This window comes from Aeromonas sp. Y289-2 (genome assembly GCF_027705925.1).
Taxonomy (GTDB): domain Bacteria; phylum Pseudomonadota; class Gammaproteobacteria; order Enterobacterales; family Aeromonadaceae; genus Aeromonas; species Aeromonas veronii.
Genome location: NZ_JAPDCH010000015.1, coordinates 1 through 57,671, shown reverse-complemented (window position 1 = coordinate 57,671; position 57,671 = coordinate 1). Strand labels below are relative to the sequence as shown.

The following is a 57,671-nucleotide window of genomic DNA, read 5'->3' as shown; positions in this document are numbered from 1 at the left end:
CGAACAGGGGCTCTTCTTCCCCGAACAACTCGAACCGCTCGCCGATGTGGATGCCCTGCTGGATCTGCCGCTGGCCGAACGCTCTGCTCGCATCCTGAGCCACCTGCTGGGGGACGAAGTGCCCGCAGCGAAAGTGAGCGAGCTGATTAACGCCGCCTTCACCTTCCCGGCGCCGCTGGTGAAACTCAAGGATGGCACCTATGCCCTTGAGCTGTTCCACGGCCCGACCCTGGCATTCAAGGATTTTGGCGGCCGCTTTATGGCCCAGTGCCTCGCCACCTTTAGAACAAATGACAATATCACCATCCTCACTGCCACCTCCGGCGACACCGGCGCCGCCGTGGCCCACGCCTTCTATGGGCTGGAGGGGATCGAGGTGGTCATTCTCTACCCGAAGGGCAAGATAAGCCCGCTGCAGGAGAAGCTCTTCTGCACCCTCGGCGGCAATATTCGCACCATCGCCATCGACGGTGACTTCGATGCCTGCCAGGCGCTGGTGAAACAGGCCTTTGACGACGAGGCGCTGAAAAAGGCCATTGGCCTCAACTCAGCCAACTCCATCAATATCAGCCGTCTGCTGGCGCAGGTTTGCTACTACTTCGAGGCGGTGGCCCAGCTGCCCAAAGCCGACCGCGCCAAGGCGGTGATCAGCGTGCCGTCCGGCAACTTTGGCAACCTCACCGCAGGCTTGATTGCCAAGGCGCTGGGGCTGCCGGTGAAGCGCTTTATCGCCGCCACCAACGCCAACGATACCGTGCCGCGCTACCTGAAAACCGGTCAGTGGGAGCCGCACCAGACAGTGGCCACCCTGTCGAATGCCATGGATGTCAGCCGCCCCAACAACTGGCCGCGGGTAGAAGAGCTCTGCCGTCGCAAGGGTTGGGCACTGGAGACCTTAGGCTCCGGTATGCGTGACGATGCCCAGACCCGCGACGCGCTCAAACGCCTGCATCAGCTGGATTACCTCTGCGAACCCCACGGCGCCATTGCCTGGGATCTGCTGGAGGAACAGCTGGCCGAGGACGAAGTGGGGGTGTTCCTCTGCACCGCCCATCCCGCCAAGTTCAAGGAGTCGGTAGACGAGATCCTCAATCTCGATGTACCGCTGCCCGGCCCGCTGGCCAAGCACGCCGAACTGCCGCTGCTCTCCGTTAATTTGCCTGCGGAGTTTGCCCGGTTAAGAGCGTTTTTGGTGGGCTAAGCCGCTTAGGGAAGGTGCGAACAAGTCCCTGATGTGAGATCATGAGCCCCACTTGGCATCAGGGATAAGGTTCAGCATGAATCATCAGCTCACCTTCGCGGATAGCGAGTTTTCAATGGCAAACGCCGCAAAACCCGTAAGGAGTTATTCCTAGCTCGTATGGAGGCGTTGCTCCCATGGGCAATGATGCTGGCGGTCATCGAGCCCGTCTATCCCAAGGCAGGTAATGGCCGTCGTCCCTACCCACTCGATACCATGCTGCGTATTCACTGCATGCAACAGTGGTATAGCCTTAGCGACGGCGCCATGGAGGATGCGCTCTATGAGATTGCTTCGATGCGTCTGTTTGCCAAGCTCTCACTGGACCAGGCCATCCCCGACCGTACCACCATCATGAACTTCCGCCATCTGCTGGAGCAGCACCGGCTGGCCCGGCAGCTCTTCGACACCGTCAACCAATGGCTTTCTGACGCCGGCATCATGATGAAGCAAGGCACGTTGGTCGATGCCACTCTCATTGAGGCCCCTTGCTCGACCAAGAACAAGCGTGGCGAGCGTGACGGCGAGATGCACCAGACCAAGAAAGGCAATCAATGGTACTTCGGCATGAAGGCTCATATCGGTGTCGATGCCAAGAGTGGCCTGACGCACAGTCTGGAGACCACGGCAGCCAATGAGCACGACCTCAATCAAGTGGGAAATCTGCTCCATGGCGAGGAGGCATTTGTGTTCGCTGACGCAGGATATCAGGGTGCAGAAAACCGTGAAGAGCTGGCAGATGTAAAGGCACAATGGGCGATTGCGATGCGACCTGGCAGGCTCAAGGAGCTCAAAAAACATCCGCACAAAAACAAGGCTGTGATTGCCTTTGAGAGGCTCAAATCCAGCATCCGCGCCAAAGTGGAGCACCCGTTTCGGATCATCAAACGTCAGTTTGGCTTTGTGAAGGCGCGGTTCAAGGGGCTGCGTAAGAACGACAACCAACTGGCGATGTTGTTTACGCTGGCGAATCTGTTTCGCGTGGACCAGATGATACGGGCATGGGATAGCTGTGTGGCTAATAACATCATGTCGATCAGCCAATAACATCATGCCGATCACCATTTTTCTACCCGCAGGAACTGCGTCTTTCTTTTACTCTGCCTGATCGGCATCGGTCAAGTTGATGCCCTGTTTTCGCATCGACTCACCTGTCAAACCTACTCGTACCGCTCTGTGGATCAGCCGGTCCAGGATCGCTTCTGCGAATGTGGCCTCTCCGATCATCCCATACCATTTCTCTACCGGCAGTTGGCTCGCAACCACTGTCGAGACCCTCCCGTAACGGGTATCGATGATCTCCAGCAAATTACTGCGCTCGGCCGCATCCAGCATCTCCATGCCCCAGTCATCCAGGATCAGCAAGCCCACATTATTCACCTGCTCCAGCAGCTTCGGATAACTGCCATCCGCCTGCGCCAGTCTCATCTCTTCCAGCAGGGTTTTCAGCCGGTAGTAGCGCACCGCTACGCCTTGCCGGATAAAATAGCGGCCCAACGCACAGGCCAGGTAACTCTTCCCACAGCCTGCCGCCCCCGTCAGCAGCAGGTTTTGCTGATGAGCCAGCCACTGCCCTTCCAGTAGCTGGCGGATCTGCGCTTTGCTTATTCCCCGGCTGGCACGGTAGTCCAGCTGCTCAATTTGACCGGACAATCGAAACCGCGCTTGCTTCTCCAACCGGTTAACTTTGCGCTGCTCCCGTTGCACCAGCTCATGACTCAGCAGCAGTTGCAGCCGCTCTTCAAAGCTCATGTCCTGATACAACGCGCTCTGTGTCTGTTGCTGACTCAGCGCCTGTTTCACACCGCCCAGACGCAGGGTGCTCAGTTGTTCATCGAGATGTAATTGCATGCTCTTTTCCTTGTTGAGTGATGGATTAGTGGAAGTAGTGTTCGCCGTGGACATTGTCATGATGGATGTCTTGCAACGGATCCTGGCGTGAGGTGGCAACTGGTTGTTGTTCCAGCCCGTGTTTGAGCATGTTGCGGATGTGGTGCAGCCGGTTGGCGCCGGTCAGATAGCCACGTAGACAGGCGGCCTCCAGCCGCGCCTTGCCATACTTTTTGCTCTGTCCCAGCAGGGCCTGACAAGGTCGCACGGCTTGGGCCGGATGCGCTGCCTGGCGGATAAAACTATCCACCCAATGCGTGGTATAGGGCCCGATGGACGCGGCCCAGCTCAGTAGGCGTTCAGGTGAGCACTCCAGCAGTGCCTGGTGATGCGCTGGCATATGGGCGGGCAGACTGCTGTGCTGGCCTTTGCGATGACTGCGTGGGTGCTGAGCGACGACCTTACCCGCGTGATACAGGGTGACCGTACGCTCCGCCAGATGGGCTTCCAGCCGCTTGCCCTGCAAGGCATAAGGGACCGAGTAATAGTGCTTCTCCAGGTCGACGTGGTAATCCTTGCCGACCAGCACCGACACCACTTTGGTGTACTGGTAGGGGTACGCTGGCAAGGGCTTGAGTGCTGGCGCATCGAGCTCGGCAAACATGGATGCGCGGCAACCGGGCAGCTTCTGGAAGGGTTTCTCATTGAGCCGGGTCAGTAACCCGGATATCCGTTGGTTAAGCTGAGCCAGGCTATGGAAGGTCTCATGGCGCAGTACCGCCAGGATCCAGCGGGTGACGATCTGTACCCCCACCTCGGCCTTGGATTTATCTTTCGGCTTGCGCGGCCTGGCGGGCATGATCGCTGTGCCGAAGTGAGCGGCCAGCATCTGGTAGGTGGGATTGAGATCCGGGTCAGTATTGCGTGCCACGCTGACCGCACTCTTCAAGCAATCAGGCACCACCAGTTGCGGGACGCCGCCGAAAAACTCAAAGGCCCGCTTGTGGCTCATCACCCAATCCTCAAGCTGTTGGGAGCGGGTGGCTTCAGCAAAGGTGTAGTTGGAGGCCCCGAGCACCGCGACGAAGACCTGGGCCCGATAGAGGATCTCACCGGTATGAGGATCCACGATGGGCATGGTCTGGCCACAGTAATCGACAAAGAGTTTTTCGCCCGCGATATGGGTCTGGCGCATCGACGGTTGCAGCACCGATGCCCACTCCTTATAGAGCCGACAGAAATGGTTGTAGCTGTAGTGGGCACCGTTATTGCGCTCGGCATACTCCTGCCACAGTAGCTCCAGCGTTACCCCTTTTTGACCGGGCTGTTTGAGCTCCTGATGGAGCACGGCCCAGTCAGGGAGCGGTTTGTGGCGGGTTTTGGACACCGCGCGGGTGCTGAGGAAGGCACGCTCCAGGGTGACATCATCCCAGCGCTCACAGAGCGGCCAGGTAGTGATATCCAACTGAGCAGCGCGATTGAGGTAATAGGAGACGGTGCTGGATGAGATATGCAGGCTGAGGGCGATCTGACGATGCGCCAGTTGAGCCTGATATTTGAGACGAAGGATTTCTTTGAGTTTTCTCACGGTGATAGGCCTCGCAGACATGCACTTTCCTCTTTTGGGTCCAGTTGGAAAGTGCGGGTTTAACGAAGCGGGGAGAAGAAGTCATCAATAACATTCATGCCGATCATGGTTTCCCATAGAGGAAAAAAGTGATCGGCTTGGGATGTTATTGGGCGATCGGCATGGATGTTATTGAGTGATCGGCATGAATGTTATTGAGCGATCGCCATGCGTGGGAATACGCAGCTGTGCCCAAAAATCGAGATAAGCCTCGAAAATGAGGCTAAATGGCGCTTAATAGCCGAATACTTGCAGCAAAAAGTCAGGTTTTTGGAGTGATGGGCATTTCAAATGCGGACAAAGAGTTCGTGGTGAAGGTGCGATCCACTTGTTCGCACCTTCCCTAGATTTGATTTTGGTTATCGATTCTATATGGTCAAAAATGATCTTATTTGGGAAATCATATCTCCCGTTTGTTGGGCCTCGCGGCGCTCAGCGCCAACCTACAACATATCCCAAGTCGATTATTCCCGACGCGAGTCACTATCAATGGCCCAATCTGGCGTTATCCATCCTGCGGCGATATGGCGATGAATGGAGGAGTAAGGCCAATCGACAGGTTTGGCACAATAACCATGTTTGACCGGATTGAAATGGATGTAATCGACATGGGCTTGCAGATCCTTGTCATCCCGGATCAGATGCTCCCAATAACGGCGTTGCCAGATACCGCGTTCCCGTTTTCTGAGTCGGCTCTCCCGTATCCGCTCTGTTTTGGCGAGACTTCGTGAAAAGCCGGCCTTGATTAGAGACCAGCGCATGGGATAGTTACTGTCACCCGGCGGTAGTTGCCATATGGCATGGAGATGATCCGGCATCACCACCATGGCAATAATCTCGAAGGGGTGTTGCTGTTTGACGTGGCGGAGCACTTCGCGCAGCAGGTCGATATGACGTACCAGTAGATCCTGCTTTCGGTCAGCCAGGTTGACGGTGAAGAACCAACATGCCCCACTGGTTGTTGCTCGGCGATAGCGCATGGTTCTCCTTTCCGGAAATATCCAGTCTGTTCGGTTGCACCGAATGGCCACCAACTGGCCGAGGGCTCGCGTGTTGGGCTTCGCTACGCTCAGCGCCAACCTACGCAATGCATCAATCACTGTGCAAAACCCACGCTACCGCCCGTGGATTACAGCTTCCAATATGCTCCATTAACCAGCGGGGCAGCAGCCCATCACTGATGAATAGGCACCGGATGGCTATGTTAAGCCAGTCGAATCTGGTCGTGCCAGTCAAAAAATGACGTAAGTGTCAGTAATGACTGGTTTTTTGCGCTGGCTCAACAAATCGCTCTGACCGGGAACCGGATTCCCATGGCCCTTGATTTTATTGGAGTTGGCGGGCGTGGCGGGAAAGTTGGGGGCAGACTTGCCGTCGGGGAAGGGTTGGCTGGGGACCATCCCGCTCAGCCAATCGGCGCTATAGTGCGGGCGATGGTTGCCCTTTGCTCCGCTCCCAAGCTGGCGAGGCGGGGGATCTGCGGCAACAATCAGATGTTGCAATCACAGCCATTTGCAACACATCGTCATGCAAATATGACCATGCAAACACATCACCAGATAGAGAGGAGATCACCCATGAAGCGTACCATCCTGTTCGGCCTGCTCTGCGGCAGCGTGCTGCTGGCCAATCCGGTCTTTGCCAACGACGCAGCCCAGTTGCAGTGCGAGGCGCAGGCCGCAGCCAAAAAGCTTAACGGCGCCGCCAAGACCAGCTTTGTCGGCAAGTGCGTGAAAGATGCCACTGGCGCCGCGAGCGGTGAGTGCGAGAAGGCGGCCGCCGACAAGAAGCTGGCCGGTGTGGCCAAGAACAGCTTTATCCAGAAGTGCGTGAAGACGGGCGCGGCGGTGGATCCGGCGGCCAAGTGCGAGAAGGCGGCAGCCGACAAGAAGCTGGCTGGCGCGGCCAAGAACAGCTTTGTCCAGAAGTGCGTGAAGGATAGCGCCGCCAAGTAAGGCATTTTCTCATCCGGTGTGTTTGCGGGGGGCCATCAGGCCCCCCGCGCTTTTTGGGACGCACTGATGGCGCAACGCACAAGCCTTGTATCGGGGCAGCAATAGCGACACTATTGACTCCTTTTATGGGTTCCGCAGAGGCGCAGCCATGACCTGTCGTGACCGGACGAGGCGTTGGCTAGCCCCATTTGTGCGGGATTACGCGGGATAAAAGGGAGCAAAGCAGGATGATGGAAGGGATGGAATGGCGCTGGCTCAATGAGCCCGCCGAATGGCACCAGACAGATGACGGTTTGCTGGTGGTAACGGACTAGCAGACCGATTTTTGGCGCAGCACCTGGTTTGACATCCTCCCCCACCTTCGCGCTTCGCGTCTCAGGAGGGGGATTCCCATTACTGGGTGATAGCTGCTCTCGCAGTACCGGGTTCCTGCTTCATCGGGCGGCCTGTTTGCACCGCTCCTCCACAGGCTAAAACGGCGTGTCCCGCCGCTAAAATATTGCGAGCGCCGTTCACATCGGCGTTCGCCTCATAACCACACGCAACGCATTTAAACTGGCTTTGCGTCAGGCGGTTATCCTTCGCAGCGTGCCCACAACAGGCGCATTGCTGGCTGGTGTAGGCCGGATTAATCACCAGCACCTGACCGCCTCGCCATGCCTGCTTGTATTCGAGCTGGCGGCGTAGCTCAAACCAGCCCTGATCCAATATCGAACGATTCAGCCCTGATTTTGCCCGGACGTTGCGCCCCGGCTGGCTTGTCGTGCCCGCTGCTGATTTTGACATGTTGGAAACCTTCAAATCCTCAATAACAATCATCGCGTGGTTTTTGCTGATTGTCGTGGTGACCTTGTGAAGGTAATCGCGGCGGGTATTGGAGATATGTGAGTGCAGCCGCTGGATCTTGGCTTTTTGCTTCTTCCAGTTACTGCTGAACTTTACTTTTTTGCTCAACTGGCGTTGGAGCCTTGCCAGCTTGGCCTGATTGGTTTTGAAGCTGTTGACGGGCTCAAACACCGTACCATCTGACAGGGTTGCGAGCTTGGCGATACCCGCATCCAGCCCGACCATTGAGCCGGACGGGTGAACTGGCTCGGGGTGCTCCTGCTCGACCTGAAAGGAGATATACCAGTGCCCGGCGGCTTGGCTGACAGTGGCGTTTTTAATCTTCCCTTCAACTAGCTGGGACTGGCGGAACTTGACCCAAGCCAGCCCGGCTGGCAGCTTCACTCGCCCTTTTTCAAGGCGGCAATACTTGTCGAAGTTGACAAATCTGATTGAGTCTCTGTTGTCGCTTTTCTTCTTGAAAACAGGAGCCTTGGCGGCGAGTTTCTTATCAAAACAGCGCATCCACGCGCCGTGCAAATCCTTGAGTTTCTGCTGGAGGTTGTCGGTGTATGCCTCAACCAGAAAGGCCATTTCCGGGTCTTTCTTCCAACTGGTGAGCATCCGGTTCAGCTCAAAAGCAGAAGGCAGTTTTTCGCCAGCATCAAGAAGGCGTTTGGTTTCTGCCAGCCCGTGATTCCAGACATAACGAGCACATCCGCCCAACTGGCGCAGGCGTTGTGCTTGTTGTTCAGTCGGATCAAGTCGGAATTTGTAGGCTTTAAGAATTTGCATTCAATACTCAGTATGTAGCAATATTTCTTCGCATCATTACACCGAACAGAGTCATTGAATGCAAGTCATAAACATCAATAAGTCACGCTATGCCGCTTATCTCCTCCATGTTCACTTGGTGTTTGTGACCAAGTATCGAAAAAAGATATTGGGCGATTTACACCTTGCCGCATTCAATCAGTATGCCACTGTGGTTTGTAACGACTTTGGCGCGGAACTGAAAGAGTGTGACGGAGAGGCTGATCATGTTCACATGCTGATAGAGTACGGCCCAACAGTACAGCTATCGGTACTGGTGAACTCGTTGAAGGCAGTCACATCAAGGCGACTGCGCAATGAATTCCTGGACTTAAGAGGTGCTTACAGTAAGCCCGAGCTCTGGTCACGCTCCTACTTTGCTGGCTCTTGCGGCGGTGCGCCGTTGGAGGTGATCAAGCAATACATTCAAAACCAGCGGGGCTGACGCCCCGGCGAAATTCCCCTCCCACCTACGTCGGAGGGAGTCCCCTTTCGCATTCAGATGGCAAGGTGTGGCCGCTGCTGCGTCTAGCCCCGTTTCCGCCAGGCGAAAGTTGCTTTATCGGGGTGATGTGCTGCACACCGGAGCGGCAGGGACTGGCGGTGCACTTCTCTGATTTGCGCCTCACAGCGCCCCTTGGCAAGGCACTGCACGACCTCGGCTAGCGGTTTATCGCCAGTAGTTGTTAAACAAAAAGCGCCATCAGGCGCTTTTTGTTTAGTTACGTTGAACGCTATCGGCTCAACGCGCGGCGTGTTTACCCATGGCAGGGTTAGCCAATCAGGCTGGCCCACAGGTCATATTCGTCGGATTCGTCGATCCGCACCTTGACCATGTCGCCCGGCTTGAGGCCGGTTTCGCCGTTGAGGTAGACCAGACCATCGATCTCCGGTGCATCGGCAAAAGAGCGGCCAGTGGCGCCCTCTTCGTCCACTTCGTCGATGATAACGGTCATCTCCTGACCCACTTTGCGAGCCAGTTTGCGGATGGAGACCTGCTGTTGCAGCTCCATAAAACGCTGGAAGCGCTCTTCCTGTACCTCTTCCGGTACCGGATCCGGCAGCTCGTTGGCCAGCGCCCCTTCGACCGGGCTGTATTTGAAGCAGCCGACCCGATCCAGCTCCGCCTTGTCGATGAAGTCGAGCAGCATCTGGAAATCTTCCTCGGTCTCGCCCGGGAAGCCGACGATAAAGGTGGAGCGCAGGGTGATCTGCGGGCAGATCTCGCGCCACTTCTGGATCCGCTCCAGGGTACGCTCGACCGTACCCGGGCGCTTCATCAGTTTCAGGATGCGCGGGCTGGCGTGCTGTAGCGGGATGTCGAGGTAGGGCAGTACCTTGCCATCGCGCATCAGCGGGATAACGTCATCCACGTGCGGGTAGGGGTAGACGTAGTGCAAGCGCACCCAGATGTCGAGCTTGGCCAGCTCTTCGCACAGGGCGACCATGCTGGTCTTGACCGGCATGCCGTCGTAGAAACCGGTGCGGTGCTTCACATCGACGCCGTAGGCGGAGGTGTCCTGGGAGATCACCAGCAGCTCCTTCACGCCCGCCTCTTTCAGGCGCTTGGCTTCTGCCAGCACGTCGCCGATGGGGCGGCTCACCAGATCACCACGCATGGAGGGGATGATGCAGAAGGTGCAGCGGTGGTTGCAGCCCTCGGAAATCTTCAGATAGGCGTAGTGGCGCGGGGTCAGCTTGACGCCGTGGGCCGGAACCAGACTGGTGAAGGGGTTGTGCTGCGGCTTCTCCACATATTTGTGGACGTGGCCCAGCACCTCTTCGTAGGCGTGGGGGCCGGTGATCTCGAGCACCTTGGGGTGGATCTCGCGGATCTGATTCTCTTTGGCGCCGAGGCAGCCGGTGACGATCACCTTGCCGTTCTCGGCCAGCGCTTCGCCGATCGCTTCCAGCGACTCTTGCACCGCGCTGTCGATAAAGCCGCAGGTGTTGACGACGACCAGCTCGGCATCGTCATAGCTGGGCACCACATCGTACCCTTCGGTACGCAGCTGGGTCAGGATGCGTTCTGAATCGACCAGGTTTTTGGGGCAACCCAAGGAGACGAATCCTACTTTGGGGGCCTGTTTTGTGTTGGACATCGCTCAATCACTCTTAGGTGGCTCTTATTCAAGGGCGCGGATTTTACCGGAATGGTTAACCAAAAACTATACAGCCAGCATGGCAGAACCGAACAATATCTCCGGGCAGGCAGGATTGGGTCGCACCAATGGCCGGAAATGACGCGCCCTTGATGAGGCTATTGCCCCTGTCGCGCGGGCCTGTTATGGAGATCCCGCTTTGTTGGCTTTCCTGTCATTTTCGGCTCAATGGCAGAGAGGGTTGCAACGGGAGTCACTATACTCCCACCACGGGAATACGGTGGAGAAGGCGATGGAAAGTTCATTTGGCGAGAGAATGCAGAGCGTGCATGCCACGCTGCGCGAGCGTTTTGACAAGCTGAGCCGGGTGGCCATCGCGATTTATGATCCCCATACGGATCAGCTCAAGACCTTCGCTCACAGCACCGAGGGGCACTCGCCGCTGGTGCAGTATGAGGTGAAGCTGAGCGATGTCCCCTCCCTGCGCTATCTGGCGGAGCACAAGCAGCCCCGGGTGCTTGGCAATCTCGACGCCCTGCGCGGCTCGGCGTCTGAGCACAGCCGCAAGCTGCTGGAGGCGGGCTATGCCTCCAGCTATACCGAGCCGCTGCTGTTCAACAGCAAGTTGTTTGGTTTTCTGTTTTGCGATGCGATGGAGCCGGGCTACTTCAACGAGCCGATCCGCAGCGAGCTGTCAGCCTATGCCCAGGTGTTGTCGGCCATCATTGCGGTGGAGTTTTTCTCCATCCAGACCCTTGGCGGCGCGCTGACTACGGCGCGGGAGTTCAGCCGTTATCGGGATGAGGAGACCGCCAACCACCTGCACCGGATGTCGGGCTACTCCCGGCTGATCGCCAGGACACTGGCACCGAGTTGCGGGTTGAGTGATGAGGAGGTTGAGTTTATCTATCTCTTCTCTGAGCTGCACGACATCGGCAAGATCGCGGTGCCGGATGCCATTTTGCTCAAGCCGGGCAAGTTGGCGCCGGAAGAGTTTGAGGTGATGAAGAGCCACCCCGGCAAGGGGCAGGAGATGATCAACTTGATGATTAACGAGTTTGGCCTCGATGGTATTCACCACACCGATATGCTGACCAATATTATTGCCTATCATCATGAGCGTTTTGACGGCACCGGTTACCCGCAAGGATTGGTGGGGGAGGCCATTCCACTGGCGGCGCGCATCGTGACAGTGGCCGATGTGTTTGATGCCCTGACCAGCGAGCGCCCCTACAAGAAGGCCTGGCCGTTCGAGACGGCGTTTGCCTATCTGGAGGCGCATGCCGGCAGCCAGTTCGATCCCGCTTGTGTTGCCGCGGCCCTGCACAACAAGGCCGAGTTTTATGCCATCTATCAGCAGTATCAGGATCCGGCCAGTTCGGCAGGCGTGGCAGCCAGCGGCGCTGAGCTGGGTTGAGCGCGCGTGATGAGCGTAAGTGGGAAAGAGGCGGTTCAAGCATGACGAGGAATAAATAGAGAGGGGGCACCAGCAGGTGCCCCCTCTCTTTTATGCGCCTTTCTATTCAATGCGCCTTCATTTTGCCGACCTTGTATCTGCGGCTATGGCGGCTGCGGTCAGGTTACTTTTGGGCGTCGGCTCGCTGATTTGATAGAGGTGATCCGAGCAGGCGCTGGAGCAGCCACAGGGGCGCACCTCTTTATCTTCCCGCTTCTGGGCAAGCTGGTATTGGCGCCACCAGATGATGGTGCCCATGGCCAGGATCAGCACGAACGAGGCGAGCAGGCTCAACAACCAGATGGACATGATCTCTTCTCCTTGATGGTGATGACATGCACTGTGATGGCATCAGTGATGATGGCAGCAACCGCCCTGTTGGCCTGCGCCCTCACTGCCGTGACAACAAGTATGGCCTTGTCGTGAGCTATCTGCCTGATGGCCATCACTGGCGCAACAGTGACCTGAGCTGCTGTTGCAACCACCATGACAATGGGTATGGCTGTGGCCAGCACCAACAGGCTGGATAGCACGGATCGCCGACTTGCTCTGATGACGGCGAGACGGGCGGCCCTGACTGGCCTCGGTGAGAGGTTGCAGATTGGCAGGAGCAAGCAGCGCGGGCAGCGGCAGGCGGGCAGAGCGGCACTGCAGCACCCGGATATTGGCCGCCAGTAGGCGCCCCAGCATCCGCTCGCCGATATTGCGTACCACCACCTGACCCACCTGATGATGGGCAAGGGCGTCGAGCAGCCCCTGCTTGCCATGGCAGCCTTCGGCGGCGGCCGGGTTGGCCAGGGTGGCGATAACATTCCCTTCGGGGCTGAGGATCTGCAACTGCTCGGCACGGGTAAAGTGCCCGGCCAGCAGGCCCTGACTCAGCATCAGGGCGCTGTTGCAGGGGATGTTTGTGACGGCATTCATTTCGGATCTTCTCCACTGGTTTGGTGGTTAGGCTCGGCGGGTTGCATCATCAATGCCTTGCCCAGACTCAGACACTCCACCACCTTGTAGCGCCCTTTTTTCAGGATATTCGCCAGGGTCTGACGGGAGACGCCCATCACTAGGGCGGCCTCCTGCTGCTGCATTCCTTGAAGGTCGACGAGACGCAATGCCTCGAACTCGTCAGGGGCCAGGGTGACCTGCTCCAGCTGATGCATGGGGCGGCCATTGGGTTTGAAGCAGCTGTTGGCGGGGTGGCCACAGATCTGGCGGGCAATCTTGGGTCTTGGCATGGTGGCTCCTAATTGGCATACGCCATTTATACGCTCATATGTGGCATATGCCAATAATTTTGTCGGGTGCAGCGGGCAGCGCCAGTGCTGTCTCTTTACGGCAGAGAGAGGTAAAGGGGAAAAGAGAAAAACAGAGACGAACAGGGAAGAGGAGAAAAGGTGGCAGAAACGACGCAGGCCCGAACATGGTGCGGGCCTGCGTTTTTTGCAGCAGATGGCGGTTGCCTTCCCGGCGCGCTTACGCCTGTTCGGCCTCGGCCACAGGAGCTGCGCTTTCAGTGGTCTCGCGGCCGTTGGCGAAGCGATCGGCCCACAGGGCAATCACGCCGTCACCGGTGACGTTGCAGGCGGTGCCGAAGCTGTCCTGTGCCAGATAGAGGGCAATCATCAGGGCGATGGAGGCTTCACCAAAGCCGAGCATGGAGGTGAGCAGACCCAGCGCCGACATCACGCCACCACCCGGCGCGCCCGGAGCGGCGATCATGATCACCCCCAGCATCATGATGAAGGGCAGCATGGTCTCGATGCCCGGAATAGCCAGATGCTCGGAGAGGAACATCACCGCGGTGGCGCAGGTCACCAGGGTAATGGTGGAGCCACAGAGGTGAATGGTGGCACACAGCGGCACGGTAAAGTTGGCGATGCCGTCGCTCACCCCGTTGTTCTTGCTCGATTGCAGGGCGACCGGAATGGTGGCGGCGCTCGACATGGTCCCCAGCGCGGTGAAGTAGGCGGGCAGCATGTTCTTGATAAGCTGGGCCGGTGAGCGGCCAAGGGCCAGACCGGTGCCGATAAACAGTACGGAGAGCCAGATCCAGTGCATCAGGATCGCCATCACCAGCACCACGCCGAAGGTTTTCAGGGTGGCGAACACGGTGCCTTCTACCGTCATCTCGACAAAGACCCCAGCGATATAGAACGGCAGCAGCGGAATGATCACCTTGGCCAGCAGGCGGTCGATGATGTCACGACCCTGATCGGCGACCCGGCGCAGATCGGTGGCCTGGGTGGCGCTGATGCCGATACCGAACACAAAGGCGGCGGCCAGTGCCGACATCACGCCAAACAGCGGCGGGATCTCCAGATTGACGTAGGAGGCGAGCTTGATGGCCGTGGCCGTGGTGGGTTCGGCGGCGGTGGTGAGCTGCGGGATCAGGTGGCTCGCCACGGTAAAGGCGAACAGCCCCGCCAGAATGGTGGAGCAGTAGGAGAGGGCCACGGTTTTGCCCAGCAGCTTGCCGGAGTTTTTCGGCAGGCTGGCGATGCCGCTCATGATAAAGAACAGAATGATGAGCGGAATGGTGAAGGTGATCAGCTGACCTATCACTGTCTTGGCCGTAAACAGCACGCGCGCCACCCACTCAGGGGCGTAGAGACCGAGCAAGAGACCGGCAAGGATGCCAGCAATGAGTTTCAGGACAAGTTTCATAAGGAAATCCGGAGTTGGTTGTATTGTCTGTTTTGTTATTAAATTTTGATGTTAATCACACTTTTTAACACGTAAGCCGTGTTATGTCTGCCTTTTATGCGTTAACGCCGAGTTAAATATTGTCGAAAGCCAGGATCGCCGACTAGCTGTCGGCTTGGCGTTGAACGGGGAAACCCGTGATGAATTAGCCCGTTAGGGGGCCGGATGATCGCCAAGCAGCAACATGACGTATTGGCTGGCGTTTTGATTTGAGAATGGTGACGTGTTGGCCGAGACGGTTTCCAGCGGCGCCAGTTGCAGCGCTATTCCGGATGTGGCGACGAGTTGCTGTAACTGAGTGTGGCTCATTACGCCGCTTGGCTGCAGAGGGAAACAGAGCGGAGCGCCTGCTTTGAGCAGGGTCGCCAGCTGTTGCAACAGGGGGACAAGGGTGGCTGCGTCGCTATCAAGCGGGCGACTCAGCCAGATGCCATCGTAAAGGAGCACCGAGTGAATCCGTGGGAGGGGGCATACCCGCACCGCTTGTCCGGATTGCTGCGAGGCAACTTTGGCGTCGGCCAGCACCGCGTCACAGGCAGTGACCACATACCCCTCTGCACGCAGCCAGCACAGATCCTCCCCCGTACCGCACTGACCATTGAGCAGATGGGCACCGGGTTTGAGGCGCGCCACAAAGGCCGCCCGAGCGCGGGCATGCTGGTCGTTCAAGGGCCGGGAAGCGGGGATGGCGTCGGAGTGTGGCACAGGGGTTACCTCAAGCAGGGGGCGCACAGGGTAACAAATCGGGGCCTGACTGCCAAAGCGCGCGGTCAGGCCCCGATTTGGATGGGTGGGAGTTGCCGGAGCCGGTTAGCGGCCGCAGGCAGGCCCGTGGGGCTGGGCCAGCATGGTGAACATGCTCTCTATCATAAAGGCGGATTCGCCCTGCAGGTCGATCCGCCCCGGAAAGTGGAGCCAGTTGATGATGTAGCCATCCAGAGTGCAGTGGAGCAGGGTGGCGGCGCGCTGCAGGTTGAGGTTGGCGGGCAGTTGCCCCCGCCGTACCGCGTTGGCCAGGGTGGTCTCCAGGTCCCGAAAGAAGTTGGCGGACTGGCTGCGGATATGCTCGCGCAGTGAGATGGCTTCCCCCTCCAGCGATTCGAGATTGAACAGGATGGTGAACATCTGCCGCTGGGCCGGATTGTGAATGAAGCTGTGGAGCACCCCTTCGAAGAAGAGGCGCAGTTGCCCCAGCGGATCCGGCTCATCTGGATTGAGGCAGGCATCGAGCTGGTGGGCGAGGGGGCTGCAGAGCTCCTGCCAGAGCGAAATGAAGAGTTCATCCTTGTTCTTGAAGTGCCAATAGATGGCCCCGCGGGTCAGGTCTGCCGCCCTGGCGATGTCGGTCAGGCTGGTCTTGGCCAGGCCCTGAGAGCAGAACAGATCCAGCGCCGTGCTCATGATGTGGCAGCGGGTTTGCTGCGCCTCTTCTTTGGTTCGTCTGGCCATCGAAATTTGTGCCTCATGCAAGTAAAAAGTCACTTACATACATTTATGAATGTATGTATATTGCCTCATCTTTCGACTATTTACCAACAGGGCCCATGCGGCCCTGATTGTTCATTGACTGGCAAAGGCTCAGGTGTTTCATGCATAAACATATTCTTGCTCGTTCAGTTGGTCTTGCCTTGCTGGCTACAGGCTTGCTGGCAGGTTGTGGTGACAAGGGGGGCGCACCCCAGGGACAGGGCGACATGCCCCCCGCGGCGGTCAACGTGGTGACCCTGCAGAGCGGTCCGCTGATGTTGACCACCGAGTTGACCGGCCGCAGCGCCCCGTTGCGGGTGGCTGAAGTGCGTCCGCAGGTGAGCGGCATCATCCTCAAGCGCCTCTTTACCGAGGGGAGCGATGTGAAGGCGGGCGATCTGCTCTATCAGATCGACCCGGCTGTCTATCAGGCGGCAGTCGCCAGCGCCAAAGCCAATCTGGCCAAGGCCGAGGCCAACGAGCAGAGTGCCCGCCTCAAGGCTCAGCGCTATCAGGAGCTGCTCAAGGTCAAATCCATCAGCCGTCAGGACTATGACGACGCCGACGCGAGCTGGAAGCAGGCCAAGGCCGAGATCATGGCGAGCAAGGCGGCCCTGCGCACTGCCGAGATCAATCTCGGTTACACCCGCATCACAGCCCCCATCAGCGGCCGTATTGGTAAATCCGCGGTGACCGAGGGTGCACTGGTGACCGCCCAGCAGGCTGACAGCCTGACCGCCATTCAGCAGCTCGATCCCATGTATGTGGATGTGCGTCAGTCCACCGCCGATCTGCTGCGCCTCAAGCGACTGGTCGCCGAGGGCAAGTTGACTCAGGACGAGCAGAAGGGGGCCAAGGTGACCTTCCAGCTGGAAGATGGCTCCACTTACGGCGAAGAGGGCTCGCTGCAGTTCTCCGATGTGACCGTGGATGAGACCTCCGGCATGGTGACCCTGCGGGTGATTGTGCCCAACCCTCATCAGCTGCTGCTGCCCGGCATGTTCATGCGCGCCACCCTGCAAGAGGGTGAGCGGGCACAAGGGCTGCTGGTGCCGCAAACGGCCGTGACTCGCACCCCCAACGGCGGCGCCACCGTGATGGTGGTAACCGCTGATAACAAGGTGGAGCTGCGCAACGTGCAGCTGAGCCGTGTCGTCGGCAGCAACTGGGTGGTGGAGTCAGGGCTCACCTCCGGCGAGCGGGTGATCGTGGCTGGCTTGCAGAAAGTACGACCGGGCGCCGTGGTCAATCCCGCCGAGCAGGGTGCTGATGCACCGTCTGCTCAAGCTGCGTCCAACACCCCGGCCAACAAGTAGGATGGAGTAGTCGCTTCATGGCTCGATTTTTTATAGACAGACCCATTTTTGCCTGGGTGATCGCGCTGGTGATCATGCTGGCGGGCAGCCTGGCCATCATCAAATTGCCGGTCGCCCAGTATCCGAGCATTGCGCCGCCTGCTGTCGGTATTTCTGCCAGCTATCCGGGCGCATCCGCCAAAACGGTGGAAGACTCGGTGACCCAGATCATCGAACAGAACATGACCGGGCTGGATCACCTGCTCTACATGTCCTCCCAGTCTGACTCCGCGGGTCGGGTGTCGGTGACCCTCACCTTCCAGCCGGGTACCGATCCCGATATCGCTCAGGTGCAGGTGCAGAACAAGCTGCAGCAGGCGATGTCGCTGCTGCCGCAAGAGGTGCAGCAGCAGGGGATCCGGGTACAGAAGACCTCCAGCAGCTTCCTGATGGTCGCGGCTTTCATCTCCAGCGATGGCTCGATGAACAACGACGATCTGGCGGACTATGTGGTCTCCAATATCAAGGAGCCCCTGAGCCGTCTGGACGGGGTAGGGGATATCACCTTGTTCGGCAGCCAGTACTCCATGCGGGTGTGGCTCGATCCCAACAAGCTCAACCGGGTGCAGATGACCCCGGGTGATGTGCAGGCGGCCATCAAGGCGCAGAACGCACAGGTGGCGTTCGGCAAGCTGGGTGGCACTCCATCGGTGGAAGATCAGCAGTTCACCGCCACCATCATGGGGCAGACCCGACTCTCTACAGTGGAGCAGTTCAACGATATCCTGCTGCGGGTGAATCAGGATGGCTCCAAGATCCGGCTCAAAGACGTGGCCCGGGTCGAGCTGGCAGGCGAAAGCTATGACGCCGATGCGCTCTACAACGGCCAGTCTACCGCCGCGGTCGCCATCAAGCTGGCCACCGGCGCCAACGCGCTGGATACCGCCGAGAAGGTGCGTGCCAAGCTCAATGAGCTGTCGGATTACTTCCCGGCCAACATGGAGATCGTCTACCCCTACGACACCACGCCGTTTGTGAAGATCTCCATCGAGGAGGTGGTGCAGACCCTGATCGAGGCGATCTTCCTGGTGTTCTGCGTCATGTATCTGTTCCTGCAGAACTTCCGTGCCACCCTGATCCCGACCATTGCGGTGCCTGTGGTGCTGCTCGGTACCTTCGGGGTGATGGCGGCGTTCGGCTTCTCCATCAATACCCTCACCATGTTCGGTATGGTGCTGGCCATCGGCCTGCTGGTGGATGACGCCATCGTGGTAGTGGAGAACGTGGAGCGGCTGATGAGCGAGGAGGATCTCTCCCCGCTGGAAGCGACCCGCAAGTCGATGACCCAGATCACTGGCGCGTTGGTGGGGATCGCGTTGGTGCTCTCCGCCGTGTTCGTGCCGATGGCCTTCTTCGGCGGCTCGACCGGTGCCATCTATCGCCAGTTCTCATTGACCATCGTCTCAGCCATGGTGCTGTCGGTGCTGGTGGCGTTGATCCTGACTCCGGCGCTCTGTGCCACCCTGCTCAAGCCGATGAAACATGGCGAGTTTGGTGCCAAGCGCGGCTTCTTTGGCTGGTTCAACCGCGCCTTTGATGCGGGTACCAACCGCTATCAGAGCGGTGTGCGCAAGGTGATCAAGCAGGGCGTGCGCTACAGCCTGATCTACGGCGCCATGCTGGCGGTGTTGGCAGTGCTCTTTATGCGGATGCCCACCTCCTTCCTGCCGGAAGAGGATCAGGGGGTCATCATGTCCATGGTGCAACTGCCGGTGGGGGCGACTAAGCAGCGCACCGAGGTGGTGCTGGCGGACATGCGCGACTACTTCCTGAAAAACGAGAAGGATAACGTTGACTCCGTACTGACCGTATCCGGCTTCAGCTTCGCCGGTAGTGGCCAGAACGCGGGGATGGCCTTTATCAAGCTCAAGGACTGGAGCGAGCGCAAGAGCCCGGATCGCAGCGCCAATGCCATCATCGGCCGCGCTATGGGCTATCTGTTCAGCATCAAGGAGGCGCAAGTGTTCGCCTTTAACCTGCCTCCGATCCCGGAGCTGGGTACGGCGACCGGTTTTGACTTCTTCCTGCAGGATCGCGGCGGTATCGGTCACGACAAGCTGATGGCGGCGCGCAACCAGCTGCTCGGCATGGCGGCGCAGGATCCCACTCTGGTGCGAGTGCGTCCGAACGGGATGGAAGACACCCCCCAGCTCGATATAAAGATCGACTACGAGAAGGCGCTGGCGCAGGGGCTATCCATCGCGGATATCAACAACACTCTGGCTACCGCTTGGGGCTCGTCCTATGTCAATGATTTCGTTGACCGTGGCCGGATCAAGAAGGTCTATATGCAGGCGGATGCCCCCTTCCGGATGAACCCGGAAGATCTGAAACTCTGGTATGTGCGCAACAGTGCCGGTCAGATGGTGCCCTTCTCCGCCTTTGCCAGCACCGAGTGGAGCTTCGGCTCGCCGCGTCTGGAGCGTTACAACGGTGTGCCAGCGATGGAGATCGTCGGTGAGGCGGCGCCCGGCAAGAGTACCGGTGATGCGATGGCCGCCATCGAGCAGATGGTGAAACAGCTGCCGGAAGGGGTGGGCATCGAGTGGACCGGGCTCTCCTTCCAGGAGCGGCAGGCCGGTTCACAGGCGCCTGCGCTCTACGCCATCTCCTTGCTGGTGGTGTTCCTCTGTCTGGCGGCCCTCTACGAGAGCTGGAGCATTCCGTTCTCGGTGATGCTGGTGGTGCCGCTCGGGGTACTGGGGGCCATTGTGGCTGCCACCCTGCGCGGGCTGGAGAACGACGTCTACTTCCAGGTCGGTCTGCTCACCACCATAGGCCTGTCGGCGAAAAACGCGATTTTGATCGTGGAATTTGCCAAAGAGCTCTACGACAAAGGGATGGGCTTGGGTGAGGCGGTGGTGGAGGCGGCGCGTCTGCGTCTGCGCCCGATCCTGATGACCTCGCTCGCCTTTATCCTCGGGGTGCTGCCGCTGGTGATCAGCTCCGGCGCCGGTGCCAGCAGCCGTAACGCCATCGGTACCGGCGTGATGGGAGGGATGATCAGTGCCACCGTGCTGGCCATCTTCTTCGTGCCGCTCTTCTTTGTGTTGGTGATGCGCTACTTCACTAGCCACAAGAGTAAAGAGGTGCGCATGGCTGCAGCAGTTGAGTCAAAAGGTGACTGAGCAAAAGCGTGTCCATCTGTTCTGAGCGAGAGATCACAATTTGATAAACAAGTCAGTTAAATCTGACTATAAAATGGGGCAACGTGCGCGGTTGCCCATCGAATCTTGATTCAAAACCCTTGATGAAGGCACTTTTTGGTGTGCAGGGTTACAGAAAACGAGATAGAATCTGCCCCTTATCGGGCTGGTAGACTATGTGTAGTTTGGTTTTGTACACCCTCTGTTGGCTATAAAATGCGAGTGTGTAACACTGTTATCGACCATCAAAACATAAAAATGCTGGAGGACACGATGACCAACAGCAAACAAAATTCGGTTAAAAGCAGCAAACTGGGGGCTGTAACCCAGGGGCGGTAGCCATGATGTTTGCCTGTCATCAAAGTAACTTTTGCTTTGTTTAATAAAATGTCAGCTTTCGGATGTTGAGTGAATTTTAGACATCGCTTCAGCTCCTCAGCGTTTTACTCCATTTCAGTCCGCACCTATCACATATCAACTCTTCGCAAGAGACAACATATCTATGAAAATTCTCGTTACCGGTGGCGCAGGCTTTATCGGCTCTGCTGTCGTGCGCCATATCATCCGTGATACCCAAGATTCCGTTATCAATCTCGATAAACTCACCTATGCTGGCAATCTGGAATCCTTGGCCGATGTATCGTCAAGCGATCGTTATGCGTTTGAGCAGGTGGATATCTGCAATCGTGCCGAGCTGGATCGGGTTTTTGCCCAGCACCAGCCGGATGCGGTGATGCACCTGGCTGCCGAAAGCCATGTTGACCGCTCCATCACAGGGCCGGCTGACTTTATCGAGACCAATATCGTTGGCACCTATATGTTGCTGGAAGCGGCTCGCGCCTACTGGAACGGCCTGGATGAGGTTCGCAAGGCGGCCTTCCGCTTCCACCACATCTCCACCGACGAGGTGTATGGTGACCTGCCCCATCCAGATGAAGTCGCTGCTGGTACAGTGTTGCCTCTGTTCACCGAAACCACGCCTTATGCCCCCAGCAGCCCCTATTCTGCCTCCAAGGCTTCAAGTGACCATCTGGTGCGTGCCTGGCGCCGTACTTACAGCCTGCCGACCATCGTCACCAACTGTTCCAACAACTATGGCCCGTTCCACTTCCCCGAGAAGCTGATCCCGCTGGTCATCCTCAATGCGCTCGATGGCAAGCCGCTGCCTGTCTATGGCAAGGGCGACCAGATCCGTGACTGGCTCTATGTGGAAGATCACGCTCGCGCGCTCTATACCGTGGTCACTACAGGTGTCATCGGCGAAACCTACAACATCGGCGGTCATAACGAGAAACAGAATCTGGACGTCGTTCATACCATCTGTGATCTACTTGACGAGATGGTGCCCAAGGCTGGCTCCTATCGCGATCAAATCACCTATGTGGCCGACCGCCCCGGTCACGATCGCCGCTATGCCATCGATGCCAGCAAGATGAGCGCCGAGCTTGCCTGGCAACCACAAGAGACCTTTGAATCCGGTATTCGCAAAACCGTGCAGTGGTATCTGGATAACCAGCAGTGGGTTGACAACGTTAAGAGCGGTACCTACCAATCCTGGATTGAAAAGAACTACGGGGATCGTGCCTGATGCATATTCTGCTGTTTGGAAAAAACGGGCAGCTAGGTTGGGAATTACAGCGTTCTCTTACTCCACTCGGAAAATTAACTGCGCTGAGTCATGATTCTAAAGATTATTGTGGTGATTTTTTGAACCCTCAAGGGTTGATTGAGACGATAAATACACTAAAGCCTGATGTTATTGTCAATGCCACAGGCTACACCGCTGTAGATCTTGCTGAAAAAGAGCAGAATATAGCCATGAAAATCAATTCGGAGAGTGTCGAAGTTCTAGCTAAAGAAGCTAATAAGTTAGGCTCTTTACTGGTCCATTATTCAACCGATTATGTATTTGATGGTAGTGGTAAACAACCATGGCATGAAGCAGATAATCCTTCCCCAGTTAATTTCTATGGAAAAACCAAGTTATCTGGTGAGCAAGCGGTGCAAAAGCATTGTGGTAGACATATTATATTCCGTTCTAGTTGGATTTATTCAACACATGGCGATAACTTTATCAATACCATTCTTCGCCTTGGCTTAGAACGAGAAACAATCTCCATTGTTAATGATCAGTTTGGTGCTCCTACTGGTGCTGATTTGTTAGCTGACTGCACTGCACATACAATTAAATTGGTTTTAGAAGATATCTCAAAGTGTGGTTTATATCATGTGGCTGCTAGCGGAGTTACCAGTTGGTATGAATATGCTTTGTTTATATTCGATTTTGCTAAGAAAAAAAATAAAAAAATCCTACTAAAGGAAATAAGAGCAGTTCCATCGGCATCATTTGTTCGTGAGGCTATAAGGCCTATGAACTCAAGATTCAACACTGAGAAATTTCAACGTGAATTTAATCTTGTTTTACCAGAATGGAAAATTGGTGTGGGGCGAATGTTAACTGAGCTCATGGCTAAATAAAACTAAATCAACAATAGGTTATGTAAATATGAAGAAACGTAAAGGTATTATATTAGCTGGTGGCTCTGGCACTCGTCTCTATCCGGTCACCATGGCGGTGAGCAAGCAACTACTGCCCATTTATGACAAGCCGATGATCTATTACCCGCTCAGCACCCTGATGCTGGCGGGTATTCGCGATATTTTGATCATCAGCACCCCGCAAGATACCCCCCGCTTTGAGCAGTTGCTGGGTGATGGCAGCCAGTGGGGCCTGAACTTGCAATACAAGGTGCAGCCAAGCCCGGACGGGTTGGCACAAGCCTTTATTCTGGGTGAAGAGTTTATCGGCTCAGACCCCTGTGCGCTGGTGCTCGGTGATAACATCTTCTATGGCCACGACCTGCAGAAACAGCTGGAGGCGGCCGCAGCCAAAGAGAGTGGCGCCACCGTTTTTGCCTACCATGTGCATGACCCTGAGCGCTATGGTGTGGTGGAATTTGATAAAGAAGGCACTGCTATTTCTCTGGAAGAGAAGCCGCTGGAGCCCAAGAGCAACTATGCAGTGACCGGCCTCTATTTCTACGATAACAGCGTGGTGGAGATCGCCAAGAGTCTGAAGCCGTCGCCGCGTGGTGAGCTGGAAATCACCGATGTGAACCGTATCTACCTGGAGCAAGGCAATCTGTCGGTGGCCATGATGGGCCGTGGTTATGCCTGGCTTGATACCGGTACCCATGAAAGTTTGATTGAAGCGAGTAACTTTATTCAAACCATTGAAACTCGCCAAGGTTTGAAAGTAGCTTGCCCCGAAGAAATTTCATATCGCAAAGGCTTTATCAATGCCGGGCAAGTAAAATCACTGGCTGCACCATTAGCAAAAAATGCTTATGGCCAATATTTGCTAAAAATGCTGTCGAAAAATAATTAAAATTGAATGATTTATTTATAGCATATGGATAGGGTATGAATTTTATTAAAACAGCAATTCCTGACGTATTAATCATTGAACCAAAAGTTTTTGGCGATGCGCGCGGCTTCTTTTATGAAAGCTTTAGCCAAAAGTTATTTGATGATGCGGTCGGCCACAATATTAATTTTGTGCAAGATAATCATTCAAAATCTTCAAAAGGGGTATTGCGCGGTTTGCATTATCAATTAGCTCCGCGCGCCCAAGGCAAGTTAGTGCGTTGTGTTGCGGGTGAAGTGTTTGATGTTGCCGTTGATATTAGAAAAGACTCGGCCACTTTTGGGCAATGGGTTGGCGTTGTGTTATCCGCAGAAAACAAGCGTCAGTTATGGATCCCTGAAGGCTTTGCCCATGGCTTTGTCACATTAAGTGAAACTGCTGAGTTTCTGTATAAAACCACCAATTATTATTCGCCAGAGCATGATCGTGGTGTTATTTGGAACGATCCAACGATCAATATTAAATGGCCTGAAATGGGTGAATTCCTCTTATCAGACAAAGATAAAAAGCAAAAGTCATTGCTTGAAGCCGAGTTGTTTTAAGTCAAAAAACACTTCATCGTTAACTCAGCGGACGTATATTTTTTATGAAAAGAATTGCATTTTATTTGTTTTATGACAAAAATGGTATTGTTGACAAGTATATTTACTTTAAATTAAAGGAATTAAGAAAAAGTGTTGATGAAATTTTCTTTATCTCTAACTCAATAATTAAATACAATGAAAGAGCTAAACTAGAGCAAGTCGTTGATACCGTTTACTGCCGAGAGAATGTCGGTTTCGATGTTTGGGGATATAAGGAAGCCATGGAGATCTATGGTGCAGAGAAGTTAAGGCAGTTTGATGAATTAATTTTATTGAACTACACCTTCTTTGGCCCAATTTTCCCATTCGAAGAAATGTTCGAATGGTCAAAGGCTCAGCAGGTAGATTTCTGGGGCATAAGTGACCATAAAGAGGTGATTCCAAATCCATTTACTGGGGATAGTATTTTACCTCGCCATATTCAATCGCATTTTATCGCGGTCAGAAAGAATATGTTTTCCAGTATAGAATTTGAACAATACTGGAAAAGCATGCCGATGATCTATACATACACTGATTCTATCGTAAACCACGAATCAAAATTCACACAGCATTTTAGTGATAAGGGTTTTGGTTATGCTGTCTATGTGAATTCTGAAGATTATCCATCAAGCTATGCTACTTTCAACGATGTTTGTCAAACACTTGAAAATCGCTCGCCGATCTTAAAAAGAAGGCCATTTTTCCATGATCCATTATGGATTGATCGCAACGCAATTGATCTTCGCCGTGCTTTAGATATTGTTAAAGAAAAATCAAATTACAATGTGGATTTGATTTATGACAATCTGTTGCGTACCACCAAGCCAAAAGACCTTGCGACAAATATCGATCTATTAAAGATTTTTGATACAGCGAAAGCGGTTGAAATCAATAAGCCAGTAAAAATTGCGGCAGTTTTGCATGTTTACTACGCTGACATGATTGAAGAAATGATGCATTATATTGAGAACATTCCGGTACCTTATGATTTGTTCATTTCTACAGCTTCAGATAAAAGCAAAAAAGAAATTGAAGTATATTTAAAAAATAATAAAAACAAAGCCCAAAAAATTGAAGTCCGCGTGGTTGAGCAAAACCGTGGCCGTGACATCGCTTCATTGCTGCTCACCATGAAAGATGTGGGTTTAAGCGAAGAATATGATTATATTTGCCGATTGCATTCAAAAAAATCACCGCAAAATGATGCAACTCAAGCTGAACATTTCAAGCATCAAATGTATGATAACTTAGTGCTTAATGAAGCTTATGTATCTAAGTTAATTAATTTCTTAAATAATAATCCCAAAGTCGGTTTCTTAGCACCCTCTATGGTGCACATTGGCTATCCAACGTTAGGGCACACTTGGTTTACTAATCGCGAATTAGCAACTACCATGGCTAAGAAATTAGACATCAATGTACCATTTGATGATTTTTCTCCCTTTGCGGCCTATGGCACCATGTTCTGGTTCAGACCCAAAGCGCTGAAAAAGCTGTTCAATTATGACTGGAAATGGACCGATTTTAATCCAGAACCGGGTCATAATGATGGTTCATTAGCCCACGTTATCGAGCGCTTATTTATCTATGTTGCTCATTCTGATGGTTATCTTGGCTATAACATAATGTCGTCTGATATGGCTGAGAAAAACTATACCAAGTTAGAATATAAAGCGCAGCGTATAATGAGTAACCTGCATAATGGCTTAGTGCAAGATCAGGTTTTCCATTTACAGCATTTAAGATATATGTCCAATGCTTCTGCAGCTGCGATAAATAGTTCGAGTATCAAAGCCAGTGCCCGAGCACTATTTTTTGCTTGTGCTCGTTCTATTCAATTCCGCTTCCCAAGAGTCGGCCGTTTATTAAAACGTGTTTATCTTAAAGTAAAACATAGCTTAGGAATGTAATATGAAAATTGCTATTACGGGCGCAAATGGATTTATTGGCCGGCGAGTGGCTGCACAATTAATGAAAGAAGGTCATCAGGTGGTCTCATTTATTTTACCTGAAGAGCAGCCTCATCCATTTATTGAGTCTTCTATTGTTGTTAAAGCGAATATCTTTGCATTAGAGCAGGATGATCTGAACGATTATTTATCCGGCTGTGATGCGTTACTGCATTTAGCATGGAAGGCGGGTTTCAATCATCATGCACCTTCGCATATCAATGATGTATTAGAGCACTACAATTTTATTGCCAAAGCGGTGGCGGCTAATGTGCCCTTTATCTCCATTGCGGGCACGATGCATGAAATTGGATATCATGTTGGCCCTGTTAATAACAGTACGCCATGTAATCCTATCAACCCTTATGGCATTGCGAAAAACTTTTTACGTCAAGCGATTGCCGATATGGCGGTGAAAAATAAGTTCCAATTCCAGTGGTTGCGCTTTTATTACATCACAGGTGACGATGCCTTTAATAACTCCATTTTCAGTAAGATCTTAGATGCTGAAAAACGTGGAGAGGCTACGTTCCCGCTAAACAGTGGTGAAATGCTCTATGACTTCATTGATATTAACGAGTTAGGTGCACAGATCTCTAGAAGAATTACCTCTGGCAAAGCGGGAGTGTTTAACTGCTCAAGTGGCAAGCCTGTTAGTTTAAGAACCAAGGTCGAGAGCTTTATAAAAGATAACAACCTGAAGATTAAGCCAGAGTACAACGTATTCCCTGCTCGTCCATATGATTCTATGGCGATTTGGGGCGAACAATAATTAAATTTGAGTTTTTAATATGAATAAAAGAGAGATACATCTTGATGTGATCAGGATTTTTGCTTGCTTGGCGGTAATCTTATTTCATTATAATGTTTATTTGTTGTATGCAGATCCTGCAACTGAAAGAATTGGTGAGATAAGCTATTTAAACCAAACCGTAGGTGATATTGCTATCTCTCTTTTTATTATTCTTTCTGGCTTGGCTTTAACCATCTCCCAGGGACATGGTCAAACCGACTTTAACTATATTGATTTTTATAAAAGAAGATTTTTAGGGATATTCCCATCATTTTGGATTTCTTATCTTGTGGTGGCCGCGGTGTTTCTGTTAGTTGGTCAATCATTTGGTGATGGGCAGTGGTGGAAGCTCCTGTTATCTTTAATTGGCTTGGATGGTTTTTTCCTATACCGTATGCAAAACTACTATCTAGTAGGTGAGTGGTACACCGGATATATGCTAATTACTTATTTGCTTTATCCCTTTGTGAAAATTTTTTTTGATAAAGCACCACTTTACTGTTGGATGCTAGTATTAGTATTATTTATTTCTCTTAATGCTGTTTATAATAAATTGTTTGAAGTTTATATCAATTGCAATCCGATTATGCGATTACCAGAAATATTATTTGGTATAACCTTTGCGACTTATATTAATGGCAGTCGAATAAAAGAGATTAGCTTGGCAGTTATCTCACTATTAGTAGTATTGTTCTCATCATATCTACATAAAGTTTTACCACCACAAATATATATGTTTGTGGTCGGTGTTTCTATTTTTTCTATCTTGTCATTAGTATTATCGTTCATCAGATGTAATGATTTCATCTCCAACATTATTATGAGAATTTCTGGTTTAACGTTCCTTGCATTTTTATTTCACCATCAAATAATTTATGCTGCATTTAGATATTTTGATTATAGAACATTGGATTTACAACAAAAATATGCACTATTTGTTTTCTGCGTTTTGGCTAGTTTCTATGTAGCTAAAGAGGTCGCGCCTTTAGTTAATAAATTTAGCCGTTTGCTGAAATCGAGAATGATCAAAAACGCATAAATTTTATTTAGGTGCTAAATGTATTCATGCAAAACAGTGCTTTGCTCTTATAATGGAGAGAAGTACATCACAGAACAAGTGTTAAGTATTGATCGTGCATTTAAATTTGCGGGTGTTAATGACAATTTCATTGCAGTGTTTGATGATGGATCTGTTGATGGTACCAGCCAAAAAATAATTCAGTTACAACATCAGTTTCCTTATGGGATGTTAAGTTATCAAACCGGTACAAATAAAGGCGTCGTAAGCAATTTTATTAATGCTATTTTATCTGTGGATACACCTGAATTAGATTGGTTATTCTTAGCAGATCAAGACGATGTTTGGTGTGAGGATAAAGTATCTGAGTATTTTAAGGTTTTTCAGCAGATATCTGTGGATGTCGCTGCGATTGTGTTCAGTGATGCCGCATTGATCGATGAGCGCGGTACTGTGTTTAATCCCAGTTTTTTTCACTACCAAGGTTTAGATAGTGGTGTATTAAAAGATGACTCTATTTTGTTTAGAAATTGCGTACAAGGTGCAACCATTGCCTTAAATAGAGCAATGATTACATTGCTGCGAAATTCTTTAAATCATATTGATATTAAACAAATGGTGATGCATGATTGGTGGTTAGCCATTGTAGCAAAGTATTATGGGCGATTTTATTTTATAAACAAACCATTGATTAAATATCGCCAACATAGTAAAAATCAAATTGGGGCACAAAGAAAGAATAGATTAATGTCATTTATACAAGGTCCGAATAAATATTTTTCTTCTTTTATGAAGATAGTTAATCAAGCTAGTATTTTTATCAGCATGGATGCTCATATTAAGCCAGAACGAAACATTCATCAAACTAAGCAACTTTCTTTGCAACACTGTGGGTTGCTAAAACGATTATTACTTATTTTGTTAAAAACTACTTGTTTTAATAAATTATTCAATATTAATAAGTTATACAAATAATAATGGTGAATTATGTTAATTAATAACGCGATATATCTTGCTTGGGCTGATACAAGAGCGAGATATAAGAAAAGTGTGCTAGGTCCGCTTTGGCTAACGCTTGGCAGTATGGTGGGGGTACTCGGGTTAGGGCTTGTCTGGGGAACGCTACTCGAAGAGGATATGGATACATTTGTTCCTTCACTGTCCATTGGTTTAATTATTTGGTTTTTGATATCAGGAGCAATTGGCGATGGCGCAACTACCTTTATTCGCCAATCATCAGTGATCCGAAATGTGGCTATTCCGTATTGGTTTTTTGTCATTAGGGCTTTGGCACGTCATGTGATCAACCTTGCCCATAATTTGGTGATTGTGTTAATTGTGGTGTTGTACTTTAACGTTAGTCTCACCATGTATGCCTTACTAGCAATTCCTGGATTTTTATTGGTTTTAGCAAATTTATTTTGGATTACCTTATTTTTAGGTATGATAGGGGCAAGGTTCAGAGACTTAGAGTATCTGATTACATCATTTTTACCACTGCTGTTCTTTATTAGTCCGGTGGTATTTAGAGCCGATCGTTTACCAGAAAATATGAATGTAATTTGGTTAAACCCATTAAGCTACTTCATTGAAATAATCAGAAAGCCCATATTAGGGGAAATTCCTGATTCCAAAACCTACTTTATCGTAGCTGGTATTTTAGTGGTGGGGAGTTTGGTTACTTATCTTTTTTATCGCCTGCGCGGGCACAGACTGTCTTTTTGGGTATGAATTATGGCTAAGATTGAATTTAAAAATGTAACCCTGCGTTATCCTATTTATGACAGCCACGGCATGTCATTGCGCAATCAATTGGTGCGTATTGCCACTGGCGGTACCATTGAGAAAAATGCTGGTAATACTACCGTGATCACAGCCCTTAAAAATGTCTCCTTTAGCCTCAAAGAAGGGGATGCAGTGGGGCTGATCGGTCATAACGGCGCAGGAAAAAGCACTTTGCTGCGCACTATGGCGGGGATTTATAGTCCAGAGGAGGGCAAAGTGATTCGCCAAGGCGAAACTGCCACGGTATTTGAAATCGGTGCAGGTTTAGAGCCTGAGCTATCTGGCTATGATAATATCGTTAATATTGGCATGATGTTAGGGTTGTCGCATAAGGAGGCTAAATCCCTGACACCTGACATTGAGGCTTTTACTGGGTTGGGGGATTTTCTCGATTTACCAGTGCGCACTTATTCATCGGGTATGACCATGCGCCTGATGTTTGCGGTGGCGACTGCGGTAACCCCTGAAATATTATTGCTAGATGAAATGTTCTCCACTGGTGATGCAGACTTTCAGCAAAAGAGTAAAGATAGAATTCATTCATTGATCAACTCGGCTAAAATTTTTGTGTTTGCATCTCATAATACTGATTTAATAAAAGAGTATTGTAATCGTGTATTTTCATTAGAACATGGTCACCTGACCGAGATTTCAATTTCTGATCTCTAAGAAGTATCATGAACAGCATCAATACTCCTATACTAACTATTTTGGTGGTGGCTTATAAGCCAAATCATATTATTTTACGCCGTTCTTTACTGTCCATTTCGCATGCTATGGATAATATCCGTATCACTATGATGGTGGTTGATCACTCACCCACGCCTGAGTTAGAGCCTGATAGCGATATTTTACAAGGTTTGAATTTTCCGATTAAAGTGGTTAGCGATCCTCATAACCCAGGTTTTGGTGCAGGGCATAACCGCCAGCTTTCAGCATTAGCTCATCAGCGTTATCACCTTATATTAAATCCTGATCTTGAGGTCGCCCCAGATGCGCTGAAAAAAGCGCTCGAGTTTATGGAGCAGCATCAGGATTGCGGATTATTGACGCCTTTTGCTACATGGGAAGGTGGTGAGGTACAACGGCTTTGCAAACGCTATCCAACCGTATTTGATTTATTGCTGCGTGGTTTTGCGCCTGCGTTTGTAAAGCAGATATTTCAGAGTCGCTTGGCGAAATATGAGATGGCAGATCAGCTCAATAATCATGACGTGCTGTGGAACCCACCCATTGTCAGTGGCTGTTTTATGCTGTTTCGCACAGATGTACTGCAGCAGCTTGGAGGGTTTGACCCTCGCTTTTTCCTCTATTTTGAAGATTTTGACATCAGTTTGCGGGCAGGAAAGATCAGCCGGATTGCCTATGTCCCTCAGGTGAAGGTTGTTCATCACGGTGGTCATGCATCGCGCAAAGGCTGGCGCCATATCTGGATGTTTGGGCGTTCCATGGCGACTTTCTTCAATATTCACGGTTGGCGTTGGTGGTAATGTCAGATATCAAAAGTACAGTCTTGGTCACAGGTGCCAACGGATTTGTAGGTAAGGCGGTCTGTGAACACCTGCTTGGTTTGGGGGCGAATGTGAAAGGTGCGGTGCGCAGTAGCCCGCTTGTTTCGTACCAGGTTCAGGCTCCCTCTTTGACTGCTGACGCAAACTGGACAGCCCAATTGCAACATGTGGATGTGATTGTTCACTGTGCAGCCAGAGTGCATGTGATGTCTGATACCGCGACGGACCCCCTGGCGGCTTTTCGAGCGGTGAATACCGAGGGTACGCTCACTCTTGCCAGGCAAGCGGCTGACGCAGGGGTAAAGCGCTTCATCTTTATCAGCTCGATCAAAGTGAATGGCGAGCATACCGTGCCAGGCAAGCCATTTAATGAGAATGTGCAGAGTCCTCCAGAAGATCCCTATGGACGCTCGAAATATGAGGCGGAACAGGGGCTGATGGCGCTCGCGAAAGAGTGTGATATGGCTGTTACCATCATCCGTCCCCCCCTGATTTATGGAAAAGGGGTGAAGGCTAACTTTGCCAGTATGATGATGTGGGTGCGCAAAGGGATCCCGCTCCCTTTTGCCCGTTTGAACAATGCGCGCAGCCTGCTGGCGTTGCCTAATCTGTGTGACTTCATTGCTAGGGCGATGGAACACCCTGCCGCAGTGAACCAGGTTTTTCTGGTTGCAGATCCGGTCGCGGTGTCGACATCGCTGTTGCTGGCGACGATTGCTGATGCAGAAGGGGTTTCCTGTCGGCTGTTTTATCTCCCACCAAGAGTGATAAGAGGGTTTGGCCGCTGTTTGGGGATTGATGTCAAGCTACAACGGATTTATAGCTCTCTGGAAATGGATACCGGTAAGGCTCAGAGCCGATTACAATGGTCGGCACCCTATTCGCTCTCTCAGACTCTATCTCTGATGGCATCTTCCCATAGTGAGTCGTCTTGATGCTGGCATTTGTTTTGTTGTTGATGTTTTGTCTGTTTCTTTCAATTACCATGACCGGCCTGCTCAGGCGTTACGCCCAGAGCCACTTGCTTGACCAACCCAATCATCGCAGTTCGCATCAGGAGCCTACCCCGAGAGGCGGTGGCATGGCTATTGTGGCCACCTTTCTGCTGACAGCCCCGTTGTTTGTCACCCTGATCCCACTGCCCTCCGGCATGTCCCAGAGCAGCTTCGCATTGATATGGGCTGCGGCGCTGGGGATTGCCTTGGTTGGTTTTATCGATGACCACATCTCTCTCAAGCCCCGAACTCGCCTGATTGTGCAGAGCATGGCGGCAGCCTTGGTGGTATCTGCGGTTAATGGTTTGCCAGCGCTGACCTTCTTTGGCTGGCAGCTGGATCTTGCCTGGTTTGGTTACCTGCTGGCCTGGCTGGGGGTGATCTGGTTTATCAACCTGTACAACTTTATGGATGGCATCGATGGCTTGGCAGCTGGCGAGGCCGTTGTCGTCTGCCTGTTCATGGCGTTATTTCACTATCTGGTTGGGGGGGAGTGGTGGTCTGCCAGTTTGATCCTGCTACTGGGGATTTCGGCGGCGGGCTTCTTGTGCTGGAATTTTCCGCCCGCCAGGATCTTTATGGGAGATGGTGGCAGCGGATTTCTTGGCTTGATGCTGGCTTCCCTGATGCTGCTGGATGCTGCTTCTGCACCTCAATTCCTGTGGGCATGGCTCGTCATGCTCGGAGTCTTTGTGGTTGATGCGACCTGGACGTTACTGAATCGCTATCGTCTGAAATGTCATCTGAGCGAGGCTCATCGTACTCATGGCTATCAATATCTGGCGAGACGTTGGCAAAGTCATCGAAACGTGACCTTGGCTGTGCTTCTTATAAATAGCCTCTGGCTTGCGCCGATCGCTGTCATGATTGTATTGGGCCAGCTCGATGGTGTGAGCGGTCTGGTCATTGCCTACTTGCCGTTAGCTTTTCTTGCGTATCACCTGAATGCAGGAGTACCAGAATGAGAAATGAGCTTTTACCTGGTGGGAGCTGGCTACTGACTTGCCTGGGCTCCCTGTCACGAGCCAGCAAGCGTGCCGTATCTGTCACCGTTGATATGATCCTGATCACCATGACCTATTGGGTAGCGTACTGGATCCGGCTTGAACACAACTGGCCAATCGATAGCCCGCATCACTGGGCACTGCTTGGCGCAATTATCATTGTCAGCATCGGTCTGTTTGTAAGGCTGGGGCTTTATCGCGCAGTGCTCCGATATGTCAGCTTTCGGGTGCTATGGACAATCTCGCTAGGGGCATTTCTTTCAACCTGCTTCTTTGTTCTCTCTGCGTTTTATTTCGATATCTTTCTGCCGAGAACGGTCTCGGTTATCTATCTCTCCTTTTTGGTGTTACTGGTTGGCGGTGTGCGGCTGTTTTTCCGGGCGCTCCTTAATACCACCCGTTTGGCTCGCACCCAGGTGTTGATTTACGGCGCGGGCTCTTCGGGCCGACAGTTGCAAATGGCCTTGTTGCAAGGCAATGAGTTTTATCCCGTTGCCTTTGTTGATGATGATCCAGCCAAGCAGGGGTGTGTAATCCAGGGGTGTACTGTCTATAACAGCGCCCAGCTGCCAACCTTGATTGACCACCATGGGGTGCAGAAGATCTTGCTGGCTATGCCGAGCAGCACCAGGGCTCGTCGTCAGGAGGTGATTAATGCACTTGAGCCCCTCTCTTGCGAAGTGCTCTCTATCCCGGGAATGGCTGATCTGGTTAATGGCTCTGCCCGCATAGATCAGCTCAATGAGGTCTCCATCGACGATCTGTTGGGCAGAGATCCGGTAGAGCCTGTGACCACCTTGATGGAAGCCAATATCACAGGCAAAGCGGTCATGGTGACAGGTGCCGGTGGCTCTATTGGTTCTGAGCTCTGTCGCCAGATCTTGCGGTGCCGGCCATCCACTCTGGTACTGTTCGAACTATCCGAATACGCCCTCTATGTCCTGCACAAGAACCTGCGGGAGCAGTGTCAGCGTGAAGAAATTGAAACGGACCTGGTGCCGTTACTGGGGTCAGTGCAGCGCCAGCATCGTCTCAAGACGGTGATGCAGAGTTTCAGGATCCAGACTGTTTACCATACGGCGGCTTACAAACATGTCCCGCTGGTTGAGTTCAACATCATTGAAGGGGTACGTAACAACGTATTCGGTACTCTTTATGCGGCACAGGCGGCCATTGAGGCAGGGGTGGAAACATTCGTGCTGATCTCTACCGATAAAGCCGTGCGGCCAACCAACACCATGGGGGCCAGCAAGCGTCTGGCCGAGTTGATCTTGCAAGCCTTGACCCGCGAGAAGCACAGCACCCGTTTTTGTATGGTGCGTTTTGGCAATGTTCTCGGCTCTTCCGGCTCAGTGGTGCCGTTATTCAGACAGCAGATAGATAAAGGGGGGCCCATCACCCTGACTCACCCCGATATCATCCGTTACTTTATGACGATACCTGAGGCTGCCCAGTTGGTGATCCAGGCAGGCGCCATGGGGGAGGGGGGCGACGTCTTTGTGCTCGATATGGGGCAACCGGTACGGATCATGGAACTTGCCAAACGCATGATACGCCTCAGCGGCCTGACACTGCGTGATGAGCAGCGACCGGATGGTGATATTGCCATCGAAGTGACGGGTTTGCGGCCGGGTGAAAAGCTCTACGAAGAGTTACTGATTGGTGATGATGCCAGAGGAACCGAGCATCCCCGGATCATGGTGGCACAAGAGAGCTGGCTGCCCTGGTCGCGACTGCGCCCCTTGCTGGCCTCATTGGATGATGCTTGTCACCGTTTTGATCAACAGCAAGTGCGCGACATCCTGATGCATGCTCCGGCTGCATTCGAACCGACGGATGGTATTTGTGATCTGGTGTGGCTAGCGAAGCAGCAGCTACCACCAAGTGATAATGTTGTTAAATTGCCCTCACATAACATAGATTTTTTGCTTGCCAATCACTGAGTTTTTATATGCGCGCCCATTATTGGGCGCTTTTTTTTTGCTTCCCCACTAATTTGTTTGTTTTTTAATCGATCGAGCCAGTCGCGGACTAGATTGGCTACTCATTTCGATGAACCATAGGTACAATCCCCCCCCGCTATTTCGGAATTATCCTACATTTTGGCGTGAAATATTGGTGCACAGTGTAGGGGCTATGGCGAATAGCTGGCGTGGCGACTGGTTTTGTCGCCCCTCTTGCCAGAGGCTGATGATTGTAAATCACAACGCCATTTACTAACTCTTTTAACAATATAAAAAGACTGCATGCACACTGGGAGCTGTAACTCAGGGGCGGTAGCCATTATTTTTTTTATAGATTGGATTGTTTTTTAGCCAGCAACTGACTTCTTTGTAGTCAATTCGGCACTTTAGCGATAGCGATGATATCGATACAAGAGGGACCGTCAGTAGTCCCCAGATACATGGCACGGGATAGAGAGTGTGACAACGCCGGAGTGTGATCATTCGGGTGTCTGTCACTGGTTGGCAATCGATTGTAATTGAAATGTTTTTACTGCCGGACTCGTCAACTCGACGAGTTTGCCGAGCTCCTCCTGTCCAGCCCTTCGCTTTCAAATAAAAATCAATCTCTTTTCTTTGTTCGTTTCTCGCTGTGGCTCGTTTCGACAAGCTGCCGGAGGGAAACACAAAATCTACGTGACGTGGCAGTCGAATGCCGATGAGACAAACCTCGATGGTTGTTTCTCTGGGTATAGACATGAAGAGAGCTTATGGGAATGCATAATAAAATAGACAGTAGTGCAGCCTTCGGGATTGCTGCGAATGAACAGTTGACGGCCGAGAGCCATTCACTGGATATTGGTAATCTGGTGTATGAGCTTAAGCGGGTTCACATGAAAAGTGATGAGCTTTATGTTTACTGCAGTGACAATGACAAAAAGCTTATCGAACGGGTGCTTGCTGATTATCCGTTCACATTGAACTTCAATGTGACAGACCTCTCGGCCCTGAAAGGCAAAACCCTTGTGCATTACAAGAGTGGTGACCTTCCCGATGAACTGGCCGCAATGCTGGTGTTGGCCACCAAATATGGCGCCTACGTTGAACCGCTGGTCAGTTATCTGGATCGTCGTTTCGGCCGCACTGAAGTGGAGTTGCTGCACAGCGGCTACTTCCTGCACATGAAATCTTTCTCCATCCTCTCCCGTCCATCCAATCGCATTGTCAAGCGTGCGCTGGATCTGGTCTCTGCCATTGCGCTCAGTCTGGTTGCCATTCCCATTGGCTTGCTTGCTGCGCTGGCCATCAAACTGGAATCACCTGGTCCCATCTTTTATCGTCAAGCCCGGGTTGGCCTGTTCAACCAGGAATTCGACGTAATCAAATTCCGCTCTATGCGAAACGATGCCGAAAAAAATGGTGCTCAATGGGCAAGCAAGAACGACGCCCGAGTCACTCGTGTTGGACGTTTCATTCGCAAGACCCGTATTGATGAACTACCGCAACTGATCAACGTCTTTAAAGGCGAAATGTCTCTGGTTGGCCCAAGACCCGAGCGGGAAGTATTTATAAAAGAGCTGGAAGCTGTTATCCCGTACTATCGCTTCCGTCATGCGGTCAAGCCCGGCATTACCGGCCTGGCCCAGGTCAAATACCCCTACGGGGCATCTATTGAAGATGCCGTTTGGAAGCATAAATACGATATCTTCTATATCAAGCATCAAAGCCTGATGTTGGATATCAAGATCCTGATATTGACTGTTAAGACTGTACTGTTTGGCATGGGGCGGTAATTATAGTGTGCTCCGGCTATGTCCAACTACCTATGATGCCTTATTAAGTCGATAACATTTGACTGAGTTTGTTGATAACTCTTTTTTGTTTTTGATGCATTTATTTTAAATAAAGTAGGATTTATATGTCTGGAAAAGTTCTTAATGTTGGTGTTGTAACAATGCATAGAGTTGTTAACTATGGCTCATTTTTACAAGCTTATGCAACACAGAACGTTATAGAAAATTGTGGGTGTAAATGCGAAATAATAGATTATATGTTTCCTAATGAATGGCATTATGCAAGAGGTATTGAGGGGCAAAGTTTTCTCAAGAAAAAAATTTCTGATATTATCTATAAATTAGGGATCAAGGCTGGTCATCGTAAAAAGTTAAAGCTTGAAAAAGCTGTGAATAAATATCTAAAATTATCAAAGCCTTATTCGAGCCCAGATGAGATAAGTAAAAATCCTCCATGTTATGACGTATATCTAACCGGTAGCGATCAAACTTGGAATCCAAAGCATACCAAGGGTGATCCAACATTTTTACTATCGTTTGCACCAGAAAAGGCAAAAAAAGTGTCTTTTTCTGCGAGTATTGCTGGGAATAGTATTAGTGATGAATACAAGTCTTCATATACTACTGGATTAAAAAAATATAACAGCGTATCGATTAGAGATTCTGGTGGAAATCATGTAGTTCGGCAACTTATTGGCCATGAAGTTGACGTGACGTTAGATCCAACGTTAATGATGAATAAAGAACAGTGGGGTGTTTTTTCAAAAAATGAGAAATCAATATATCCTGATGATGGATATATTATATTCTATCTCATAACCCATTCATTTGATGTGACCCCATATATATATAACATTCTCAAATCGTTGCAAAATAAAACTGGTTTGAAAGTGTTCTCATTTTGCCCAATACCTGAAGATTTTAATATCAGCTATGAGCTTTGTAGTGATATTGGCGCTGAGAATTTTATTGAACTATTTGAAAAATCATCATACGTAGTGACATCCTCATTCCATGGCACAGCATTCGCTGTAAATTTTGGCATTCCACTTTATTCTGTAGTAAATAATATAAATAATTCTGACGATAGACAGGCATCGCTTTTAACAAAGCTTGGTATTGAAAATTGCTTAGTTCCGATAAATACTCCATTCGATGCTATTTCCCCTACTTACAATGTTGAGTTAGAGCAGAAAAAACTTGATGAATTAAGAGCTGAGTCAATGCATTTCATTCGTGAAGCATTGCGCTAGTGTAAAATTACATGTCGTGATTTTAGGTGTAATTTTAAAATCACGACATTTTATTGTTTTTATGTAACTAGAATTTCTAATAAAGACTTATTTATTTATCTCACCATCCTTTTCGATAAATAAAAAGGCTGTTTATATTAAATAGGGGTGGAGTTTAATCTTCTCAGCCACATGTAAATTATGGTTATGCATTAATACCATTAGGTGTATTAAATGACGAAAAATAAAAATGAAAATATCACAATAGTAAAAAACACTGTCATCTCATACTTGAGAATTATATGCACAACCGTCTGTTCATTGCTAACGGTAAGATATCTTATTGGTTCGCTGGGGGTTGAGAGGTATGGGGTTTATGCCCTAATTACCGGTGTGATAATTATATTGACCTTTTTAAATTCGGCTATGACGGTGTCCACTCAGAGGTATTTGTCATTCTATCAGGGGACTGGTAATAAAGAACAGTTGGGGGTTGTTTTTAAAACAAGCTGCATTCTGCATTTGATTGTAGGGACGCTTCTTGCGGTGATATTGCTGTTGCTGATGAACACAATATTAGAAGATTTTATAAATATAGATAATACACTCGTTGATGAGACTCGTTATCTATATTTAGGTGTGGTTGCATCAATAATAGTTTCTATAATAACTGTTCCATTGAATGCCTTAGTTATTTCTCGTGAGAATTTCAGAGTAGATGCACTAATATTAATATTTAAATCGCTAATGATGTTGTTAACATCATTATATATGAATGCTATTGGTGAACATGCTCGATTAGCATTTTTAGGAATTGCAATTGCAGCTATAAGTACCATCACTTTTCTTGCTTATTTTTTGTACTGTAAGGTTTATTATATTGAATGTACTTTTAAAACACCACTTGTAAGAGGTGTTTTTATTGAGATGTCAGCTTTTGCTTTATGGAGCTTATATTCAAATATTTGCTATGTCCTAAACACACAAGGTATTAATGTAATAATTAATAAGTTTTTCGATGCCAAAATGAATGCGGCGTATGGGATTGCATTTCAAATTAATGGTCAAGTTAAGAACTTATCCCAAACATTGTTATCAGCGATGAACCCACAAATTATGAAAAGTGAGGGGAAGGATAATAGAGATAGAACCGTCAATGTATCTATAGTGGCCAGTAAAGTGGGTTTTTTTTTGGTTGCATTGATAACAACGCCACTGTTATATATATTACCTGATGTTATAGAATTGTGGTTAGGTGTCATACCTGATTATGTTGTTATGTTTTCTTTTTTTTTCTTGTTCTCAAATCTAGTCAATCAACTTACAGTTGGGGTTACTCCTGCTATTCAGGCAATAGGTAACATTAAAAAATTTCAATTATGGATTGGTTCAACTGCGTTATTGGTTTTACCAATTTCATATTTAATGCTTTATTTTAACGCTCCAATATATTATGTAATGTGTTTGTTGTTGTTGATTGAATTTGTAACTGGTTATTTAAAGGTTTACATATTTAGTGAGTTTTTTGACATAGGAATTAAATGGTATTTAAATAAAGTAATCTTACAAATGGCGCTTCCATTTATCATAACTAATGCTGTTGCTTTAATTTTTTCTTCATATGTGGTTTTTTATGGCAGCGAGCTGTTGATTGCTGTAATAAGCGTGATGCTGTATTTATCTTTTTCTTATATATATAGTCTCGAAATGAATGAAAAAATTGTATTAAATAAAATCATGCGTAATTTAATAACGAAATTCAAAAGTTAGTAGTGAGAATTAATATGACAAAATTAGTATCAGTTATAGTTCCTATGTATAACGTAGAGAAGTATATAGAGAGTTGTGTTAACTCGATAATCAATCAGACATATCAAAACTTAGAAGTTTTACTTATTGATGATGGTTCCCCTGATGGCTCTGGTTGTATAGCAGATAGACTATCTTATGTAGATCATAGAATTAAAGTAATACATACAGAGAATAAAGGCGTAAGTCAGGCGCGAAATTTAGGTATTAGTACATCTTCTGGTGATTATTTGGTTTTTGTTGATGGTGATGATTGTCTAGAGCCGGACTTTGTTGAATACATGATGGGGTTGGCCATGCAAAGTGGAGCTGAGTTTGTAATGTCAAAGAATTGCAACTTGTTCCCTGGTTACATTAATAATAATGTTAAGCTTGACTCAGTTGAATACTGGTCACCAGCCAAAGCATCAGCAGAATTACTTTATCCTGGGAAAATTGAAATTGGTTGTTGGAATAAGCTTTTTTCAAGAGAGTTTATTGAAAAAAACAAAATTATATTTCCAAATAAATACTATATGGGGGAGGGGCTTCATTTTATCGTAAGTGCTGCACAAAAAGCACGATTTGTATGTGTTGGAGAACGGTCTGTTTATAATTATAGGAAGGATAACCAACAAAGTGCTACTACAGTTGTAAATATTCCAAAATATATAAATGCATTGGCTGCTATTGATGATATAAGTAACGGGATTATCTTAAAGTCTGACATTCTTGATCTGGCTGTTATGTATCATAAGTATATGACGATGTATATTGCGCTTCATACAATATACATTACCGATAATGCTGATGATTATAGTGATGAGGTGGAATGTTATAAAAGATACTTGAGAAAGTATCTATATGAATTCTTGAACGGTGAGTTTGCGACATCTGTGAAAATGAAAGCAGTTATGTTTGCTGTAGATCCTAAATTAGCTTGCGAGACATTAAAAACAGTCAAAGCTATTATTCGATAAAATTGGTACGAAATTTTATCATGTGTTTGATTATGCATTACGCTATGCAAGTGAGTTTGTCTAGAGGTGTGTTCATATGTATTCACCTGATTGTTATCCATAATCAGGGAGTGGTCATACGGCTTCAAATCGTATACCCAAATGGTACCCCGGCGCGTTATCTCTGTAGTCACCGTATGATCACCAACGAGAAAAGCTCGTTGCAAACTCAGCTCTGCTAGAGCTTGCCAAAGAGCTCAATAACGTCAGAAAGTTTGCGAGCTCATCACCTACCGCCGTCAGCAGTTCTACGAAATTCGCCGGAATTACTAGGTCGATAGTGCTGAGGGCTTGCTCTACAAATTGCACAATTGTTAAGGGGGCTAATCCCAACCGAATGCCCCCAACCCTAGATTGAGCAGGCCATCCTCGAAACCTACCCATGGCCAGTGCGCGGGCGCAGGAACTCGCTTTGTAGGGTATCAACGTCAGAGCTGCGGAGTGCGTGGCGTGTACAACGTCACGACCTGCTCTTCAAACACGACCGCTTGCTGCGCCTCGAGAAAACCCACCAGGAACAGGTCATTGAGCTCAAAGACGAGAAAATTCGCCAGTTAGAGGACTTTAGTCCCGAGTGCCGCGAACGCCATTGAGATTCACTAGGCTGTCGACACCTTCTTCGTTGGTGTGTTCAAGGGTGTCGGCAAGGTGTATTTGCAAACCGTGCTTGACTGTTACAGTCTCCACGCCTAGAGACTGCTCTACACCAGCAAGCTGCCGGTGATCTCACTCCAACGAAACAGTGCTGCCATTTTTCGAAGCCCATTAGGCGCTGGTCTATCATGCTGCCGTACAATGGGCGCGAGTTCTGTGGGCGGCTGACAACCAAGGTGCGTGGGCCACAGAGCTGCGGCTTGATCGAGTGACTATAAGCCCCCTGGTTGATGAACACTGCCGTGTCAAGGGGTGGATAACCTGGTATGAGCCTGTAGAGCAGATGTAGACAGATCTGGAAAGCTACCTGTAACACGACAATAACCAGCGGCCACATCAGGGCTGGATAATAGAGGGGCAGACCCCCTACAACATGTTCAAGACGGGTCTGAAATTGATAACGAAGGAAGTGCGTATAAAGTAGCGTAAACAAGACCCCGGTTTGAGGCCGGTGTCAGGTGATAACTAGGTCTGTACATAGCATTGTTGACTTCATGTTGATGAGAATTTAACTCCTAGAAATATCACTTAGTGAATCACTTTTGTTTTTGATGAAAAGATAAATATCATGAGATTTTATATGCGTGAAATAAGTCTGGCTATATTGTTTTGTTTTCTTTCGTTAATGAGTTCAGGCCTATACATGTTAGGCATGGCTATTGTGTGGTTAATATTCTGTCTGCTCATTAATTACAATAAGATTGGTAATATTCGATTGTTAAACGGAGATTACTGGCTTGTGTTTATATTTGTATTTTATTGTATCTTTTCGATTTCTGTAAATAAATATAACTCAAGCGTAAATATATATATTGTTGCTCTTCTCTATATGTTTTTCTCCTATTTTTCTGTTTCACTATTACTTAGTTATAATATTTGTTTAGGTGTAAAGATCTTCAGGTTTTTAATCGTAATCTTATGTTGTTCTTTATTGGTCCAAATAATGGTTTATTGGGTGGGAGGATATTATGTTGACTTTAATAGCCTATTTTCATTTGGTTATTCAGAATCTAGATATCTAAGTAAAACGCTTCAAGAGTTTGAAATCATTCGACCTACTTCATTTTTTACTGAGCCATCCAATGCTAGCGCTGTCATATCAATAGTAACATTTTGCTACTTAATACTTTTGAAAAAAGTTGATGGTTATGTATTCCTAGGGTTCATATCATCTATGATGACTTTGTCGACAGCGGGGATTCTAATTTGCTCAATATCAATATCTGTTATCTTTATATTTAATAGATCAGGCATTAAAAATATACTATTGAAGTATGGTTTAATTCCTGTCATTAGTTTTACGTTAATAGCATTATTTTTAATGTTTAGCTATGAGCGTCTAAATAATGTATCAGAATATGATATGCTTGCGACGAGAAGCGTTTTAGTTGATATGGTCTTAAATCAAGATTCACTGTTTCACATTTTTGGTAATGGGATTAATGTGATATCCACGCCAGTATATAACAAAGGGTATTATATATATGATTACACAATTCGAGATAGTGGTTTCCTTCTTAACTTATACTACTCATTTGGCATTTTTGGCACGATAGCATTTGTCGTTTGGTCGAGAATTAAACTGAAAGATAATATGCATTTTATATTATTTTTTATTATTTTGAATGGAAAGTTTGACTATCTACAGCCTGTTTTTTGGATGCTTATATTTATAGTGTCGATGATTCCAAGAAATAGAAATGCTGTATTGGGGAATGAGGGGGGGTAGTAAATTTTTAACCGACTTGTCGTAAACTCTAATCAATTATTGATATGTGTGGTGCGAGGTGTAAATGCTAACGGGAAGAATGTTTGACATTGGTTTAAAAAATACGTTAAAGAGGTTGGAGTTTGATAAGAGTGTCGGTTCGATACAAGATGATATATATAAAAAAAGAGCCAGTTCACCCACATTGTCTGCAGTCTTCAGAGTAAAAAATGCAGAAACATACTTAGAGGTATCTATAAGCTCGCTAGCTCTTATTTGTAGAGAAATCATTATTGTTGATAATAATTCATCTGATGCGACTCTTGAAATTGCTTACAGATTGAAAGATCAACTATCTCATCTGTGTATAATTAAAATCTATTGTTATAATCATAAGCTGGCTATTGCTGGAGAGAGTTATTCTCGCAATCTAACAAAGGAGAACTCATTAGCAGCATATTATAACTTTGCTTTCTCAAAAGCCACTTCTGATTACGTCATGAAAGCAGATGCTCATTTGTTGTATACTCCATCAGCGCTTATTAAAATTCAAAATCTAATGAGAAAAAATAAGAGGGTAATAATATTTAGAGGCGTTGAAGTATATGGAATGAAGTTATCCTTTGAAAGATATGTTTTTAAAAATGATGGTTCATTTAATTTTGTTGATGGCGAATATTACGAAGAATTGAAGTTTGATTATAAGCTTTCTAAGCTTGAACAATATCGTTCTACAATATTTACACCATGCTTTATTCATTTTAAGAGAATTCGTTATATAAATATGATAGGGCAAGAAAATTTAGTTGAAAAGTTATATAGATAACTTTGGCATGTAGATTGTTTATTTTGGAGAGTGCGTAAGTGATTAATGTTGTTGTGTTTAATTGGAATTATTCTGATTTTTTGACAAAACTACTGACAAAGATGGAGCCAATTTATAATGACGCATACTTCAGGATACTGATTTGCGATGATGGTTCCACAGATGATAGCCTTAAGATCATACATGAATATGTTTCCAAGGGGATTAATAACATTGTTGTTTTTGAAAGGAGTGAGCTTAACTACGGAAGAAAAATGCCATACATGGGGCAAATTGAAAGTTTAGGGAAAGTCATGGCAAGTGATTATTTTTCATCATCAGACTATTATTGGCTTATGGATGCAGATGATTACTTCGACTTCTCAATCATAAGCGCTGAATTCAAACGAAAAATCGAGTCATCTGTAGTAAACTTTACTCAAGTGAAAAATGTTTCTGAAAATGATATATATTATGAAAATATAAAAAGAAAAGTTTGCTTTAACAGTTCAATATTCCCCACGATATCTGTTACATCATCGATTATTGTTTCAGGATTTTTTTTAGAAAAATATAAGGCGTTCATCTTCAAAGACGGCTTTGATGATGTATGGTTAGATTCTCGTATTAACATGCTTGCATGTTTACTAAACTCTGATGAAGTGGCATATATAGACGAGCACGTTTGCCGTTTAATCCATGGTGGGAATGACTCCATTAATATGCCAGTGTTACGGGCTCTAAAAAAACAGATCGTTGCTCACAATTATTATAAGTTTATCAATGGGAATAAATTTTTACGGCATCATAGGATGATAATTCTTTGGTGTGCTTCAAAGTTAATTCGCCCATTTAAACGTTAGCATTTTTAATTCGGTTTTATTTGATAGTAAAGTCATAATTCAGAGCGCTTATATACTGGGCGATATGTTATGACTATGATTTTATGAATGCGTGGTGTTTAATATAGGAAAGGCTTTTAGCCATGATTGAAACAGTATCAATTATTATGCCTGCTTACAATGCGGAAGCATTCATAGTATCCAGTATTAATTCTGTGTTAGCTCAGACTTATGAAGACTGGAAATTGTATGTTATTGATGATGCATCGATAGACAATACTGAAAGCTTGGTTTTATCTTTTAATGATCCAAGGATTTGTTATATTCGGCAAGTCAGTAACCAAGGAGTATCAATAGCGAGAAATGTTGGGATCTCTGCTGCTCAGGGACGTTATATTGCATTTCTCGATAGTGATGACCAATGGACTAAAAACAAACTAAAGAGCCAATTATTTATGTTGGAAAATGGCTATGACGTCGTCTGTAGCAACTATTCAACATTTAGTAATTCGATAGACTCCACGATATCCACAAGAACTTTCCCTAGTGAGTTTACTTATTCTGATATGCTAACCGGAAATAAAATTGGGAACCTTACTGGTGTGTACAATCAGGAACGTATAGGTAAGGTTTTTCAGCGTCAAGTTGGACATGAAGACTATATTATGTGGCTTGATGTGATGAGCCGCACATCGAAATGTTTCTGTGTGCAAGACAATTTGGCGTATTATAGAGTGTCAGAGAAATCACTCTCTGGAAACAAGTTTAAAGCCAGTTTGTGGCAATGGGATATATATAGAAAACATTTAGGTCTTGGTGTTTTTAAAAGTGCTTACTATTGGCATTGTTATGTATTGAATGCATTGGTGCGTTAGTTTTCTATAGCATATGAGAATTTGGCGTTATTATTGCGGCTCAATTTGTCACAGTTATGTTTATAATTTGGCTGGTTGTCAGTTTGGGCCTGAGTGATTAGAGTAATCCAATCATCAACGATATAACTTGGTTGCATGATAATCATATTTTTATAGATGTTATCTTCCAGAGCCATGCTTACTTTTATTTGGTGATTTTTTATAAATTCCTCTCATATTTATCCGAAATTTCCGCTATCATACGGCGATTTTTCCGTTCAGTTCTTGATGGCAAGCTTAATAAGGTGTGGTAGTGAAAAGGATTCAGCTCATTCCTCTGTTGTCGGCCGTGGCCCTGCTCAGTGCATGTACTGTGGTGCCCGGTACCAATCTTTCCACCAGTGGCAAAACCGAGGTGGCTACAGGTTCCGTTGATGTTGATCAGCTGGCAGATGTCTATCCGGTCACACCGGCGTTGATCAGCCAGCTGCGCAAGGCGCCGGTGGTGGGTAAGGCCAACCCTGAGCTCAATAGCGAGATCAGCCGTTACGAGTACCGGATTGGTGTGGGCGACATCCTCAATGTCACCGTGTGGGATCACCCCGAGTTGACCATCCCGGCCGGCTCTTACCGCAGTGCCAGCGAAGCGGGCAACTGGGTCCATGCCGATGGCACCATCTTCTACCCCTATATCGGCAAGGTGGACGTGGTGGGTAAAACTGTCGCACAGATCCGTACCGATATCGCCAAGCGTCTGGCCCAGTATATCGAGAGCCCGCAGGTGGATGTGAGCATTGCGGCGTTCCGCTCCCAGAAGGTTTATATCTCCGGTGAGGTAACCAAGCCGGGCGCCCAGCCTATCACCAATGTGCCGATGACCCTGCTTGATGCCTTCAATCTGGCTGGCGGGTTGACCCCGACCGCGGATTGGCACCATGTGGTGTTGACCCGCCAGGGCAAGGAGTTCCCGCTCTCCATGCAGGATTTGCTGCAGTATGGGGATCTCTCTCACAATCAGTTGATGCGTGACGGCGACATGCTCTATGTACCGCGCAACGATGCCCAGAAAGTCTTTGTGATGGGAGAGGTCAACAAGGCATCGACCTTGACCATTGGTCGTGAGGGGATGAGCCTGACCGAAGCGCTGAGCAGTGCCGAGGGCCTTAACCAGAATGCTGCCAATGCGACCGGCATCTTCGTATTGCGTCCTGCCGCGAAAGCCCAAGAGAAAGCCGCCATTTATCAGCTCGACCTGAGTGATGCCACTGCGCTGGTGATGGGTACCGAGTTTGCTTTGCAACCTTACGACGTGGTCTATGTCACCACGGCGCCGGTGACGCGCTGGAATCGCGTATTGAGTCAGCTGGTGCCCTCCATCAACGGCTTTAACGAGCTGACCGAAGGCATGCTGCGGGTTCGCAACTGGTAAGGCAGTGATGTTGCTTAACCTCTCCCGCTGGGTTGACGTGTAGCTGTACTCCCTCAGGGAGACGGCATTGAGGGGGGCTGATGCCTCCCTTATCTCCGGTTGTTTGTTGCCTTGATACGGAGACAAACGGGGAGGATAGGGCAGGGCAGTATGCCCTCTATCCGCCTTCCTTCAGGAAGATGCACGTAGTGAGGGGCGGTGGCTGCAGATTTTATTTTTAGAGAGCGACAGCGATATGTTTGAAAAAATTCTTGTGGTGTGTGTGGGCAATATTTGCCGCTCCCCAACCGGTGAACGACTGCTTCGCGAGCGTTTGCCCGGCCGTCAGGTCAGTTCTGCCGGGGTCAGTGCCCTGGTTGACAAGCCGGCCGACAAGGTCGCGAGCGAGGTGGCAGAGCAGCATGGTCTTTCCCTTGAGGGACACGCGGCGCGCCAACTGACCCGCGAGCTCTGTCAGGATGCCGATCTGATCCTGGTGATGGAGAAAGGGCATATCTCTGCCGTCACGGCTATCGATCCGGGGGCCCGTGGCAAAACCATGCTGTTTGGCCACTGGCAGGGGGAGAGTGAAGTGCCCGATCCCTATCGTCTGAGCCGGGAAGCTTACGAACATGTTTACCAGCTGTTGGTACGTAGCGCCGATGGGTGGGCGAAAAAACTGTAACGACATCCGCAGCGTCTGGTGGTGTTTGGGTTGTATCTGACAATAAAAATGGATTGTGTTTAATGACGACTTCTTCTGTTTCGTCCCGGCAGAGCAGTGCCGCGGTGGAGAATGACGAGATCGATCTGGGGCGCCTGCTGGGTTACCTGATCGATGGCCGTTGGTGGATTGTGACGATCACCACTCTGTTTATGGTTCTTGGCGTTGCATACGCCCTGTTGGCGACCCCGGTCTTCAAGGCAAACGCCTTGCTGCAGGTGGAGAAAAAAGCCAGTGGTGCCGCGCTGCTCGGGGATATGGCTGATGTATTGGGCGGTGAACAGCCCGATGCCGCCGCCGAGATTGAGCTGCTGACTTCTCGTATGGTGCTTGGCCGTACGGTACAAGAGCTTCACCTCGATACCGTAGTGACACCCAATTTCTTCCCGCTGGTTGGCCGTGGTCTGTCACGGCTGATGGGGCACCCCTATCCCAAGATGGCGGTAAGCCGTTTTGAAGTTGCGCCTGAATTGCTGGGGACGCCGTTGACGCTGACGGTTGACGCAGACAAACACTTTACCCTTGAGGTTGAGGGGCGGGTGCTGGAAGGTCAGGTAGGCAAGCTGCTTGAGAAAGAGGATGTCACCCTGCTGTTGTCTGATGTGGCAGCCGCTGAAGGGCAGGTCTTCACGCTGGTCAAACAACCTGCTCTGGATGTGATTGCCGAGTTGCAGCGCGATCTTCAGGTCAGTGAAAAGGGCAAAAATACCGGGATCATCTCGCTGGCGCTGGAAGGGGATGACAAGGGCCGCATTCGTGCAGTGCTCGACAATATCAGCCAGAACTATCTGCAGCAGAATGTGGTACGCAAGACCGAAGAGGCCCAGAAGAGCCTGGATTTCTTGCAGACGCATCTGCCTCAGGTCAAAGAGGAGCTGAATCGTTCTGAAGAGCAGTTGAATGTTTATCGCCAGCAGAATGAGTCGGTCGATCTGTCGCTGGAAGCGAAAGCCGCACTGGATACCATGGTGGGCCTCGAGAAGCAGCTCAATGAGCTGACCTTCCGGGAAGCGGAGTTGCAGCAACTCTATACCCGCCAGCACCCCGCTTACATCGCCCTGATGGAAAAGCGCCAGACCTTGATGAATACCAAAAATGCGATCAACAAGTCGATCAAGCGTCTGCCAAAAACCCAGCAGGAGATTTTGCGTCTGACCCGTGATGTGCAGGTTGGTCAGGAGATCTTCGTCCAGCTGCTCAACAAGCAGCAGGAGCTCAATATCATGAAGGCGGGCACCATCGGCAATGTGCGGATCATCGATGATGCCGTTGTTGAGACGAAAGCGGTCAAGCCGAAGAAACCGTTGATCGTGGTACTGGCGACCCTGCTGGGTGGCATGCTGTCGGTGGGGTTGATCCTGGTGCGCGCTGCTTTCCACCGTGGTGTGGAAAGCCCGGAACAGTTGGAAGAGATGGGGCTGTCGGTCTATGCCACTATCCCCTACTCCTCTGAGCAGGCCACCATCGAGCAGCAGCAGAAGAAGCGGCGACAGGCAATGCCTCTCAACGAGGCCTTGCTGGCTGCGCGAAATCCGGCCGATCTGGCGATGGAGTCACTGCGTAGTCTGCGAACCAGCCTCCATTTCGCCATGATGGAAGCCAAAAACAACATAGTGATGATCTCTGGCCCAGGCCCGGGTCTTGGCAAAACCTTCGTGTCGACCAACTTTGCTGCCACGTTGGCTCTGGGCGGCAAGAAGGTGCTGGTTATCGATGCCGACTTGCGCAAAGGCTATATGCAGAAGGTTATGGGGCAGGAGATGGGCGCTGGTCTGAGTGCCTATCTGGCGGGTCAAACAGAGCTGGCACACGTTGTGAGCCAGACCGGGTTTGATGGCCTTGATTTTGTCTGTCGTGGGGCTGTGCCACCCAACCCTTCCGAGCTGTTGATGCACCCTCGTTTCAAAGCGCTGCTGGATTGGGCGAGCGAGCACTACGATTTTGTCATCGTTGACTCCCCTCCCATCCTGGCGGTCACCGATGCGGCCATCGTTGGTCAGCATGTGGGGGCATCCTTGCTGGTTGCCCGCTTCGCCAAGACTGCGGTCAAAGAGGTGGAGGTGGCCATTCGCCGCTTCGAGCAAAACGGGGTCGCTATCAAGGGGATCTTGCTCAACGCGGTCGAGAAGAAGGCGAGCAGTTATTACGGTAACTACGGATATTATCAATACAGTTATGGCAGCAAGGAAAAAGCCTGACATTCTGTTTGGATAACCGCAATAGGTGAATGCAGGGTGCGTCTTCATGGCGCACCTTTTTTATGACCACCATAAAATAGTTTTCGAATGCAACCTGTATTTCAGTGCAATAATAGCGTCCCGATGGTATGCTATATTTGCAATTATCTATGTTTACAATGAGTTACTTAACTTTATGTGAACATGGCAATGCGTTGGTAAAGGGATATATGGTAATAGCATTGTTGTCATGCCATATTTTCTCCGAGCCACAAGTAGACAATAAACAAGGAAAGATGAAATGAAAAAAACCGCCCTGATTCTGGCTGCTGCCATGGCATTCTCTCATGGTGTGATGGCTGCTGAAGAAACTGCTTCTACTGCATCCACCGGTTCTGCCGGCGCCGCAGGTGCTGGTGCTGCCAGTACTGCTGCCATCGGGACTGGCACCATTGTTGCCGTTGGTGTAGGTGCTGCGGTTATTGCTGGTGTTGCCATTGCAAATGCCAACTCCAACGATGATGCCGGCCGTGGTACCGGAACCACAACCAGTACTCGTTAATATGATATAGGGCTGCTTTGGCAGCCTTATTTTTTTATATGTCACTGTGGTCACTCTATGTCTTTATCGCGCAATCTTGTTTTTCTTGGTTTGTTATCTCTCACCGGTTGTTCAAATACTGCTTCTGTGACGAGCGAAACTATCAAATATGCCGTGTTGGGGGCTGATGATGTGACCGTCAGTGCCGAGCATGTCAATAAACTGCCTTATGCAAGCGCTTATCTGAAAATCGGTGATAACCCGCGGATCTTCGTGGTATTGGCTTATGTCAATGGAGATGAACTCTCTTGGCTGACAGCCGACCGGGTCATGATTATTACCCGCCACGGTCGGGTCATTAAAACTGTCGGTATGGAAAATGACCTGGTCATGAGCGAGAGTGGTTCTGCCGACCCACTGTCGATGGCTGCCACCTCATCTGCCAACTGGAGTACCTTGTCAGAGTGGGAACAGCGCTATCTCAGCGGCTACCGTCTTGAAGGGAAGATGGTCCGTGCCGGACAGGATGAGCTGGATCTGGTGACGCGCCGAGTTTCAGCTACGCGTTTTGAAGAGACGGTTTCAATGTTCCCGGGGGGGAAATCCTGGACCAACGTTTTCTGGCGAGATCCGGTTAATGGACAGGTAGTAAAAACCCAGCAACATCTCGGCCCTGATCTGCCGGTCATTGAACTCACCATTTTGAAGCCATTCTCGTCATGAAAAAACTGACCCTATCTCTTTTATTGCTGTCCGGAGCTTGCTTCGCGGATACCAGTGTCAGCATTTACTATCAGGGGCGTCTTCAAGATCCCATCACCTTGAGTGAAGGGACACGCCTTGATGCCTTGCTGAGAAACAAGCTGCTGCCATCACCCATCTATTGGCGCTCTGCCCAGATTACGACGCCGGCCCGTCAACATGAGTTTGAGCTCAAGCAGGCGGCGGTGATCCGTGAGTTGGAGAGTCTGGCGAGCATATGGCGTAGCGAAGGTGAGGCTCAACGAGCCTCTTCTGCGGCTCGTCTTGCACATCAACTCGAAGGCATCACCGTTACCGGCCGCTTGCCTGTGATAGTTGATCCTGACAATGCCCAGCGCTCCCCGCAGGATAACCCTCGCCTGGAAGGCAACTACCGACTGTTTGTTGCTGCCCGCCAGCCTCAGGTTGCCATGTTTGGCCTGATGGAAGCGCTCCCCACGTTGCCTCTGGTTCCCGGTGCAGGTGTTGATGAATATTGGAAGCGTGATGCGCTGCTGGAGGGGGCCGACTCTGCTCATCTGCTGTTGATCCAGCCAACCGGTGATATTGATATGGTCCCCGTTGCCGTCTGGAACAAGCTTCATCGTGAACCCATGGCGGGGGCTGCACTGCTGGTCGGGTTTGATCCTGACCTGTTGCCCTCTTCATTTGCCGGAATAAATCAGCGGATCGCCGAGATAATTGCAAACAGGGTGCCTCATTAATGATTCCAAAACTTTCATATATAGCCCTGGCCGTCTCGACCGTTTGTGTTGCTGCACCCGGGGCGAATGATCCCTATGGCCCATCGCAAAGTGATTTCGGTGGGGCAGGTCTGCTGCAGATGCCCAGTGCCAGAATGGCCGCAGAAGGCGAGTTCAGTTTCAACTACATGGATAACGAAGAGTATCGACGCTGGTCGATCTCCATGCAGCCCTTTGACTGGTTTGAGGCCACGCTGCGTTATACCGATGTCAGAACTCGCCTGTATAGCCCTTACGAGCAGTTCAGCGGGGATCAGACTTATAAAGACAAGTCGATGGATTTTAAATTCCGACTTTGGCAAGAGTCTGATTACTTACCCCAAGTATCATTGGGCTTCAGAGACTTGATGGGGACAGGCCTGTTCGATAGCGAGTACGTTGTTGCCAGTAAACGTTATGGCCCGTTTGATTTCACCCTTGGAATGGGCTGGGGGAATATGGCCGAGAGCGGCAATATCAAGAACCCCTTCTGTGAATACAAAGAGAGTTGGTGCCAGCGTAATGATGGTTATGCGGGCAATGGCGGCAAATTTGAGGTCGATAGTCTGTTCCACGGCCCGGCGGCCTTGTTTGGCGGTATCGAGTATCAGACGCCATGGCGCCCTTTGCGTCTGAAACTGGAATATGACGGTAATGATTACAGCCGTGAGTATGCAGCCCGTAACAGCAAAGGCGGCTATGGAGCCTTGCCGCATAGCTCACCAGTCAACATAGGTGCCGTGTATCGTATTTTCGATAATATGGATACTCATCTCAGCTATCAGCGTGGCAATACCCTGATGTGGGGTATTACTATGCGGACCAACTTTAATGAGTTGCAGCAGGCCCATCTGGATGAGCCCCGGCCTGAGTATCAACCGGAAAAGAGTCCGGCCCAACTGGATGATGTCGATTGGGCTGCACTCAGTGGGCAGACGAAAAGCAATGCCGGATATCGTGATCTGGTCTGGTATGGCACGGACGATCGTGTTTTTGTCAGCGGTGAGCAGCTGAAGTATCGCAAGCCAGATGAAGCCGAAGATCGAATGTCATTATTGGCCGCGAATGCGTTGCCCGCTTCGGTTCACTCTCTGCATATCGTTGAGCAGAAGAAAGGGCTCGATATCCGTGAGACTGTAGTGGACATGGACTCTGTACGGTTGGCAAACAGTGACCTCCCATTGGGACAAGAGACTACTTATAAGTCGGATGTCATCGCAGCCAATGCACCGTCGGCACCTGTTCGCCATGAAAGTCGCAGCTCGGCGCTGAGTTACAGTGTGGATCCTGTGTTGAACCAGTCTGTTGGGGGGCCGGAGTCTTTCTACATGTATCAGCTTGGTCTCAACTTCAATGGTGATTGGCGGGTGACCGAGAAGAACTGGCTGGGGGGCACAGTATTTGTGAACCTGGCCAATAACTACGACAAGTTCAATTACAAGAATCCACCGCTGGACGGGGATGCTTTGCCCAGGGTGAGAACCTGGATCCGGGAGTATGTCAGCTCCTCCGATGTATTGCTTAACAACCTGCAAGCGACCCATTTCGAGCAGTTCTCACCTGAGTGGTATGGTCAGGCTTATGCCGGTTATCTGGAGATGATGTACGCCGGTGGTGGTGCCGAACTGCTGTATCGTCCTTTTGGTCGTTCATGGGCGATTGCGGCTGATGTGAACTGGGTCAAGCAACGGGATTGGAACAATACCTTGCGGATGGCCGATTACGATGTGGCAACAGGCCATGTGACCGGTTATTGGCAACTGCCCTATGTTGATGATGTGACTGCCCAGCTCTCTATTGGCCGTTATCTGGCAGGGGATGTCGGGGCGACACTGGATCTGTCCAAACGCTTCTCATCCGGCGTTGTGGCAGGGGTGTTTGCAACGCTGACTGATGTGTCTGCTGATGAGTATGGAGAGGGGAGTTTCACTAAAGGTATCTATGTGACGATTCCCTTCGACTTGATGCTGCTTCGCCCGACAACCAGCAAAGGCTCGATTGGCTGGATGCCATTGACCAGAGATGGGGGCCAGATGTTGGCCAGAAAATACAGTCTTTACAGTTTGAGTAGCAACGCATCATTCCCTGACTAATTAATGCTATAGCTTGAGTAAAGCGCTCTGAATATGGTTGTATGAAACACCATTTTTTCAGAGCGCTTTTTTTATGGCTACATTTCCGTCCACCGGGTCATCAGTGCTATCAGCCCATCGGGAAAAGCGAGTATTTTTTTTCTTCTGGGGGATAAGCATACTTTGGTTGGGACTTGGAATGCATTTTTTCATGCATAACCCGGGTGGGGCAGGTCTCTATCTTCCTTTCAACGCATGGGGATGGATATTTGCTTCTTTGATGATCTGTCTGGGGTTGTGGCATATCACGTCGAAAGGCGAATTGGTATCCAGCAGGCTCTTGCAAGTTTGGGGGGGGGCGATTGTATTGATGCTGCTACCCATGGCGTGGTCTGACGCCACCTTGCGTGATTACGCACTTCCTCGCCTCGGTGGTCTTGTCGGCGGCGGATTATTTCTCTTCTCGCTCTATCAGTTCCGTCTTGCACCGAAGGCGCGTCAACAGTTATTGACGCTTATGCTGGTCGCGATAGCTATCGAAATGACCTTGGGTCTGGTGCAGTATTACCTGCTAACACCGGGCAATTGGCTTGGCTATGACACCAAAGCAAATCGTCCCTATGGCATTTTTCAGCAACCCAACGTGATGGCCAGTTTTATGGCCACCGGTTTGTCTCTGGCTGCTTGGCTAAATACCCTCAACCAACATCGATGGCTGAAGGCACTTCAGGGGTATGTGATCGTTGGTTCAGTGGTATTGCTGATTGTTCTTCAATCCAGAGTTGGGCAACTGGGTGGAATATTGGCTTTGCTGATGATGCTTCCCTGGTTGAAGAGAAACCACGCTTTGAAGGTGACTCTTTCATGTATCTTATTGGGCGTGCTGTTCGGACTCGCATCTCTGTATGGTGTGGAAGGGGTCAAGCGGGGTCTTTCTGTCTATCAGTCGGGGGGATATCGTACGATTTATTGGTCGTATGCATTGCACCTGCTGTCACAACATCCTTTTACCGGATGGGGATATGGTTCTTTCGAATCTGTATTCCTGCATAACTATATGGCAGACAAGTTATTGAATCCGGCAATGCCACAGATTGAGTACAATCTTGATCATCCTCATAATGAGTTGCTTTATTGGGCTGTTGAAGGGGGTATCTTGCCAGTCATCGGGCTCTTGGTGATGGGCGCCGCTGTGATATGGCGTGTAGTGGGTCAATCCTGGTCGCATGGATTGGCCTTATTGGCATTAGTCGTACCCATTACACTTCATACCCAGGTCGAATATCCCCTCTATCACTCCATTGCTCACTGGATTTTTTTATTGATGTTGGTCTGGTATATCGATGAAACCTGTGGGGCAGACGCGGCCAGAGGGATAGCCGTATACCGTTACCCCCATAAGTTGTTGTTACGCTTTCTGGCGGTTTCCATCCCCTTGTTTATCGTACCATTCATGTTGACTGCGCTTCATACTGCCTGGGTCGTCACCAAATACGAACGGGGGGGGTATAAGGAGCCAGCATTGTTGCTGGATATTATTAATCCAATGGCTTGGTTGACGCGGGTTGAGTTTGATGTAAATGCGGTACGATTGATGGTGGGTTTACAGACTCAGAATAAGACCGAACTGGAAGCTTACCTGGCATGGGGGCAAGATTTTGTTCGCCATACACCCAGAGCAAATATCTACGCGAACATGGTTGTTGCATTGAATGCGTTGGGGCGCCCTGACGAGGCTCGTAATTTAAGAGCCGAAGCGCTCCGTTGGTATCCAAAAGAACCATTGCTGATTGAGGCAACCTCTAAACCAATGGTCAGTGGTGTGGATACGTTACCTACTGGAGCTGCCAACTAAGGCTTGGAAAATGGGATATGAGACAATCATAGCGGCTTGTCTCTATCCCGTTATAGCTGTAAGAATGAACCTGTGGTTTCCGTGTAAAAGGTAAGTTGGAGGGAGAATGCATCTTTAGTCGCGCGCCTTTTTTATGTTCATTGGGTTGTTTTTAACTTGTTGTTTTTAAATGATTTTAATCCCTGGCGCGATCGATTGGGTGATATGACGCATGGTCTTAATCTGCTCATGATGCGAGCAGGCATCGTTCTATTTTTTTATGCAGGTACTGCTCAGGAATCGTTTGACGCACTAGTTGCATTTTCTGAAAAATGTTGATGGCAATTACCCTGAACCTCATATTAATAGTTTCAGATGTGTATGTTCGATTTGGTGGTGATATCAAAAGAGATGTCTAGGCGAGATAGGTTTAATGGGTGAAAGCGTGAGTTTGTTGGCAAGTTTATTTTCATATTCTTTCCAAGTATGCCCTGATAGTAAAAATTGCATGTAGTTATGAATTGTCCATGCTATTCTGAAACAGTTATCCCTGTAACCGACTTTTTTGTGAGGAAATAATGAACGAGTTTCTGAAAGTTCTGCTGAACATTCGCAGTTTGCGTGCGGCTATTCGTGAGCTGCCGTTTGAGCAACTGCTGGAAGCTAAAGAGAAGTTTGACCTGGTTTACCAAGAGCGCGCCGATTCTGTTGAACAGGAGCGTGCTGAACAGGAAGAGCGTCAGCGCAAGCTGAATGAATTCACCGAAATGCTGCAGCAGGCGGGTATTGATCCTCGTGAGCTGTTGGCGACTGCCGCAGCTCCGGCTGCTGCGACTGGCGCTGCCAAGAGCAAGCGTGCTCCGCGCCCGGCTAAATACAAGTACGAAGAAGATGGCCAGGAAAAAACCTGGACCGGTCAAGGCCGTATGCCGAAAGCCATTGCTGCTCAAGTAGCACTGGGTAAAGACCTGAACGATTTCCTGATCTAATTCTTCAGGTTCAGAGATTGAATAATGCCGCCTTTGAGCGGCATTATTTTTGCCGTTTTACTCGTGGTTATCCAATCTGCCCCTTCGCCCCATTGTTATCTACATCCTCGCTTGTATCCTTTTTACCGTCGTTTCACTTCACTGTTACTTTGCTCAATATCCGACATTCCGCACCTGATTTAGGAATAAATTTGCCGATAGCGCTCACCCAATACCTCCAAAATGATCTGCTGGTCT

General features: G+C 49.5%; 50 protein-coding genes and 2 pseudogenes (1 of these 52 running past the window's edge). 41 read left to right on the top strand and 11 right to left on the bottom strand.

Annotated elements, in window-relative coordinates; all coding sequences use genetic code 11:
- Positions 1-1,201, top strand: the 3' portion of a protein-coding gene (gene thrC, locus OKC43_RS18350; protein ID WP_270804066.1) for a threonine synthase. It extends 74 nt beyond the left edge of the window; 1,201 of the gene's 1,275 nt are visible here — the last part of the coding sequence; its start codon lies beyond the left edge, outside the window; the stop codon is at positions 1,199-1,201.
- A gap of 76 nt (positions 1,202-1,277) precedes the next feature.
- Positions 1,278-2,287, top strand: a protein-coding gene (locus tag OKC43_RS18345) for an IS5 family transposase (RefSeq protein ID WP_232093618.1) whose coding sequence is annotated in 2 segments (ribosomal slippage) — positions 1,278-1,316 and positions 1,319-2,287 — 1,008 coding nt in all. Because the reading frame shifts where the segments join, the coding sequence is not laid out codon by codon here.
- 48 nt (positions 2,288-2,335) lie between these two features.
- Here the strand turns inward: OKC43_RS18345 and istB are convergent.
- From istB to OKC43_RS18330, 3 genes are all read right to left on the bottom strand, one after another.
- The gene (gene istB / locus OKC43_RS18340) at positions 2,336-3,091 is read right to left on the bottom strand and encodes an IS21-like element helper ATPase IstB (RefSeq protein ID WP_024945936.1); all 756 of its coding nucleotides are present in this window, start codon (positions 3,089-3,091) and stop codon (positions 2,336-2,338) included.
- Positions 3,092-3,116: 25 nt separating this feature from the next.
- Positions 3,117-4,679 (bottom strand): IS21 family transposase, encoded by a 1,563-nt coding sequence (gene istA, locus OKC43_RS18335; protein ID WP_024945937.1) that lies wholly within the window; start codon positions 4,677-4,679, stop codon positions 3,117-3,119.
- Positions 4,680-5,161: 482 nt separating this feature from the next.
- Complete coding sequence (locus tag OKC43_RS18330; protein WP_127008408.1) at positions 5,162-5,677, bottom strand: REP-associated tyrosine transposase; 516 nt, start codon at positions 5,675-5,677, stop codon at positions 5,162-5,164.
- A gap of 597 nt (positions 5,678-6,274) precedes the next feature.
- Between OKC43_RS18330 and OKC43_RS18325 the strand changes: the two genes are divergently transcribed.
- Positions 6,275-6,652, top strand: a complete 378-nt coding sequence (locus OKC43_RS18325) for a hypothetical protein (RefSeq protein ID WP_064341425.1) — start codon at positions 6,275-6,277, stop codon at positions 6,650-6,652.
- 393 nt (positions 6,653-7,045) lie between these two features.
- On the opposite strand, the gene OKC43_RS18320 is transcribed toward OKC43_RS18325, so the two are convergent.
- Positions 7,046-8,272, bottom strand: a complete 1,227-nt coding sequence (locus OKC43_RS18320; RefSeq protein ID WP_064341426.1) for an RNA-guided endonuclease InsQ/TnpB family protein — start codon at positions 8,270-8,272, stop codon at positions 7,046-7,048.
- Positions 8,273-8,330: 58 nt separating this feature from the next.
- On the opposite strand from OKC43_RS18320, the gene tnpA reads away from it, so the two are divergent.
- A complete protein-coding gene (tnpA, locus tag OKC43_RS18315; protein WP_064341427.1) occupies positions 8,331-8,735 on the top strand; it encodes an IS200/IS605 family transposase in 405 nt (134 codons plus the stop codon).
- A gap of 53 nt (positions 8,736-8,788) precedes the next feature.
- Positions 8,789-8,956, top strand: a pseudogene (locus tag OKC43_RS18310) (DUF1349 domain-containing protein); the annotation flags it as partial.
- 107 nt (positions 8,957-9,063) lie between these two features.
- On the opposite strand, the gene rimO reads toward OKC43_RS18310, so the two are convergent.
- The gene (rimO, locus tag OKC43_RS18305; RefSeq protein ID WP_064341428.1) at positions 9,064-10,392 is read right to left on the bottom strand and encodes a 30S ribosomal protein S12 methylthiotransferase RimO; all 1,329 of its coding nucleotides are present in this window, start codon (positions 10,390-10,392) and stop codon (positions 9,064-9,066) included.
- Between the two features lie 292 nt (positions 10,393-10,684).
- Here rimO and OKC43_RS18300 point away from each other — a divergent pair, with 292 nt between their 5' ends.
- Positions 10,685-11,809: an HD domain-containing phosphohydrolase gene (locus OKC43_RS18300; RefSeq protein ID WP_270804067.1), complete on the top strand. Its 1,125-nt coding sequence runs from the start codon at positions 10,685-10,687 to the stop codon at positions 11,807-11,809.
- A 117-nt stretch (positions 11,810-11,926) separates the two neighbouring features.
- Here OKC43_RS18300 and OKC43_RS18295 read toward each other — a convergent pair whose 3' ends face one another.
- The 6 genes from OKC43_RS18295 to OKC43_RS18270 all read right to left on the bottom strand — a co-directional run bounded on the left by OKC43_RS18295 (position 11,927) and on the right by OKC43_RS18270 (position 16,000).
- The gene (locus OKC43_RS18295) at positions 11,927-12,157 is read right to left on the bottom strand and encodes a hypothetical protein (protein WP_270804068.1); all 231 of its coding nucleotides are present in this window, start codon (positions 12,155-12,157) and stop codon (positions 11,927-11,929) included.
- A 42-nt stretch (positions 12,158-12,199) separates the two neighbouring features.
- Positions 12,200-12,772 carry a NifB/NifX family molybdenum-iron cluster-binding protein gene (locus OKC43_RS18290; protein ID WP_270804069.1) on the bottom strand — a complete coding sequence of 191 codons (573 nt, stop codon included), beginning with the start codon at positions 12,770-12,772 and terminating at the stop codon, positions 12,200-12,202.
- Positions 12,769-13,083 (bottom strand): DUF134 domain-containing protein, encoded by a 315-nt coding sequence (locus OKC43_RS18285; RefSeq protein ID WP_201951922.1) that lies wholly within the window; start codon positions 13,081-13,083, stop codon positions 12,769-12,771. The genes OKC43_RS18290 and OKC43_RS18285 overlap by 4 nt, the downstream gene beginning before the upstream one ends.
- Before the next feature lie 238 nt (positions 13,084-13,321).
- Entirely contained in the window at positions 13,322-14,512 is a 1,191-nt protein-coding gene (locus tag OKC43_RS18280) for a dicarboxylate/amino acid:cation symporter (RefSeq protein WP_270804070.1), read from the bottom strand.
- Between the two features lie 192 nt (positions 14,513-14,704).
- Positions 14,705-15,256 (bottom strand): hypothetical protein, encoded by a 552-nt coding sequence (locus OKC43_RS18275; RefSeq protein WP_270804071.1) that lies wholly within the window; start codon positions 15,254-15,256, stop codon positions 14,705-14,707.
- 105 nt (positions 15,257-15,361) lie between these two features.
- On the bottom strand, positions 15,362-16,000 hold the full coding sequence (locus tag OKC43_RS18270) for a TetR family transcriptional regulator (RefSeq protein WP_005359187.1): 639 nt from the start codon (positions 15,998-16,000) through the stop codon (positions 15,362-15,364).
- A 140-nt stretch (positions 16,001-16,140) separates the two neighbouring features.
- Here OKC43_RS18270 and OKC43_RS18265 point away from each other — a divergent pair, with 140 nt between their 5' ends.
- From OKC43_RS18265 to OKC43_RS18095, 35 genes and pseudogenes are all read left to right on the top strand, one after another.
- Positions 16,141-17,334, top strand: coding sequence for an efflux RND transporter periplasmic adaptor subunit (locus OKC43_RS18265; protein WP_236320364.1), 1,194 nt, complete (start codon positions 16,141-16,143; stop codon positions 17,332-17,334).
- Positions 17,335-17,351: 17 nt separating this feature from the next.
- A complete protein-coding gene (locus OKC43_RS18260) occupies positions 17,352-20,501 on the top strand; it encodes an efflux RND transporter permease subunit (RefSeq protein ID WP_270804072.1) in 3,150 nt (1,049 codons plus the stop codon).
- A gap of 520 nt (positions 20,502-21,021) precedes the next feature.
- Positions 21,022-22,107: a dTDP-glucose 4,6-dehydratase gene (gene rfbB, locus OKC43_RS18255; protein WP_270804073.1), complete on the top strand. Its 1,086-nt coding sequence runs from the start codon at positions 21,022-21,024 to the stop codon at positions 22,105-22,107.
- Entirely contained in the window at positions 22,107-22,997 is an 891-nt protein-coding gene (rfbD, locus tag OKC43_RS18250; RefSeq protein WP_270804074.1) for a dTDP-4-dehydrorhamnose reductase, read from the top strand. The genes rfbB and rfbD overlap by 1 nt, the downstream gene beginning before the upstream one ends.
- A gap of 28 nt (positions 22,998-23,025) precedes the next feature.
- Positions 23,026-23,907: a glucose-1-phosphate thymidylyltransferase RfbA gene (gene rfbA, locus OKC43_RS18245; protein WP_270804075.1), complete on the top strand. Its 882-nt coding sequence runs from the start codon at positions 23,026-23,028 to the stop codon at positions 23,905-23,907.
- Between the two features lie 35 nt (positions 23,908-23,942).
- Positions 23,943-24,488 (top strand): dTDP-4-dehydrorhamnose 3,5-epimerase, encoded by a 546-nt coding sequence (gene rfbC / locus OKC43_RS18240; protein ID WP_216983019.1) that lies wholly within the window; start codon positions 23,943-23,945, stop codon positions 24,486-24,488.
- 44 nt (positions 24,489-24,532) lie between these two features.
- Positions 24,533-26,422: a rhamnan synthesis F family protein gene (locus tag OKC43_RS18235; RefSeq protein ID WP_270804076.1), complete on the top strand. Its 1,890-nt coding sequence runs from the start codon at positions 24,533-24,535 to the stop codon at positions 26,420-26,422.
- Position 26,423: 1 nt separating this feature from the next.
- Positions 26,424-27,233 carry an NAD-dependent epimerase/dehydratase family protein gene (locus OKC43_RS18230; protein ID WP_270804077.1) on the top strand — a complete coding sequence of 270 codons (810 nt, stop codon included), beginning with the start codon at positions 26,424-26,426 and terminating at the stop codon, positions 27,231-27,233.
- A gap of 19 nt (positions 27,234-27,252) precedes the next feature.
- Complete coding sequence (locus tag OKC43_RS18225) at positions 27,253-28,293, top strand: acyltransferase family protein (protein WP_216983016.1); 1,041 nt, start codon at positions 27,253-27,255, stop codon at positions 28,291-28,293.
- Between the two features lie 18 nt (positions 28,294-28,311).
- Positions 28,312-29,247, top strand: a complete 936-nt coding sequence (locus OKC43_RS18220) for a glycosyltransferase (protein ID WP_270804079.1) — start codon at positions 28,312-28,314, stop codon at positions 29,245-29,247.
- A 12-nt stretch (positions 29,248-29,259) separates the two neighbouring features.
- Positions 29,260-30,003 carry an ABC transporter permease gene (locus tag OKC43_RS18215; protein WP_216983014.1) on the top strand — a complete coding sequence of 248 codons (744 nt, stop codon included), beginning with the start codon at positions 29,260-29,262 and terminating at the stop codon, positions 30,001-30,003.
- A gap of 3 nt (positions 30,004-30,006) precedes the next feature.
- Positions 30,007-30,726, top strand: coding sequence for an ABC transporter ATP-binding protein (locus tag OKC43_RS18210; RefSeq protein ID WP_216983013.1), 720 nt, complete (start codon positions 30,007-30,009; stop codon positions 30,724-30,726).
- Between the two features lie 8 nt (positions 30,727-30,734).
- Positions 30,735-31,547, top strand: coding sequence for a glycosyltransferase (locus OKC43_RS18205; protein WP_270804080.1), 813 nt, complete (start codon positions 30,735-30,737; stop codon positions 31,545-31,547).
- Positions 31,547-32,503, top strand: a complete 957-nt coding sequence (locus tag OKC43_RS18200; protein ID WP_216983011.1) for an NAD-dependent epimerase/dehydratase family protein — start codon at positions 31,547-31,549, stop codon at positions 32,501-32,503. Before OKC43_RS18205 ends, OKC43_RS18200 begins: the two co-directional genes overlap by 1 nt.
- A complete protein-coding gene (locus OKC43_RS18195) occupies positions 32,503-33,528 on the top strand; it encodes an MraY family glycosyltransferase (protein ID WP_270804081.1) in 1,026 nt (341 codons plus the stop codon). Before OKC43_RS18200 ends, OKC43_RS18195 begins: the two co-directional genes overlap by 1 nt.
- Positions 33,525-35,510: a nucleoside-diphosphate sugar epimerase/dehydratase gene (locus OKC43_RS18190; protein WP_270804082.1), complete on the top strand. Its 1,986-nt coding sequence runs from the start codon at positions 33,525-33,527 to the stop codon at positions 35,508-35,510. Before OKC43_RS18195 ends, OKC43_RS18190 begins: the two co-directional genes overlap by 4 nt.
- Before the next feature lie 770 nt (positions 35,511-36,280).
- Positions 36,281-37,303, top strand: a complete 1,023-nt coding sequence (locus OKC43_RS18185; RefSeq protein ID WP_234922455.1) for an exopolysaccharide biosynthesis polyprenyl glycosylphosphotransferase — start codon at positions 36,281-36,283, stop codon at positions 37,301-37,303.
- A gap of 125 nt (positions 37,304-37,428) precedes the next feature.
- A complete protein-coding gene (locus tag OKC43_RS18180; RefSeq protein ID WP_201951860.1) occupies positions 37,429-38,556 on the top strand; it encodes a polysaccharide pyruvyl transferase family protein in 1,128 nt (375 codons plus the stop codon).
- 213 nt (positions 38,557-38,769) lie between these two features.
- Complete coding sequence (locus tag OKC43_RS18175) at positions 38,770-40,305, top strand: MATE family efflux transporter (protein ID WP_270804083.1); 1,536 nt, start codon at positions 38,770-38,772, stop codon at positions 40,303-40,305.
- A 14-nt stretch (positions 40,306-40,319) separates the two neighbouring features.
- Positions 40,320-41,303 carry a glycosyltransferase family 2 protein gene (locus OKC43_RS18170; protein ID WP_201951854.1) on the top strand — a complete coding sequence of 328 codons (984 nt, stop codon included), beginning with the start codon at positions 40,320-40,322 and terminating at the stop codon, positions 41,301-41,303.
- Between the two features lie 214 nt (positions 41,304-41,517).
- Positions 41,518-42,420, top strand: a pseudogene (locus tag OKC43_RS18165) (IS481 family transposase).
- Between the two features lie 531 nt (positions 42,421-42,951).
- On the top strand, positions 42,952-43,725 hold the full coding sequence (locus tag OKC43_RS18160; RefSeq protein WP_146181127.1) for a hypothetical protein: 774 nt from the start codon (positions 42,952-42,954) through the stop codon (positions 43,723-43,725).
- A 79-nt stretch (positions 43,726-43,804) separates the two neighbouring features.
- The gene (locus OKC43_RS18155; protein WP_201951851.1) at positions 43,805-44,530 is read left to right on the top strand and encodes a glycosyltransferase family 2 protein; all 726 of its coding nucleotides are present in this window, start codon (positions 43,805-43,807) and stop codon (positions 44,528-44,530) included.
- 38 nt (positions 44,531-44,568) lie between these two features.
- Positions 44,569-45,372 carry a glycosyltransferase family 2 protein gene (locus OKC43_RS18150; RefSeq protein WP_108588313.1) on the top strand — a complete coding sequence of 268 codons (804 nt, stop codon included), beginning with the start codon at positions 44,569-44,571 and terminating at the stop codon, positions 45,370-45,372.
- Between the two features lie 122 nt (positions 45,373-45,494).
- A complete protein-coding gene (locus OKC43_RS18145) occupies positions 45,495-46,226 on the top strand; it encodes a glycosyltransferase family 2 protein (protein WP_201951848.1) in 732 nt (243 codons plus the stop codon).
- A gap of 292 nt (positions 46,227-46,518) precedes the next feature.
- Positions 46,519-47,634, top strand: a complete 1,116-nt coding sequence (locus tag OKC43_RS18140) for a polysaccharide export protein (RefSeq protein WP_270804085.1) — start codon at positions 46,519-46,521, stop codon at positions 47,632-47,634.
- A gap of 235 nt (positions 47,635-47,869) precedes the next feature.
- On the top strand, positions 47,870-48,298 hold the full coding sequence (locus OKC43_RS18135; protein ID WP_201951842.1) for an arsenate reductase/protein-tyrosine-phosphatase family protein: 429 nt from the start codon (positions 47,870-47,872) through the stop codon (positions 48,296-48,298).
- 62 nt (positions 48,299-48,360) lie between these two features.
- On the top strand, positions 48,361-50,535 hold the full coding sequence (locus tag OKC43_RS18130; protein ID WP_201951829.1) for a polysaccharide biosynthesis tyrosine autokinase: 2,175 nt from the start codon (positions 48,361-48,363) through the stop codon (positions 50,533-50,535).
- A 280-nt stretch (positions 50,536-50,815) separates the two neighbouring features.
- Entirely contained in the window at positions 50,816-51,076 is a 261-nt protein-coding gene (locus OKC43_RS18125; RefSeq protein ID WP_201951826.1) for a hypothetical protein, read from the top strand.
- Positions 51,077-51,133: 57 nt separating this feature from the next.
- The gene (locus OKC43_RS18120; protein WP_201951823.1) at positions 51,134-51,778 is read left to right on the top strand and encodes a YjbF family lipoprotein; all 645 of its coding nucleotides are present in this window, start codon (positions 51,134-51,136) and stop codon (positions 51,776-51,778) included.
- Positions 51,775-52,521, top strand: coding sequence for a capsule biosynthesis GfcC family protein (locus tag OKC43_RS18115; RefSeq protein WP_201951820.1), 747 nt, complete (start codon positions 51,775-51,777; stop codon positions 52,519-52,521). Before OKC43_RS18120 ends, OKC43_RS18115 begins: the two co-directional genes overlap by 4 nt.
- The gene (locus tag OKC43_RS18110) at positions 52,521-54,632 is read left to right on the top strand and encodes a YjbH domain-containing protein (protein WP_201951813.1); all 2,112 of its coding nucleotides are present in this window, start codon (positions 52,521-52,523) and stop codon (positions 54,630-54,632) included. The genes OKC43_RS18115 and OKC43_RS18110 overlap by 1 nt, the downstream gene beginning before the upstream one ends.
- Before the next feature lie 178 nt (positions 54,633-54,810).
- The gene (locus OKC43_RS18105) at positions 54,811-56,466 is read left to right on the top strand and encodes a PglL family O-oligosaccharyltransferase (protein WP_270804087.1); all 1,656 of its coding nucleotides are present in this window, start codon (positions 54,811-54,813) and stop codon (positions 56,464-56,466) included.
- 557 nt (positions 56,467-57,023) lie between these two features.
- The gene (locus OKC43_RS18100; RefSeq protein WP_005344269.1) at positions 57,024-57,434 is read left to right on the top strand and encodes an H-NS family histone-like protein; all 411 of its coding nucleotides are present in this window, start codon (positions 57,024-57,026) and stop codon (positions 57,432-57,434) included.
- 17 nt (positions 57,435-57,451) lie between these two features.
- A partial coding sequence (locus OKC43_RS18095; RefSeq protein WP_270804088.1) for a hypothetical protein occupies positions 57,452-57,671 on the top strand: 220 nt, incomplete at its 3' end.

Excerpts from the sequence above, each read along its gene's own strand:
- istB (WP_024945936.1), bottom strand. The coding sequence starts at position 3,091 with ATGCAATTACATCTCGATGAACAACTGAGCACCCTGCGTCTGGGCGGT.
- istA (WP_024945937.1), bottom strand. The coding sequence starts at position 4,679 with ATGTCTGCGAGGCCTATCACCGTGAGAAAACTCAAAGAAATCCTTCGT.
- OKC43_RS18330 (WP_127008408.1), bottom strand. The coding sequence starts at position 5,677 with ATGCGCTATCGCCGAGCAACAACCAGTGGGGCATGTTGGTTCTTCACC.
- OKC43_RS18325 (WP_064341425.1), top strand. The coding sequence starts at position 6,275 with ATGAAGCGTACCATCCTGTTCGGCCTGCTCTGCGGCAGCGTGCTGCTG.
- OKC43_RS18320 (WP_064341426.1), bottom strand. The coding sequence starts at position 8,272 with ATGCAAATTCTTAAAGCCTACAAATTCCGACTTGATCCGACTGAACAA.
- tnpA (WP_064341427.1), top strand. The coding sequence starts at position 8,331 with ATGCAAGTCATAAACATCAATAAGTCACGCTATGCCGCTTATCTCCTC.
- rimO (WP_064341428.1), bottom strand. The coding sequence starts at position 10,392 with ATGTCCAACACAAAACAGGCCCCCAAAGTAGGATTCGTCTCCTTGGGT.
- OKC43_RS18300 (WP_270804067.1), top strand. The coding sequence starts at position 10,685 with ATGGAAAGTTCATTTGGCGAGAGAATGCAGAGCGTGCATGCCACGCTG.
- OKC43_RS18295 (WP_270804068.1), bottom strand. The coding sequence starts at position 12,157 with ATGTCCATCTGGTTGTTGAGCCTGCTCGCCTCGTTCGTGCTGATCCTG.
- OKC43_RS18290 (WP_270804069.1), bottom strand. The coding sequence starts at position 12,772 with ATGAATGCCGTCACAAACATCCCCTGCAACAGCGCCCTGATGCTGAGT.
- OKC43_RS18285 (WP_201951922.1), bottom strand. The coding sequence starts at position 13,083 with ATGCCAAGACCCAAGATTGCCCGCCAGATCTGTGGCCACCCCGCCAAC.
- OKC43_RS18280 (WP_270804070.1), bottom strand. The coding sequence starts at position 14,512 with ATGAAACTTGTCCTGAAACTCATTGCTGGCATCCTTGCCGGTCTCTTG.
- OKC43_RS18270 (WP_005359187.1), bottom strand. The coding sequence starts at position 16,000 with ATGGCCAGACGAACCAAAGAAGAGGCGCAGCAAACCCGCTGCCACATC.
- OKC43_RS18265 (WP_236320364.1), top strand. The coding sequence starts at position 16,141 with ATGCATAAACATATTCTTGCTCGTTCAGTTGGTCTTGCCTTGCTGGCT.
- OKC43_RS18260 (WP_270804072.1), top strand. The coding sequence starts at position 17,352 with ATGGCTCGATTTTTTATAGACAGACCCATTTTTGCCTGGGTGATCGCG.
- rfbB (WP_270804073.1), top strand. The coding sequence starts at position 21,022 with ATGAAAATTCTCGTTACCGGTGGCGCAGGCTTTATCGGCTCTGCTGTC.
- rfbD (WP_270804074.1), top strand. The coding sequence starts at position 22,107 with ATGCATATTCTGCTGTTTGGAAAAAACGGGCAGCTAGGTTGGGAATTA.
- rfbA (WP_270804075.1), top strand. The coding sequence starts at position 23,026 with ATGAAGAAACGTAAAGGTATTATATTAGCTGGTGGCTCTGGCACTCGT.
- rfbC (WP_216983019.1), top strand. The coding sequence starts at position 23,943 with ATGAATTTTATTAAAACAGCAATTCCTGACGTATTAATCATTGAACCA.
- OKC43_RS18235 (WP_270804076.1), top strand. The coding sequence starts at position 24,533 with ATGAAAAGAATTGCATTTTATTTGTTTTATGACAAAAATGGTATTGTT.
- OKC43_RS18230 (WP_270804077.1), top strand. The coding sequence starts at position 26,424 with ATGAAAATTGCTATTACGGGCGCAAATGGATTTATTGGCCGGCGAGTG.
- OKC43_RS18225 (WP_216983016.1), top strand. The coding sequence starts at position 27,253 with ATGAATAAAAGAGAGATACATCTTGATGTGATCAGGATTTTTGCTTGC.
- OKC43_RS18220 (WP_270804079.1), top strand. The coding sequence starts at position 28,312 with ATGTATTCATGCAAAACAGTGCTTTGCTCTTATAATGGAGAGAAGTAC.
- OKC43_RS18215 (WP_216983014.1), top strand. The coding sequence starts at position 29,260 with ATGTTAATTAATAACGCGATATATCTTGCTTGGGCTGATACAAGAGCG.
- OKC43_RS18210 (WP_216983013.1), top strand. The coding sequence starts at position 30,007 with ATGGCTAAGATTGAATTTAAAAATGTAACCCTGCGTTATCCTATTTAT.
- OKC43_RS18205 (WP_270804080.1), top strand. The coding sequence starts at position 30,735 with ATGAACAGCATCAATACTCCTATACTAACTATTTTGGTGGTGGCTTAT.
- OKC43_RS18200 (WP_216983011.1), top strand. The coding sequence starts at position 31,547 with ATGTCAGATATCAAAAGTACAGTCTTGGTCACAGGTGCCAACGGATTT.
- OKC43_RS18195 (WP_270804081.1), top strand. The coding sequence starts at position 32,503 with ATGCTGGCATTTGTTTTGTTGTTGATGTTTTGTCTGTTTCTTTCAATT.
- OKC43_RS18190 (WP_270804082.1), top strand. The coding sequence starts at position 33,525 with ATGAGAAATGAGCTTTTACCTGGTGGGAGCTGGCTACTGACTTGCCTG.
- OKC43_RS18185 (WP_234922455.1), top strand. The coding sequence starts at position 36,281 with ATGGGAATGCATAATAAAATAGACAGTAGTGCAGCCTTCGGGATTGCT.
- OKC43_RS18180 (WP_201951860.1), top strand. The coding sequence starts at position 37,429 with ATGTCTGGAAAAGTTCTTAATGTTGGTGTTGTAACAATGCATAGAGTT.
- OKC43_RS18175 (WP_270804083.1), top strand. The coding sequence starts at position 38,770 with ATGACGAAAAATAAAAATGAAAATATCACAATAGTAAAAAACACTGTC.
- OKC43_RS18170 (WP_201951854.1), top strand. The coding sequence starts at position 40,320 with ATGACAAAATTAGTATCAGTTATAGTTCCTATGTATAACGTAGAGAAG.
- OKC43_RS18155 (WP_201951851.1), top strand. The coding sequence starts at position 43,805 with ATGTTTGACATTGGTTTAAAAAATACGTTAAAGAGGTTGGAGTTTGAT.
- OKC43_RS18145 (WP_201951848.1), top strand. The coding sequence starts at position 45,495 with ATGATTGAAACAGTATCAATTATTATGCCTGCTTACAATGCGGAAGCA.
- OKC43_RS18135 (WP_201951842.1), top strand. The coding sequence starts at position 47,870 with ATGTTTGAAAAAATTCTTGTGGTGTGTGTGGGCAATATTTGCCGCTCC.
- OKC43_RS18130 (WP_201951829.1), top strand. The coding sequence starts at position 48,361 with ATGACGACTTCTTCTGTTTCGTCCCGGCAGAGCAGTGCCGCGGTGGAG.
- OKC43_RS18125 (WP_201951826.1), top strand. The coding sequence starts at position 50,816 with ATGAAAAAAACCGCCCTGATTCTGGCTGCTGCCATGGCATTCTCTCAT.
- OKC43_RS18120 (WP_201951823.1), top strand. The coding sequence starts at position 51,134 with ATGTCTTTATCGCGCAATCTTGTTTTTCTTGGTTTGTTATCTCTCACC.
- OKC43_RS18115 (WP_201951820.1), top strand. The coding sequence starts at position 51,775 with ATGAAAAAACTGACCCTATCTCTTTTATTGCTGTCCGGAGCTTGCTTC.
- OKC43_RS18110 (WP_201951813.1), top strand. The coding sequence starts at position 52,521 with ATGATTCCAAAACTTTCATATATAGCCCTGGCCGTCTCGACCGTTTGT.
- OKC43_RS18105 (WP_270804087.1), top strand. The coding sequence starts at position 54,811 with ATGCATTTTTTCATGCATAACCCGGGTGGGGCAGGTCTCTATCTTCCT.
- OKC43_RS18100 (WP_005344269.1), top strand. The coding sequence starts at position 57,024 with ATGAACGAGTTTCTGAAAGTTCTGCTGAACATTCGCAGTTTGCGTGCG.